At 44.7% G+C, this 57,671-nt stretch carries 40 protein-coding genes (1 of these 40 running past the window's edge); 31 read left to right on the top strand and 9 right to left on the bottom strand.

Going from position 1 to position 57,671, the window contains the following annotated elements; genetic code table 11:
• The 8 genes from VIN08_RS04305 to VIN08_RS04270 all read left to right on the top strand — a co-directional run.
• Positions 1-64, top strand: partial view of an NHL repeat-containing protein gene (locus VIN08_RS04305; RefSeq protein ID WP_331960751.1) — the end only. It extends 1,004 nt beyond the left edge of the window; 64 of the gene's 1,068 nt are visible here — the last part of the coding sequence; its start codon lies beyond the left edge, outside the window; the stop codon is at positions 62-64.
• A 384-nt stretch (positions 65-448) separates the two neighbouring features.
• Complete coding sequence (locus tag VIN08_RS04300; protein WP_331960748.1) at positions 449-3,961, top strand: PAS domain S-box protein; 3,513 nt, start codon at positions 449-451, stop codon at positions 3,959-3,961.
• Positions 3,954-4,322 carry a response regulator gene (locus VIN08_RS04295; RefSeq protein WP_331960745.1) on the top strand — a complete coding sequence of 123 codons (369 nt, stop codon included), beginning with the start codon at positions 3,954-3,956 and terminating at the stop codon, positions 4,320-4,322. Before VIN08_RS04300 ends, VIN08_RS04295 begins: the two co-directional genes overlap by 8 nt.
• A gap of 22 nt (positions 4,323-4,344) precedes the next feature.
• Entirely contained in the window at positions 4,345-5,019 is a 675-nt protein-coding gene (locus tag VIN08_RS04290) for a response regulator transcription factor (protein ID WP_331960742.1), read from the top strand.
• Positions 5,020-5,128: 109 nt separating this feature from the next.
• Positions 5,129-5,629, top strand: coding sequence for a GAF domain-containing protein (locus VIN08_RS04285; protein ID WP_331960739.1), 501 nt, complete (start codon positions 5,129-5,131; stop codon positions 5,627-5,629).
• A gap of 133 nt (positions 5,630-5,762) precedes the next feature.
• Positions 5,763-6,488: a HAMP domain-containing sensor histidine kinase gene (locus tag VIN08_RS04280; protein WP_331960736.1), complete on the top strand. Its 726-nt coding sequence runs from the start codon at positions 5,763-5,765 to the stop codon at positions 6,486-6,488.
• Positions 6,489-6,640: 152 nt separating this feature from the next.
• Positions 6,641-7,060 carry a hypothetical protein gene (locus VIN08_RS04275; RefSeq protein ID WP_331960733.1) on the top strand — a complete coding sequence of 140 codons (420 nt, stop codon included), beginning with the start codon at positions 6,641-6,643 and terminating at the stop codon, positions 7,058-7,060.
• A gap of 24 nt (positions 7,061-7,084) precedes the next feature.
• Positions 7,085-10,012, top strand: a complete 2,928-nt coding sequence (locus tag VIN08_RS04270) for a PAS domain S-box protein (RefSeq protein WP_331960730.1) — start codon at positions 7,085-7,087, stop codon at positions 10,010-10,012.
• A 73-nt stretch (positions 10,013-10,085) separates the two neighbouring features.
• Here the strand turns inward: VIN08_RS04270 and VIN08_RS04265 are convergent, their stop codons facing one another.
• Genes VIN08_RS04265 through VIN08_RS04255 form a run of 3 tightly spaced genes read right to left on the bottom strand, consistent with a single transcriptional unit; the run spans position 10,086 to position 14,291 of the window.
• A complete protein-coding gene (locus VIN08_RS04265) occupies positions 10,086-11,990 on the bottom strand; it encodes a response regulator (protein WP_331960728.1) in 1,905 nt (634 codons plus the stop codon).
• 2 nt (positions 11,991-11,992) lie between these two features.
• Entirely contained in the window at positions 11,993-12,445 is a 453-nt protein-coding gene (locus VIN08_RS04260; protein ID WP_331960725.1) for a response regulator, read from the bottom strand.
• Positions 12,432-14,291 carry a PAS domain S-box protein gene (locus VIN08_RS04255; RefSeq protein ID WP_331960722.1) on the bottom strand — a complete coding sequence of 620 codons (1,860 nt, stop codon included), beginning with the start codon at positions 14,289-14,291 and terminating at the stop codon, positions 12,432-12,434. Before VIN08_RS04255 ends, VIN08_RS04260 begins: the two co-directional genes overlap by 14 nt.
• Positions 14,292-14,732: 441 nt before the next feature.
• On the opposite strand from VIN08_RS04255, the gene VIN08_RS04250 reads away from it, so the two are divergent.
• The 13 genes from VIN08_RS04250 to VIN08_RS04190 all read left to right on the top strand — a co-directional run bounded on the left by VIN08_RS04250 (position 14,733) and on the right by VIN08_RS04190 (position 31,804).
• The gene (locus VIN08_RS04250) at positions 14,733-17,441 is read left to right on the top strand and encodes a triple tyrosine motif-containing protein (protein ID WP_331960719.1); all 2,709 of its coding nucleotides are present in this window, start codon (positions 14,733-14,735) and stop codon (positions 17,439-17,441) included.
• 204 nt (positions 17,442-17,645) lie between these two features.
• Positions 17,646-19,889: a GAF domain-containing protein gene (locus VIN08_RS04245; RefSeq protein WP_331960716.1), complete on the top strand. Its 2,244-nt coding sequence runs from the start codon at positions 17,646-17,648 to the stop codon at positions 19,887-19,889.
• Between the two features lie 5 nt (positions 19,890-19,894).
• Entirely contained in the window at positions 19,895-20,302 is a 408-nt protein-coding gene (locus VIN08_RS04240; RefSeq protein ID WP_331960713.1) for a hypothetical protein, read from the top strand.
• A gap of 58 nt (positions 20,303-20,360) precedes the next feature.
• Positions 20,361-20,756, top strand: a complete 396-nt coding sequence (locus tag VIN08_RS04235) for a hypothetical protein (protein WP_331960710.1) — start codon at positions 20,361-20,363, stop codon at positions 20,754-20,756.
• A gap of 12 nt (positions 20,757-20,768) precedes the next feature.
• Entirely contained in the window at positions 20,769-21,182 is a 414-nt protein-coding gene (locus VIN08_RS04230) for a hypothetical protein (RefSeq protein WP_331960707.1), read from the top strand.
• Positions 21,183-21,234: 52 nt separating this feature from the next.
• Complete coding sequence (locus VIN08_RS04225) at positions 21,235-22,914, top strand: GAF domain-containing protein (RefSeq protein WP_331960704.1); 1,680 nt, start codon at positions 21,235-21,237, stop codon at positions 22,912-22,914.
• A gap of 78 nt (positions 22,915-22,992) precedes the next feature.
• A complete protein-coding gene (locus VIN08_RS04220) occupies positions 22,993-23,496 on the top strand; it encodes a hypothetical protein (protein ID WP_331960701.1) in 504 nt (167 codons plus the stop codon).
• A 66-nt stretch (positions 23,497-23,562) separates the two neighbouring features.
• Positions 23,563-24,516, top strand: a complete 954-nt coding sequence (locus VIN08_RS04215; RefSeq protein ID WP_331960698.1) for a hypothetical protein — start codon at positions 23,563-23,565, stop codon at positions 24,514-24,516.
• Positions 24,517-24,953: 437 nt separating this feature from the next.
• Positions 24,954-25,418 carry a YfiR family protein gene (locus tag VIN08_RS04210; protein ID WP_331960695.1) on the top strand — a complete coding sequence of 155 codons (465 nt, stop codon included), beginning with the start codon at positions 24,954-24,956 and terminating at the stop codon, positions 25,416-25,418.
• A gap of 37 nt (positions 25,419-25,455) precedes the next feature.
• Positions 25,456-28,641, top strand: coding sequence for a TonB-dependent receptor (locus VIN08_RS04205; RefSeq protein ID WP_331960692.1), 3,186 nt, complete (start codon positions 25,456-25,458; stop codon positions 28,639-28,641).
• Positions 28,642-28,659: 18 nt separating this feature from the next.
• Positions 28,660-30,315, top strand: a complete 1,656-nt coding sequence (locus VIN08_RS04200; protein ID WP_331960689.1) for a RagB/SusD family nutrient uptake outer membrane protein — start codon at positions 28,660-28,662, stop codon at positions 30,313-30,315.
• Positions 30,316-30,376: 61 nt separating this feature from the next.
• On the top strand, positions 30,377-30,577 hold the full coding sequence (locus VIN08_RS04195) for a hypothetical protein (RefSeq protein WP_331960686.1): 201 nt from the start codon (positions 30,377-30,379) through the stop codon (positions 30,575-30,577).
• A gap of 12 nt (positions 30,578-30,589) precedes the next feature.
• Positions 30,590-31,804 carry a glycan-binding surface protein gene (locus tag VIN08_RS04190; protein ID WP_331960683.1) on the top strand — a complete coding sequence of 405 codons (1,215 nt, stop codon included), beginning with the start codon at positions 30,590-30,592 and terminating at the stop codon, positions 31,802-31,804.
• Positions 31,805-31,868: 64 nt separating this feature from the next.
• Here VIN08_RS04190 and VIN08_RS04185 read toward each other — a convergent pair whose 3' ends face one another.
• The 3 genes from VIN08_RS04185 to VIN08_RS04175 form a co-directional block, all read right to left on the bottom strand.
• Positions 31,869-33,098 (bottom strand): sensor histidine kinase, encoded by a 1,230-nt coding sequence (locus VIN08_RS04185; protein ID WP_331960680.1) that lies wholly within the window; start codon positions 33,096-33,098, stop codon positions 31,869-31,871.
• A gap of 186 nt (positions 33,099-33,284) precedes the next feature.
• Positions 33,285-33,794: a YfiR family protein gene (locus VIN08_RS04180; protein ID WP_331960677.1), complete on the bottom strand. Its 510-nt coding sequence runs from the start codon at positions 33,792-33,794 to the stop codon at positions 33,285-33,287.
• Complete coding sequence (locus tag VIN08_RS04175; RefSeq protein ID WP_331960674.1) at positions 33,791-35,761, bottom strand: TonB-dependent receptor plug domain-containing protein; 1,971 nt, start codon at positions 35,759-35,761, stop codon at positions 33,791-33,793. The genes VIN08_RS04180 and VIN08_RS04175 overlap by 4 nt, the downstream gene beginning before the upstream one ends.
• Before the next feature lie 483 nt (positions 35,762-36,244).
• Between VIN08_RS04175 and VIN08_RS04170 the strand changes: the two genes are divergently transcribed.
• Positions 36,245-37,225, top strand: coding sequence for an NAD(P)H-quinone oxidoreductase (locus tag VIN08_RS04170; RefSeq protein ID WP_331960671.1), 981 nt, complete (start codon positions 36,245-36,247; stop codon positions 37,223-37,225).
• A gap of 68 nt (positions 37,226-37,293) precedes the next feature.
• Entirely contained in the window at positions 37,294-37,719 is a 426-nt protein-coding gene (locus VIN08_RS04165) for a hypothetical protein (protein WP_331960668.1), read from the top strand.
• Positions 37,720-37,827: 108 nt separating this feature from the next.
• Here the strand turns inward: VIN08_RS04165 and VIN08_RS04160 are convergent, their stop codons facing one another.
• On the bottom strand, positions 37,828-38,706 hold the full coding sequence (locus VIN08_RS04160; RefSeq protein WP_331960665.1) for a diacylglycerol/lipid kinase family protein: 879 nt from the start codon (positions 38,704-38,706) through the stop codon (positions 37,828-37,830).
• 84 nt (positions 38,707-38,790) lie between these two features.
• Between VIN08_RS04160 and surE the strand changes: the two genes are divergently transcribed.
• The 6 genes from surE to treY all read left to right on the top strand — a co-directional run bounded on the left by surE (position 38,791) and on the right by treY (position 50,616).
• Positions 38,791-39,525 carry a 5'/3'-nucleotidase SurE gene (surE, locus tag VIN08_RS04155; protein WP_331960662.1) on the top strand — a complete coding sequence of 245 codons (735 nt, stop codon included), beginning with the start codon at positions 38,791-38,793 and terminating at the stop codon, positions 39,523-39,525.
• A gap of 245 nt (positions 39,526-39,770) precedes the next feature.
• Positions 39,771-41,117, top strand: coding sequence for a glycosyltransferase (locus tag VIN08_RS04150; RefSeq protein ID WP_331960660.1), 1,347 nt, complete (start codon positions 39,771-39,773; stop codon positions 41,115-41,117).
• Complete coding sequence (locus VIN08_RS04145; RefSeq protein ID WP_331960658.1) at positions 41,104-42,405, top strand: glycoside hydrolase family 57 protein; 1,302 nt, start codon at positions 41,104-41,106, stop codon at positions 42,403-42,405. The genes VIN08_RS04150 and VIN08_RS04145 overlap by 14 nt, the downstream gene beginning before the upstream one ends.
• Complete coding sequence (gene glgX, locus VIN08_RS04140; protein WP_331960656.1) at positions 42,395-44,575, top strand: glycogen debranching protein GlgX; 2,181 nt, start codon at positions 42,395-42,397, stop codon at positions 44,573-44,575. The genes VIN08_RS04145 and glgX overlap by 11 nt, the downstream gene beginning before the upstream one ends.
• The gene (treZ, locus tag VIN08_RS04135; RefSeq protein WP_331960654.1) at positions 44,559-46,406 is read left to right on the top strand and encodes a malto-oligosyltrehalose trehalohydrolase; all 1,848 of its coding nucleotides are present in this window, start codon (positions 44,559-44,561) and stop codon (positions 46,404-46,406) included. The genes glgX and treZ overlap by 17 nt, the downstream gene beginning before the upstream one ends.
• A gap of 4 nt (positions 46,407-46,410) precedes the next feature.
• On the top strand, positions 46,411-50,616 hold the full coding sequence (gene treY / locus VIN08_RS04130; RefSeq protein ID WP_331960651.1) for a malto-oligosyltrehalose synthase: 4,206 nt from the start codon (positions 46,411-46,413) through the stop codon (positions 50,614-50,616).
• An 81-nt stretch (positions 50,617-50,697) separates the two neighbouring features.
• Here treY and VIN08_RS04125 read toward each other — a convergent pair whose 3' ends face one another.
• Positions 50,698-51,270 carry a DUF4142 domain-containing protein gene (locus VIN08_RS04125; protein ID WP_331960648.1) on the bottom strand — a complete coding sequence of 191 codons (573 nt, stop codon included), beginning with the start codon at positions 51,268-51,270 and terminating at the stop codon, positions 50,698-50,700.
• Positions 51,271-51,386: 116 nt separating this feature from the next.
• On the opposite strand from VIN08_RS04125, the gene VIN08_RS04120 reads away from it, so the two are divergent.
• Positions 51,387-52,121 carry an acetolactate decarboxylase gene (locus tag VIN08_RS04120; RefSeq protein ID WP_331960646.1) on the top strand — a complete coding sequence of 245 codons (735 nt, stop codon included), beginning with the start codon at positions 51,387-51,389 and terminating at the stop codon, positions 52,119-52,121.
• Positions 52,122-52,385: 264 nt separating this feature from the next.
• On the opposite strand, the gene treS is transcribed toward VIN08_RS04120, so the two are convergent.
• Positions 52,386-55,739, bottom strand: a complete 3,354-nt coding sequence (gene treS, locus VIN08_RS04115) for a maltose alpha-D-glucosyltransferase (protein ID WP_331960644.1) — start codon at positions 55,737-55,739, stop codon at positions 52,386-52,388.
• 292 nt (positions 55,740-56,031) lie between these two features.
• Between treS and VIN08_RS04110 the strand changes: the two genes are divergently transcribed.
• Positions 56,032-57,671: tetratricopeptide repeat-containing sensor histidine kinase (locus VIN08_RS04110; RefSeq protein ID WP_331960641.1), on the top strand; the 1,640-nt coding region annotated here is incomplete at its 3' end.

The raw sequence follows: 57,671 nt of genomic DNA, 5'->3' as shown, positions 1-57,671 counted from the left end.
TCAGGGCAATATGTATATAGCCGATGCCGGCAACAACCGCATCCGCAAAATCACAAATTTTTAATGTACGCACGTATATATGTGTGCACGTGTTTACGTTACGAGGATTTGCGGTTAAACATTAATCTGATCCTCGTCTTACTTTCATTTCTTTCATAAGATTGTTATAACACAACTGAGGGCCTATGGGCCCATTTTTTTTGTAACAATTCTCAGGTTAGCGGCTCTTGATTTTTTTATCCAGGAAATAATCAGTATTTTCTGGAATAATTTAATTGGGAACTATTAACAGCCGGATACTTCATCCATGTTAATCCTAAAATTATTACTTCCGGTATACCGGTGCTTTTCAGGATGTGAGAGATGATGAAGTTAAAGGAACGCAGTCGCGCGCCTATAGCCGGAAAGCTTTTTCAAAGTATAACACGGTAAATTTTACTTTCCAGGAATGAGGATACGCAGGAATTCCTTCATGCTTTGTTTAGTGGTATCGTTGTTTGCCTGCCAGCAGAAACAGGATACGCATATATACAAAATCGGTTTTTCGCAATGTACAGGAGGCGATGCCTGGCGCAGACAAATGCTGGAGGCCATGTATGCAGAACTGGTGTTTCATCCCGGGTATACACTGGCGTATCGCGATGCACGCAACAGCACGACACAACAACTGGAAGATATAGCGCACTTCATCGATGAGAAAGTAGATATACTCATCATTACTCCCAATGAAGCGCAGCCCGTTACCGCCAGCGTAGAGAATGCGCGTGCAGCCGGTATACCGGTTATACTGGTTGACAGAAAAATAAATTCTGATAATTATACCGCCTATATAGGAGCCGATAATTACGAGATCGGCAAACAGGCTGCCAGTTATATAGCTTCGGTTGCAGAAGAAGCAGCTATACTGGAAGTGCGCGGGCTCTCCGGGTCATCACCCGCGATAGACCGGCATCGCGGCTTTACCGATGAACTGAAGCATCATACCCAACTTCATATTGTTGCTGCGATCGATGGAAAGTGGGAAGCCGATACTGCCGCAGCACAATTCAAAAAATCGCTTTCCTCGCTGCCATCTTTCGATGTAGTGTTTGCTCACAATGATGTGATGGCGCAAGCTATATATACTATTTGCCGTGAGCAAAATATAGCACCCAACGCCCGGTATATTGGCGTGGATGGTTTGCTGGGTAAAAATGGCGGCATGGAACTGGTGGAGAATAAAATATTGGATGCTACATTTTTATACCCTACCGGTGGCGAAGAATCTATTCGGCTGGCCGCGCACATTTTGCAGCACGAACCTTACGAGCGCGAAAATATACTACAGACAGCACGCATCGATAGTAAAGATGTGTCGATCATGAAACAGCAACGAACCAAAATTGCAGAGCAACAGCATGACCTGACGCGACTGCAAGCGAAGATGAATGCCGATATACAGCGCTATGCCGATCAGCAAAACTTCATCTATATACTTATTGCCGGTATTGTATCGATCACTGCTATAGGTATAACCGCTGTGATACACTGGAAAAAGAAGCAGAATGCGTACCGGGAGTTAAATACAAAAAATCGTGAATTGCAGGCCATAAGTGATGAGCTGGCAGCATTTAATGAAGAGCTGCGATCTACCAATGAAAAACTGGAAGAAGCACAAGCCAAGATACAGGAGCAGACGGATATAATTTTACGGCAGCAGGATGAACAATTGAACCGCGTGCTCGATGCGAGTAATGATGTGATCTGGTCGTTTGATCTTACAGGGAACAATCGACACTATATAAGTCGCTCCGCAGAAATATTGTTTGGTGACGCCATCACCAATGATATGCTCAACAATCCGGAGTATTGGCTGGAGCGTACACATGAAGATGATCGCGCCATACGCGAAGAAGCGAGGCGACAATTACAGAATACCGGCTATAGCGAAAGTACATTTCGTTTAAAGATGGCCAATGGTATATATATCTGGATTTTTGAACGGGTGCGGTATGTATATGATGCAGAACATAAACCCGTGCGTGAAGAAGGTGTAGCGATAGACCTTACACGGCAGCGTGCGGACGAAGACATGATACTGCGTTACCAGCAGCAACTGGAAATAATCTTTAGTAATACACAGGAACAGATTGCGTTGCTGGATTTGGAAGGAAAGCTGTTATTATTCAACCGGTCGTTCGAAGAATTTACTGAAGAGGCCGTTGGTCAGAAACCGAAAGCGGGTATATATATAGGTGATATTACAACAGAAGAAAATAAAGCTGCCGTGCACCGGCTGTTCCACGAAGCATTGCAGGGTAATTTTATAAAAACTACTGCCCGGTATACATTGCCTTCGGGCAATATGTACCTGTCGCTGCGATATGAGCCGGTAATGAAAGATGGTGTGATCCGGAATGTAGCCATCATTGCCTTTGATATCACCCAGCAGAAAGAACAGGAAAATATTATACGTGAATCAGAAGCAAACCTGAAAGCGATCTTTAACAACACGCGCGATTCATTTACGTTGCTCTCGCCCGACTATAAAATCGTAGCTTTTAACCGTGCTAATTTTCAAAATACATTGCTGCGTGCCAGACGCGAGCTTCGCATTGGCAATGATCTTTTCGACTATATACAGGACGAGCGCAAAGTTACTTTCCTGCAAATGCTTGATCGGGTAGAGCATGGCGAAACCGTATCGTACGAAGTACATATGCGCGAAGATGGTATAGAAGCCGCGTGGTTTAATGTTACCATCAGCCAGGTATTGTCCAGTGACGAAAAGTTTATGGGCTATTGCATCGAAGCACGAAACATTACCGAGCAGAAAGAATTTGAAGGCGCCATCACTGCTATAGCGCGCGAACTTTCCAACCTGATCGAGCATGCCAATGTTCCCATCTTTGGTACTGATCAACTCGGCAACATCAATGAGTGGAATCGTGTAGCCTTTGAGCTGACAGGCTATTCGCGTATTGAAATGATTGGTCGTGAGTGGATCGCTGCATTGCTGGAAGAAGAATATCGCGAAGTAGTAAAAGTTATACTCAACGATGCACTGCAGGGTACACCGATCAGTAATTTTGAATTGCCGTTGCTTACACGCAAAAATCGCAAGCTGATATTGTTGTTGAGTATAGCCCCCCGCAGAGATGTAGACAACAACATTATTGGTGTAATTGTAGTAGGGCAAAACATTACTGAACTTATCGAGTATAAACAGAATCTGGAGCGCATGGTATATGATCGCACCCGCGAGTTGAATGAAGCGTTGCAGAAAGAAAAGGACCTGGTAGAGATGAAGAGTAAATTTGTGTCGATAGCATCGCATGAGTTTCGTACACCGCTCTCCTCTATATCATTGGCCTCCGGCTTTATAAAAAAATACAAGCAACGTATATCTCCGGATGAAATAGACAAGCGACTGGAAAATATAGAGAAGCAAGTGGGCCACATGACGCATCTGCTGGACGATGTGCTGATGATAGGCAAAACCGAAGCCGGCAAAATGCAGGTACATTTAGCGCAGGTAAACCTGGTGCAGGCACTTGAAAAACTCAAGCTCGAAGTAGAGCAGAGCACACGTAATACACATTCGATCGAGTTGCAGATCTATGGTGCAGATACACCGATACACATGGATGAAAAACTGATCCGTACGATTGTGATAAACCTGCTTACTAATGCGATCAAGTTTTCGCCCGCAACGGATACGATAGAGCTCACGGTTACCGGGGAAGAAAAGAAACTTACGATACAGGTAAAAGATTATGGTATTGGTATTCCGGAGCGCGATGTGAAAAATCTTTTCGAACCGTTCTATCGTGCAAGCAACGCGAACGATATTGAAGGAACGGGATTGGGATTGTCCATTATAAAAAAAGCTGTAGATTTACTAAGAGGCTATATCGATGTAAAAAGTAAAGTTGGAAAAGGCACAGAAATAACCATCGTAATTCCGTTACCCTATGCCTAAGAAAATTATGGTAGTAGAAGATACGCATGATCTGCTTCAGCATGTCAGCGATTTTCTGATGATGGAAGGTTATGAAGTGGAGCCTTGCGCGAATGGATACGAAGCCTATAAAAAACTTGCAACCTACAAACCTGATCTGATCATTACCGATCTTGTTATGCCCAAGGTCGATGGCTTTGCATTGATCGAAAAGATCATGCACAACCAGGCATTGAAAGATATACCGGTTGCTATATTTTCTGCCAAACCTCCACAGGAAAATGAAGCACACGCCCTGAGCCTGAATGTGAAGGCTTTTATCAAGAAGCCCTGCTCACTGGATGATTTGCACACGGCTATAAAAGATATACTGGACCATTAATATATAATTTAGTTAAGAGTACATGAGTTCTATACGAGCAATTGTTGTTGATGATCACGGCCTGGTAAGGCAGGGTATCGTTTCACTGTTACGCGAAACTGGCGAAGTGGAAATTTTAAAAAGTATGGATAGCGGAGAAGAAGCGATCAACATGGCCACCGAGCTTTCGCCCGATATAGTGCTGATGGATATTGTTATGAAAGGCATGACGGGCATTGAAGCCACACGCTGGATCAAAGAACAAAATCCCAATATAAAAGTGATCCTGCTGTCGAGCGAAGTAAATAAAGATTTTATACGGGCTGGTCTTCGCAGCGGTATGGATGGCTACCTTAACAAAGACAGCAGTGCAGACATTTTGTTGAAGGCGATACGCAGTGTTATGAAAGGAGAGAAATACTTCGGTGCAGATGTTACATCACTGGTATTTGATGACTTCTCTTCTGCTGCAAAATTGAAAGACAACGATGTGAGTGAGAAAGGCGATCGCCCTAAGAACAGTGTGCTCTCCAGGCGCGAAGAAGAGGTGCTTGCCTTGATTGCCGAAGGAAAAAGTTTGAAACAGATAGGCGAGGAATTATTCATCAGTGTAAAAACAGTTGAAACACATAAACTTCATATACAGGATAAGCTGGGGCTTTCCAGCACAGCGCAACTCGTGCGATATGCGCTGGAGCGGAAAAATCCTCCGCGCTAAGGTTTTCCCTTACATATATCAGGATTTTGCTGATTTTTAAAAATCATTTTATCCCTGTCTGTTCACCCTCGGCTGCTGCCGACCTTTGTTACTCTAAAACAAAGGAAGAATGGCAGTCATGGCAGAATTAAACGAAGTACCCGATCAAAAACTCATACAACTACTGTCGTATATAGAGAAAGACAGTTTGCACGAGCCGTTCTTCAGCGAAATTGTGCACCTGGCTATCAATATGAGCCGCACCACATCCGTGGTGATCTGTTTTTTTGGTACTCCGGAATTATCGGTAGTGGCTGCTGCCGGAAATATACTCTCCGAAGAGCGCGCGCAGTTATGGCAATCTTTAGTACGCAACGAAAATTATATCGAGATCGAAGATACGCTGAAACATGCGCTCTATAAATTCAATCCGCAGGTGCTCGATCAACCCGTTATGCGATTTTTAGCAGGCATGCCCGTCATTAATGGCGAAGGTGCCGTTATTGGAGTAATAGGGCTCACCGATACAAAACCCCGTAAATTCTCAGGCGAACAAATCCAGTCGCTCGGTATACTTAGCCGGCTTATCACCATCCACCTCGAAACCAAGAAGAAACTTCTTGTCTTGTAAGGATTTCCCTTACGTGCTGATATATACTCCTGATTTTTTTCAAATCCGTTTCATCCCGATGTATACCAGTAATGCAATGCAGAAATTTGGTCTACCAATTCAGTTACAAGGCCAGCACGAAATGTCTATGATTATGGAAAAAAAGTCAGGAGAAATACTCGGTGAAGAGCTGACAAAAGCAAAAGGAGTGATTGATAAATTTCTCTATAGCTGTTCACATTCCATGCGCGCTCCGTTAAAATCGATCACGGGCCTGGTAAATCTGTTGCAACATCAGCAGGCCGATGCATCGTACGAGCCGCAACAACATCTGGACCTGATCCGGAAAACGGTGAGTAAAATGGAATCGCTGCTGAATGATTTAGAACGCTTCCTCGCTAATTCCAGGAAGGAACTTATTATTGAACCCGTATCTATGACGATGATAGTTGAAGATGTTTTATTGCGCTATGCACAAGAGGCAGAAGAAAAAGGTATACGATTCTCTAAAAACATTACACAGCACACCGTGCTATATACTGACCTGGAGCGATTGAACCTGGTAATGTTGCAACTTATTATAAATGCACTCGTGTTTAACGATGCATCGAAAGCGGATAAGTATATAGATGTTACTGTGCGCGTGAACGACACCGGCTGCCATATAAAAGTACTGGACAATGGTATAGGCATGTCGCAGGAAGTGCAGCAGAATATCTTTCAGTTGTTTTATCGCGGGTCGCAACAATCGCGGGGCACCGGAATCGGGTTGTATATAGTAAGCGAAGTGCTGCGCAAGATGGGAGGAAGTATAACCGTTAACTCGGAAGAAGGGTATGGAACAAGTTTCTTTGTGTGGATACCCAATCTCAAAGCATGATGTAGGGTTTTTCCGGATATTCTATCAGGGAAATGCTGATGTTTGAAAAGCTCTTCCTGATTTTTTTCAAATCCGCTGAAACCTGATTTTATCAAGCTTACCAATGTGCAACTTTGCTTATCAATTGACACGAACATCCAAACACAAACAATATGAACTCAAACAAATCTGCCAGCCGTTTCGTTATCGTTAATGCACCGAAAGTGGAAGTTGCTGTTCAGGATTATCGCCTGCTCGATGCTGCAAAGTTCAATCGTCTCACAGGTGGGTCTGATCATATCAAAGCGGAACTGTTAAAAGCTTTTGTAGAATTTACACCTCCGTTGCTGGGAGAATTACAAAACGTTGTAGCAATACATGATGCTTTCCGCACAGAACGTTTACTGCATAAACTGAAATCTTCTACCTCGTTGTTATGTGTCGACTCGTTGTATGCAGAGATCGTTAGCCTCGAAGATGCCAGTGCCACGCAGATTAACACAACTGAATTTATGGATCGTATCGGTATGTTGATTGTATCGCACGAGACGTTGATGGAAGAAGCGAGAGCCATGCTGCACGTTATTCCTTAACGCTGCCCTATAAATCATTTGCATATGAATATCCCTCTTTCGAATGCTTGTGAGACTGGCCGGCTGGATGCCCTCCGTAAATTTCGCATCCTTGATACCAGGGATGAACAGGACCTGAATGATATAGTAACGTTAGCCGCGAGTATCTGTGGAACCCCGATGTGTGTTATAAGTCTTGTAGATGATGAGCGCCAATGGTTCAAGGCGCGTGTTGGCCTGAATATACAGGAGACTCCGCGTGAGCAGGCCTTTTGTGCCTATACTATATTACAGGATGATATACTTATAGTGGCTGATGCTACGAAAGATCTGCGCTTTGCTACCAGTGCGCTGGTAACCGGTGAGCCGGGTGTGCGCTTCTATGCAGGCATGCCACTCATAACTTCAGAGGGATATAAAATCGGAACGTTGTGTGTAATGGATCGCGTACCGAAAGAGCTGAACGATTTTCAGCTTACAGGTTTACGCACGTTGGCCAATAATGTTACCAAGCAGATTGAATTGAAGTATGTGATCTCCGAAATGGATGTGAAAGCAAAAAATCTGGAGGAATCAAACTATCAGTTAAATGTACTCAACCAGGAGTTACTGGCAACGGAAGAAGAGATACGCAGTAATCTCGATCATATACAGATGCTGCAGGATCACCTGGAGATTCGCGAGCGTCAGTATCGCGAGTTGGTAGAAGATGCTCCGGATCTGATCTATGAATTAGATCCCAACGGAAATTTTGTTTTTGTTAACCCGGTAATGGAACGTATATCGGGCTATAGTAAAGATGAACTGCTGCAAATGAAATACTGGGAGCTGGTGCATCCCAATTGCCAGCAGCAGTTAATGAACTTTTATAAATCGCAGCGCAGGAATCTGCAAAGCAGCAGTTACTTCCAGTTTCTGATGATCACCAAAACCGGTGAAGAGATATGGGTTGGCCAAAGTGTGCGCATGCTGTTTGATGAACATGGAAGAGTATATAAAGTAAGTGTTATAGCCCGCGATATAACGGAGCTGAAACAAATAGATATAAAGCGTGCAGAAAGTGAGCGGAGATTCAGATTACTGGCGGGAAATGCTCCGGTAGGTATCTTTCAAACAGATGCTGCCGGGCTCTGCACCTATGTGAACAAAAGATGGTGTGAGATTGCCGGTATATCGGAGCATGAAGCAAAAGGAGAAGGCTGGATGCAGGTTATACATCCGGGCGATCGCCACAAAGTATTGGCCGAGTGGGCGGTTGCTGTAGCAGGCGCCAGAAAATTTGTTATCGAATTTCGTTTTGTAAATCCGCAGCGAGGTGTTCGCTGGGTGATCAGTGAAGGCGTAGAGATGCAGGATGAAAATGGAAACCTGCAGGGATATATAGGCACTACGCACGATATAACCGAACTGAAAGAAGTAAACGAGAAACTGCAGGAGAGTGAAGAGTTATACCGCCTGCTCTCGCGCAACTCGAAAGACCTGGTAACTTTATTCCGGATTGACGATGCGGCTACACGCACATTTATATCTCCTTCGGTAAAAGATATACTGGGCTATACGCCCGAAGAAATGGTAGGGTATTCTCCGTATGATAATATACATCCGGAAGATGAAGTATATGTAAAAGAAGTAATTCAGTCGGTGATCTTTAGTGGTAAATCAGCAACGGTAGAATATAGGGCGATTCGAAAAGATGGTTCGTTTGTGTGGTTGGAATCGAACGCCCACCCGTTCTACAATGATGAAGGCGACATGATCGGCTTTCAGACTTCTGCCAGAGATATATCGAAGCGAAAAGAGTTTGAAGCTTCATTGCAGATCGCCAAGGAGAAAGCAGAAGAAGCTACCAAAGCGAAAAGCCTCTTCCTGTCGATGATGAGTCATGAGATCCGAACACCGATGAATGCCATTATAGGTCTCACCAATTTACTCGTGCAGAACGATCCGCGTGAAGATCAGCGCGAGCGTTTAGACCTCTTGAAATTCTCGGGGCAAAATCTGCTCACGATCATTAATGATATACTGGACTTCAGCAAGATTGAAGCGGGTAAGGTTGTGCTGGAGTCGATTAACTTCAATTTGCAGGACATGCTTTCGGATACACGCCAGATGCTGGAGATGCGTGCGCAGGAAAAACAGATAGGCCTTCACTTTACATACGATCCGTCATTGCCGGTATTTGTAAAAGGCGATACCGTACGCTTGTCGCAGATTGTTACCAACCTGCTTAGCAATGCAATCAAATTTACCGAGCATGGTTCAGTGGATTTTTCCGTTACAGCGTTGGGAGAGGAGAAGGGTAAAACACGCATGCTCTTTAAAGTGAAAGATACCGGTATAGGTATAGAACCGGATAAACTGAGAAAGATATTCGAACAATTTTCGCAGGCAGACAATGATATTACCAGGCGCTTTGGCGGAACGGGTCTTGGATTGAACATCACGAAAGGTTTACTCGAACTGATGGACAGCCACATTGAACTGGAGAGCGAACCAGGTAAAGGTTCTACCTTCTCGTTTCAATTACTCTTCGAGAAAGGTGAAGATATAGCAGCCGCTGGCGCTACAGCAGACACGGGCCAGTCGCTTACCGGTAAACAGATAAAAGTGTTGCTGGTAGAAGATAACAAGATCAATCAGCTGGTGGCTACCAATTTTATGGAGCAGTGGGGTGTGCAGGTGCAGATTGCCAATGACGGACTGGAAGCGATTGATATGATCAGAAGCAAATCGTTTAACATGGTGTTTATGGATTTGCAAATGCCGCGTATGGATGGCTATGAGGCATCGCACCAGATTCGTTTAATGGAAGAGAAATACTTCAGAGATATACCGATCATAGCATTAACAGCATCTGCGATGAATGGCATGCGCGATAAAGTGGTGGAAATGGGGATGAATGATTTTATCAGCAAGCCGTTCAATCCGGATGAGTTGAAAGCGAAGATCGGTAAATATAGCACAGTGAAGTAGTATATATAGCTTGTGCGTTGTTTGTTTGATCAGTATATATAGTTTGGGTTGTTTGTTTAAATAGTTTGGTATGTTAAGTGAGGGGGGCCGCAGCGGTACTGGAGGATAGAGGGACCGATAGTGTAACCGTTGTGCCCTTTCCCGCTTCACTTCGCAGGGAAACATGGCCTTGCATCCGTTCGGCAATATGCTTTACAATATAGAGACCCAGCCCGGGGCCTCTTGCTTTTTTATGGGCCCGGTAAAACATATCGAACACGCGATGCTGAAACTCCGGTGATATACCATCTCCATTATCGGCCACATCGATCCGCACTGATTTATTCTTTTTTGTTACTGTTATATAGATATGGCACTCGCGTGCATCGTTGGAATAGGCAATGGAATTTTTAAACAACGATACAAAGACAGGGCGCAGCACAAACGGATCGCCAACAAAATCAATGTGCTCATCTACAAAAATGGAGTAATGCGTTTTGTCACTCCCTGGGTATTCGCGCAGATCGTTGATCGCATCCTGTACTACTTCACGAAAATCAATCTTCTCCGATAGCATCGGCTTATAGTATAGCGTAGAAATGCGCGTGAGTTCTTCCAGCATCGTTATCATTTCTACATTGCAATCATCCAGCATTTTTAGAAACTCTTTCTCTTCCGTATCCTGCGATACCATGTTCAATACATTGATCAGTCCGCGGCTGGATGATACCGGGCCTCGCAGCACATGCGAAGTATGATATAAAAATGCATTGAGTTCGGTAACTTTCGATTCGAGACTGAATTGCACGGTCTTCAATGCCGTGATATCAGTGATCATACCAAACGCACCGGTATAGTGGCCATCTTTACCATAGAGCGGGTTCCCGGATATAGACGTCCACACTTTTTTGCCCGACTTGGAGTTGAGCTTTATTTCAAGCTGTATCTTTTTTCCTTTACCCAGTGTTTTAAAATGTTCGATGGATGTAGCACGATCTTCTTCATCCATAAACCGGAAGAAGGATTTGGTCATCATTTCTCCTTCACTATATTCCAGCATTTCTGCCAGTCGCTTGTTTACAAAGATGGTTTGGTTATGCGCATCGAGCACCCATATACCTTCCTGTGCAGTTTCAATAATTTCACGATAACGCTCTTCGCTTTGTTTTAGCAACTGCACGGCAAGATCTTTTTCATCTTCTGCTTTCTTCTTCCGAAGCATATTGGTAAGACTGATCGGAAAACGCTTCAGGTTTGATTTAAGCAGATAGTCATCTATACCTTCGCTCAAACAGCCCGCGGCAAATTCTTCCGTCAATCCTCCCGAGATGAGTATAAAGGGTACGCGCGGATTTTTCTTTCGCAGTATACGGATCGCCTGTATTGCGTTGAAGTTGGGTGGTATATTAAAATCTGCTATCACCACGTCCGGATCAAACGTATCGAGTGCCTGTATATATTCTTCTTTGTTGCTCGCTATTTTAGATACAAGCTGTATGTTGAATGAGGCGATCTCGTAGAGCAACAACTCGGCATCATCGGGGTTGTCTTCCAGTATAAGAATGCGATACGTTTTCAGGTATAGCTGTACCTGGAGCAACGCTTCTTCAAATTTTTCAAGATCAAGTTTTTTGTGGATATAGGCTGTAACTCCCAGCTTGTAACGTTCAAACGCTTCACTGTCGCTCTCCTGCGAAGTAAAAATCATTACCGGTATATTTCGGGTGCGCTTGTTGTTACGAAGTTCCTTTACTACTTCCAGGCCACTTACGGTAGGCAGGTTTACATCGAGCAGAATAACTTTAGGCAGTGTTTTAAGCGGCTTCAATTCATACGAACCGCGTGAAAACAACAGGTCCAGCAATTCCCCTCCGTCCTTTAGCCGTACCGTTGGATTCAGGATCTTGTTTCTGATCAGTGTTTCAGTAATCAGTTGAGAATCCTGGTCATTATGTTCCACCAAAAGAATGTCAGCTTCGGTGGCAGGGGTTGTATTCATGTTCAGAGTTGCCCAACCGGCTTTTCATTAATGCTGTTCCAGTATATGGTTAATGTTTTTACTACCTGCACATAAAATTCAAACTCAACAGGTTTAACAACGTAACTGTTAACACCCAGGTTATACGCAGTGTGTATGTCGCGCTTTTCACGCGATGATGTAAGTATAACCACCGGTAAGGATTTGGTGCGTTCGTCCTGCCGGATGCGTTGCAAAATTTCCAGGCCGTCCATCTTGGGTAATTTCAAATCCAGCAATACAAGTTTCAGATCATTCTGCACGCGCTTGTTCTCATAACTCTTTTTGGCAAAAACAAAATTCAATGCATCAACACCATCTGCCAGGTGAAGAAAATTTATATTCTTGTCGCCTTGCTTCAAGGCATAAATGGTAAGCTCGGCATCGTCCGGGTTATCTTCCACTAATAGTATTTCAACGCGATCAGCTTGTTCCATGGGTTGTGTGATTAGTATGATTTGAGTTTTTTAACGAGAAGTAAAAAATCGCGCCTTCGCCTTCTTTTCCTTCTGCCCATACGTGCCCGCCATGCCGCGCAATAATACGTTTCACAATAGCAAGCCCAACACCGGTTCCCTGGTATTCCTGCGGATTGTGCAGTCGCTGAAATACACCAAACAACTTATTGTAAAACTCCATGTCGAACCCAACGCCGTTATCTTTTATATAGTAATGTATTTCGTCATGCTGCGGTATACATCCGATCGTAACACGTGGTGATTCTTTTTTAGATGAATATTTAAAGGCATTTGAAATAAGATTGAGATATACTTGTTTCATCAATGCTATATCGGCTTCTGCTACAGGCAACTCATGTATATCCAGTTGTGTCAGACCTCGCGTCTCTTTCAGCTCATCGAGTACCGAGTGCACGAGTTTGTTCATATCAACGGATGCGATCTGAATATCTTTCATGCCAATGCGCGAAAGCGTGAGCAGATCATCGATCAGGTTACCCATCTTGGTAACATTCCTCCGTATATTTCCCAGCAGGCGTTTACCTTCTTCGTCTACCGTTTCAAAGCGGTTTAGAAACATAGCAATGAAACCATCTATAGCGCGCAACGGAGCGCGCAGATCGTGCGACACAGAATATGAAAATGATTCGAGCTCAACAATGTGTTCGCCCAGTTCTCGATTCAATTGCTGAATGCGTTGCTCGGCTATTTTACGTTCAGTGATGTCGCGTATGGCTGCTAACGCCAGCGTGCCTTCTTCTGTTTCCAACGGACTAAGACTTATTTCTATGGGAAACTCGCTGCCGTCTTTTCGTTTACCATATAACTCGAGGCCTATGCCCATGCCACGAACACGGGGATCGCGAAAGAATTTTTTCCGGTGATCCGGATGTGCCGCGTGAAATCGATCGGGTATAAGCACTTCTATTTCTTTTCCTTCTATCTCGGCACGTTCATACTGAAATATATTCTTCGTTTGTGCATTTACCATTTGTATCGTTCCATCCTGGCCAACAATAACCATGGCATCGGGGGCAGACTCCAGCAGGCCTTTAAATTTTTCTTCTGATTTTTTTCGCTCGGTTATATCGCGTATAGCGGCAAGCGCCAGGGTTCCTTCGGCAGTCTCCAGCGGACTCAGACTTATCTCCACCGGAAATTCACTTCCGTCTTTTCGTTTACCATACAATTCCAGGCCTATACCCATGCCGCGTATACGCGGATCGTGAAAGAATCCATCCCGATGCTGCGGATGGTGTTTGTGAAACCGATCGGGTATGAGTATCTCCACATTTTTATTATATATTTCATTGCGGTGATATTGAAATATCTTTTCGGTTTGCGCATTTACCATCTGTATTTTTCCATCACGTCCCACAATGATCATGGCATCGGGTGCAGATTCCAGTAACGACTTGAATGTTTCTCTTGATTTTCGATGGCGTGTAAAATCGCGCGCAATGGCAGATATACCGATAACTTCTCCTGCTGTATTCCGGATCGGTGATAATGTTACCGACAGATATATAGAGCTTCCATTCTTATGTATGCGTTCTGTTTCGTAATGATCTATACTTTCCCCGCGTTTAATGCGCTCTATAATTTCCTGTTCTTCATGGTGGCGTTCGGCAGGAATGATACTGGTTATAGGTTTACCAATTACATCGTTCTGCGTGTAGCCCAACAGTTTTTGGGCTCCGAAGTTCCAGCTTGTTATGATGCCCTCCAGGGTCTTGCTCATAATAGCATCGGCGGCATGCTCCACAAGCGCTGCCAGGATAGCTTCTTTTTCGCCCGGTAATTTAGTAGCAAACGAATCGGTCATGACTATAGCACAAATTATACATCTTCCGCCAGCACGTATTTACACCTAAGCCAACCTATAGATCTTTCTGGCGCGACTAAAAGATCAACATGATCAGAGGGATCAAAGAATCTGTAATTAAGATAACGGTCTTTATTCTTTTATCCAAGCGTTGACGCTGTTGATTTTTTTTCTGCCGCTGCCGCACTGCATTAAAAATCGAAGTCCAGCGCTTACGTTGAAACGCATATATACAGCGTATAAAAGACTCCGTAAAATTACAGACACTGTGTTCGGTAATAAGTACAGCATGCAGTCATGAATATTGCAGAGGATGAAGTATTCGAACACCCGCTACATTTGGCATTACAGCAACCTGGGCTGTCGCAAGTAAGAGCAACCGTTGGCCTCGGCTGCTTGTTCTGAAAAGATTTTCCGGGGAAGCGTTGAACCCGAAAGAAAATGAAGCGGCAGGGAATTATACTCCTGATCTTTTTGATCGTAAATCGTCTTACAGTCCTGGCACAGGAGGGTGACTATTTTTTAACACAGCATCCCTACGATAATAACCGTTTCGATACCGAGAACTTTGCTATTGAGCAAGACAACAATGGTCTTATATATGTTGCCAATAAAAATGGCGTGCTGCGATACGATGGCCGCACGTGGGATCTTGTGTCGTGCCCCGGTTCGGTATATGATATACTCGTAACTTCGCAGAACCAGGTATATGTAGCCGGCAAAATGGGTTTCGGCTATCTTCAGTATACCATGGGGTTATCTACAGCTCAATATATAGCTTTACCCGGCAAAGTAAACCCTGAAGGTGTTTTCCGCATTGAACAACTGGGCGATAGTATTTTATTTCTCGGCAGTGAAGAGCTATATGTTTACCGGCAGGCAAAGCGCTCGGTAAGTAAAATAGCATCTCCGGAGGATGATCATTTTGTTAATATGTTTTTTCTGACGGGCAAGCTGGTTTTACAAACACAGAATAAATCTTTCTATACGATCCGCCGGCAACAACTAATACCTGTTGATACCGGTTTACCGGCTGATGCCTGGATCGTATTTGCAACCGAGAGCCCGGAGAATAACGGAGTATCGCTGGTGGGTACGCACAAAAATGAATTATACTGGCTGCGCAATGGTAATGCTATACGGGTTAACGCAGGCGACAGTGGGTATATAGAGAAATCAGAACTTACCTCGTGCCGTTGGGTAAACAAAGACCTGCTGGCGATTGGCACCCTGCGGGGTGGCGTAGTATTTCTCAAAGCTACCGGTGCGCTGGATAAGATCGTGAACTTCCACACCGGCTTACCCGATAATGAAGTATATACTTTGGGTATAGACCGTGATATGGGTATATGGGTTGCTCACGTATATGGCTTTACGCGTGTAGCACCTGCGTTACCGTTTCGTTGTTATTCCAATTTTTCCGGGCTGGAAGGAAACCTGCTATCCGTAATGCCTTTTGAAAGCACAGTATATATAGGCACCAGCACCGGGCTATATTTTCTGGAAACAGTGAAAGATGCTCCTGTGACTATAACACACACAGCCGTGAAGCGAAATATACCGACATCGAAGCAGGTGGCTGTTCAATCCGTTAAGCCAGCAGAATCAGCACCTGCAGAGAAAACAAAGCGTAAGCGATTTGCCTTTCTTCGCAGCAGGAAGAAACGGGAAGCGGCACAGGCACCTGTGGTGGAAACTGTAGCATTGAAAAAAGATGCCAATGATTTTCACAGTCGTATGGTGGTGCGATCGCGCCAGGCAGCACTTGAACAAAACCCGGATCTGCGTGTGGCACGCTATCGCTATAGACCTGTGGCGGGCTATAGCGGCAAAAGCCCGAGCCTGAAGCTATGCAAGAATAGTATCATTGCCGGTGGAAGTGGCGGGCTATACGAAGTACACGAAGGAAAAGCCGTAAAGATCGATGGCGAACACACACTGGCTTTTGCCTGCAATGAGGATACTGGTGAGATTGTGTCCTTTACCGCCAGTCATATTGTTAAGATATTTTTGAAGAACTCTTCCTCTTCCTGGAGCCTGCATGCTTCGCGCGCCATTGACGATGAAGTTGTGCACATCAACAACGGGCTTGCGAGTGAGATATGGTTAAGCGGTAGAAACGCCATCTATAGGCTAAAGCAAGACAGTGCGCACGCCTATAGCAAATTCAGTACACTGCGCATTGAAAATCCTTACAACGATAATGTATACTCATTTCTTCACAACGGCAAAGTATATTTCATTGCTTCGCACGATTGCTTTTACTTCGACCCGGGCCGTAATATTCTGCTGCACGATCGTGAAATACGAAAGCAGCTTGGTAAAATTGAACGGGTAATTCTGAGTAACGAAAATATCTGGGTATATCATAATGCACAATGGACGTGTTTGTCTGACCAGACTATACCGCATGACGGGTTGAATGTGTTAGGATTTTTCAAGCAGATCAAATCACTCTATGCGCAACATGACGGACAGTTCTGGGTAACTACCGGCACGAATGAACTATATAAGATTGCACCACAAGCCTATAGCGGACAACATTCGCTGCACAAAGTGCTGTTGAAACAGGTGCGCAGTAAAGATGGGAAACTATTGCCGGTAAGTGATCTGAAAGTAGAGCAGGACGACAGCTCGCTTGCGTTTGATTTTATACATCCGGATTATCTCGGCTTGCTGGGCATTCAATACCAGTATAAACTGGACGGATTATCAGATCGATGGACGGACTGGACTCCGGATGCTTCGTTATCCTATCAGCTTTTACCTGCCGGGCCGTACGATCTGCACGTGCGTATACGGGATGCGTTGGGTGAAACCTCCGAAGAGCATATCATTCATTTTAAGGTAGTGCCACCTTACTGGAAAACGTCCTGGTTCTATTCGCTGGAGATACTCTTCTTCGGATCATTACTGCTGATCACATTTCGCCTTAACCGAAAAGAAAATCGCTATGCGTTCCTTTCGCGCGTGCTTACATTTCTCACGTTGATACTCATCATCGAACTGATACAGAATCTGGCAGCAGGTTATTGGGCGACCGATACCTCACCCGTTGTGAACTTCTTTGTGCAGGCCGTAATCGCATTAATGGTATATCCTGTAGAGAAGCTGCTGCGAAAATTTCTTTCCGGTAATAAAGCAGGTTGATATAGGAGAGTGGCTTCTAAGTATTTATACGGAGGTAATTTTCAGTAAATATCAACACCCAAGTAAGCATTAAACCAGACAACTGAATGTATACCGCAGATTTACTTTTGCTGTATAGTTTCTTTAATCTGACCAGGCAACTGGTTTAACATATATAGTATGATTTCCGGGCGAATGAAAATCAAATTTACTCTATCCAGACAAATGTCTGTAGGCTACATGTTCATTGCATTGGTGGCAGTGTCGGCAGCCTGGTTCTGTTATAGTGCTTTGGAGAGGAATGAGCGGCTCGACTATGAAGTGCAGCATGTTAACTGGCCCATATACCTGGCGTTGAAAGATCTCAATGCGCTGCAGTATAATTCGCTGCGATTAACCAACCGCTGGGCGTTTCAACCCAATCCGCAGGATAAGCAGGCACTGGTAGATATACATAAAACAGAATTTCTGGCACTGAAGCGCACGTTGGAAAAGATCACTTCCGAATCAGATGACGCCTCCCTGAAAACCGGTGTGGATGATCTGTTGGAAGGTGTGCAGAAAGCATTGCTGGCGCAGAATGAAGTTATGGAGATATTGAAGTCCGACACGTCATACTCATCGGCATCCATGGACAAAGCCCTGCGTATTATCGACAAGAACATTACACCCGCTATTAAGAATACTGAGAACAGACTGGAGAAAAGTATACTGATTCAGAAGAGCAGAATTGCAGCCGCGCAATTAACCAAAAAAGAGAATCGGGGATTGATCGTGTTAACGTTGGTAGCAATGGTGTTGTTATTTATAGCAGCATCAATCATATCCTACTATTTCACCGTAGAGAAAGTGGTTCGACCTATCGTGTACCTCAAAGACATAATCCTACAGATCGGAGAGGGCAACATGATTGAAATAAAATTCAAAGAGCGCAAAGACGAGATTGGTCAAATCATGAAGGCTATAAAAGCTTTGATGAGAGGTATGCGCGAGAAACTGGTGTTTGCCGAGGAGATAGGTAATGGTAACTATACCAACACAACCTTTACGTTGCTGAGTGACAAAGATACAATGGGTAAAGCACTGCTGGATATGCGTGAGAACCTGAAGCGCAATGCAGAGGGCGAGCGCCAGCGTAACTGGTCGGTAGCCGGGCTTGCCGACTTTGCCGAGATCATTCGTAATCAAAACGATTTTCAAAAACTGGGCGATACCATTATCAGTAACATCGTAAAATATACCGGCTCCAACCAGGGCGGTCTGTTTATATGCCAGGATAGTAACGATACACACGAGGAACACCTTCGTTTATTATCGTGCTATGCGTGGGATAAGAAGAAATTTGAAGAGCGCGTTATATATAGAGGTCAGGGTGTAGTGGGGCAGTGCTGGGAAGAAGGCGGCCCGGTATATATGACACAGGTGCCTGAAGATTATGTACACATCACGTCCGGGCTGGGGTATGCAACACCGCGCAGTATTTTTATTGTGCCGCTCAAGGTAAATGAAACTATATATGGCGTACTCGAGCTTGCTTCATTCGATCCCTATAAAAATTACAAACAGGATTTTATTGTAAAGGTTTGCGAAAATATAGCTTCTGCTGTAGCGGCTGCGCGCAACAATGAACAGACGAAGCGCTTGCTGGAATTGAGTCGCCAGCAGGCAGAAGAGATGCGCTCACAGGAAGAAGAGATGCGCCAGAATATGGAAGAACTCACCTCCACTCAAGAAGAGATGGGGCGTATACTTGCTACTACACAAAACAAAGAACGCTTTCTGCGTGAGATGATGGATGCTTCTACCGATTCCATTATCACCTTCGATAAATCATATTCCGTGTTAAGCTATAACCGCGTAGCGTTCGAAGGCTTTAAGGCTGTAGGCTTGCGCTTGGATATAGGCAGCAATCTGCTTACGCTTATTGCCAGGTTTGGTGACGGATTCAAGGCTATATATGATCGTGCACTTGCGGGTGAGTCGTTCCAGGTAGAGAGCCGTGCTGACGATAGAGTATATATCGTGCACTATGTGCCAGTGCGTGGTGTAGAAGGTGAAATAATAGCAGTTGCTGTTTTTGCAAAAGATGTAACAGACATCATGCAAGCCAAACAGGAGGCAGATCGCCTGTTGATAGAAAGCCAGGCTCAGGAGGAAGAACTACGCCAGACAATGGAAGAACTGCAGGCCACCATGGAAAGCGAAGCGAAGCGGATGCGCGAGCTCGAACGCACATCAGCGCAGTTGGAAGCTCAGAAGCAGATGATGAATAAAACCATCGATAAGCTGAAGATTCGTGAGAATGAGAGCAAAGCAAAATCTGAAGAGCTCGAAATGAAAGAGCAACAACTGAATGCACAGCAGACGATGATGGAGCAGACCGTGCAGGAATTTATACAACGCGAAGCGACTTTACAGCAGCAGCTTGAAGAGAAAGAAAATCTCATTGCTGCGCTTTCAAAAGTATAGTAATAATGGAAAATAAAGATATATCCAGCTGGTTTGAAGAAGAGTATGCCCGCATCACATACGATTCGCAGCATCACCTATTAATACTTACCTGGATCACTCCACCGCTATCGCGTGAATTTAGATTCACCATGAATGCTGCTGCCGCAGCGATGCAGCATTTTGGCACTGGTAAACTCATTACCGATATAAATGGTATAGGGGCCATGCTGGAAGAAGATCAGCGATGGTCGGCAACAGATTGGTTTCCGCGTGCCATAGCAGCCGGTTATTCTGCTATAGCAGTAGTCAACCGTGACGATAATTTTTCAGGCATCTCTGTAGAAGGTGCAATCAATCGGGTGGGAGATCGATCGAAAGTACAAACGAGATATTTCGCCACGTTTGAGGAAGCACTCGCGTGGATAAAGTAACTATAGCATGTAGCAAAAGTGACATATATAGGTTCAAGGCAGAATATATATAGTGCAAATGGAAAACCTCGTTACCGAAAATATAAGAATACAGTTTATTCAGAATGATGGATACGTGGATGTAGCCTATACCGGTTTTATTACGTACGAGCAACTGGTAAATGCTGTTCAGCATCATTTGAAAATGGTACAACATTATGCTGTACGTAAGGTCGTTGTGAACCTCCAAAAGATAGTTATATACCCGGAGGGTGGCGTAGACTATATAAAGACAGAGTGGTTTCCGCGTATTACGCAATACGGAGTAACACACGTGGCATTTATAGTGCCGGAGAACGTGTTTGCCCAACTCGATATGCAGGCAGCGCATGCAGAAGCAGAAGAGAAAAAGATGTTACTCACCAAGTATTTTATTGAGGCTGCAGCCGCGCTGGAATGGATAAAACAATTTTAAAGATCGCACGATATGGAGGTATATTTTGATAAAGACTTCAAGTCAATTCTATACGATAAAAGCCATCATATTTTGGTCGGTATATGGAAGACCCCGGTGTTGTCAAACGAATATCGCGATTCGATGAAAGTTATGTTGCAGGCGATGCAGCAGTTCGGTTGTGGCAGCTTGATATATGATACCACGCACACAACCGTACTACCAGAGGAGGATATAGCGTGGACAACGGAGCACTGGAAACCACGTGCCCTGGAAGCCGGTATGAAAAAGATGGCCATTCTTGCGCCGGAAGATGTGTTCACGCACATGGCTATAGATGAAATGATGCAGCGAAGCGCTGACGTTAACAGTGCCTATTTCTCTTCGATGGCTGCTGCCAGGGAATGGATCACACGAAATAGTATACCTGTATATATCATTGAATAAGATTTTTTTAGTGCAAGAGATTTTGTGAGTTTGTAAAAACAGTTTGAAAAACATGAAGAAACTATTGACCCTTATCCGTGGAAATATTATTGTCGTTTTAATTGCCTTTGTATCTATACTGCTGGTTGTAAACGTAATGTTGATCTTTCATAATAAAAGCATCATCGTAAGAAATAACCAGATCATGCGAGAGTCTGAATATATAACCTATAAGACTAACCAGCTCGTAGGGTTTACGTTGCATAATATAGACCTGGGTATACGTGCCTATGGTATTTTGAAAAATGATGAAATGTATAGTCCTGCTGAAACAGCGATCAAACAGATAGACGAAGCATTTGATAATTTAAAGGCATCTGTTGCCGTGCATGGATATGATGGCGCACCGTTGGAAGAACTGCGTAAAACCTATCACGACTATGTAGACTTTATAGGAGTGATGAAGCAGATGGCAGCGATCGATAGCATGGCCACCTTCCGTAAAATGCTGGAAGAAGACCGTGGGCTTAAGGTTTTTATTCACTGGGATAAAGTAGGATCGAAGATTCTGAACTTCGAAACCGAACTGAAGGCAAAAGCAGAGGCCGAGTATCAATCGGCCGTGAACAACAACCTGTATCTTCAGATCGTAAGCCTGCTCATAGGATTGCCTACACTGGGTTATGTGGTTCTTAAACTTCGTAATGACTGGAGAGATCGCCTGAACCTGTTGATAGAACTGGAGGAGAATAACCGGAAGTATATTTTCAATCCGGGCACGTCATTGCAGATAGATGATCCTAAACAGGTAATTGAAAATTCTATCTTCAATCTCCAGCAAGCCAGCGAGTTTATCGAAAATATAGCAGATGGTAAATATACTGCAGAATGGAAAGACCTGGGTGAGACAAATATAGCGCTGAATGAAACGAATCTCGCGGGCCGCCTTACCAACATGCGCGAACAGTTGAAGCAGATGAAGCGCGAGGAAGAACGCAGGTTATGGACCAACGAAGGCCTCACCAAGTTTTCAGAAACCGTGCGTAATCACCAGAACAACCTGGCCGAGTTATCGAACGAAGTGATTCGTTTTATTACACGGTATATGGGTGCACAACAGGGTGGTTTATTTGTGTTGCGTGAGGAAGATGGAAGCTCTTATCTGGAACTCTCTGCTTCCTATGCTTTCGACAGAAAGAAATTTATAGAGCGCAGAATAGAAATTGGCGTAGGACTTATCGGCCAGGCATACCTGGAAGGAGAAACAACACTACTCACCAAATTGCCACAGGGATATACCTATATAACATCCGGTATGGGCGAAGCAACACCGGGATGTCTGGTGATTGTACCCATGAAGTACAACGATAAAACGGAAGCGATCATTGAACTTGCAAGCCTCGAAAAATTTGAAGACTATCAGGTTGCGTTCCTGGAAAAGGCCGGAGAATTTGTAGCTTCTGCGTTGCAGAGTGTGCGCACGACAGAAAAGATGCAGGAGTTACTTACCGCTTCTCAGCGGCAAACCGAAGAGATGCGCGCTACAGAAGAAGAGATGCGGCAGAACCTGGAAGAGTTGCAGGCTACGCAGGAAGCGATGGTGCGCAAGCAGGAGGAACTGGATCGCATGCGCGAAGAAGAAAACGAACGTGCTAAAAAAGTAGCAGAGAGCAATCGGCAGGCAACTAACCGGATCATTGAAAAACTGAAAGCAACAGAAGAGGAACTGCGAAGGCTAAAGAACGGAGACTAGGTATATAGTATAACAGCCGAAGCAGCAAGACAATTCGGGTGAGGGTAAAGTGATAGACAGAAAGTAAATATATAGATCATGCCACGGACGCCAAGAAATAAAGCAGCATTGAATCAGCAGACAGCTACTATTACAGAGTTGTTAAAACTCTCTACTATGTCGGGGAGAAAATACCTGACAGTAAACATGCTGGAAGATGACGTGATGGAGATAACGTGGGAGGGCTTTACCCCCGAAAGTATATACCGGGCCGGTATAGATAGCATTTCGGAAATTGCTTCCGAACAGTATCCGGCAGCAGTGGTGTTTAATACGTTGCAGCATCATGGCATCAGTGAAGAATCGCAGCGATATGCTGTAATGGCCTTATCGGAATATGTAAAGAAATATTTCTCCGTTGTGCGACCCGATCAGAAATTCAGACGCATCATGGTCGTGCAGGAGAATACCTATAACGACAGCGGTGCTACGGGCTATTTTTTAAAACTGGCCGAAGCCCGGATTGAAACTATATATGTACGTAGCATAGAAGAAGCATATAGTATTCTGAGCATGCCCGTAAGTATATTCCAGAGGTCATAGCCCTCTGCATCGTACCCGTTGTGTTGGCTTCATTTTCCGACATTACAGAACGATTGGAAACAAAGAATGATCAATAAGTACTCCTCCCAAAACTTTACACTGGAAGTAAACATTCTGCTTCGGTTTTTGAGAAGTACTATACTGATCATTTTTATTTATATACTATACGATCTGTACCACCAAACCGGCTTTGATAATCTTTTGAAGGCAGCCATTACAGGGATGGTGTTTGCAGCTTGTCATGAGTGGGTGGTAAGAAGCCATGGCTCACCGCTAGCCAGGCGCGTATCGATGGGTATGATCATGACCTCGATATCAGCCGGGTTCTTTTTCCAGGGAGGTATGTTCAATATCAATGCGCTTGATATGTTCGGGCTCATCATTGCGTTGATCATCATTTTTACCGGTCGCGACAGAACCGTTTTCCTCTCGATATACTTGCTGATCCTCAGCGGTATGATCACCATTCAACTCTCACATCCGGAATGGGTTGCCGATCTGCGCAAGGATGATGACACGTTCATGAACATACTCGAGATATTGATGCGCATAGGAAATATACTCTACATCAGCTACGAATATAAACTTGAATTTGAGCGGGAGCGCACCCGGGTGTTCGAAACGAACGAGCAGCTCGAAGAGGCAAACGCAGAAGTCTCTGCACAAAACGAATTGATTGCCAGCTATAACAGGCGACTGGAGGTGCTGGTAGATGAGCGCACCCGGGATATCCAGTTACTAAACCATAAACTTATTGAATACGCATATTTCAATTCGCACAAAGTGCGCGGTCCGCTGGCGCGTATCCTGGGGCTTGTATATCTGATCAGGCTTACAGCATCTACTGAAAAGGATTTTTCGATGGAAATTTTCTTCTCACATATCAGCATGCTGGAGCAATGCTCAGAAGAGCTGGACTCTGTCATTAAAGCGATCACCATATTGCTGGATGAAGAAACCCGTGACCTGCTCGATAGTCACACAGCATTGTCTAACAGCGATCAACATAAATCCGAGTAAGCCTTCTGCATTATATAGTACCGAATATAAAGGTATAATTAAAAGTATAATCATGGACGCAAAAAGAGAATGCTGACTTTTTGTTTCCCGCAGAGCATGATAACGGTAGGCTGTACGCCAATTTTTAAAAGGCAAATGTGAAGACGTTCATCAGGTGATATATTTTTAAAACGTTTGAATAATACCATCCGGAAATAGGGACTCATTTGTCTACTTTTTTGTCCGGGATGACATGAGTTTCATCACATCATTTAACATCTACTTGGGGAGGCTGTTGCCAGCCATATATAGTATGACTGGGAAGAACAGGAGGAATATAAAATGGAGCGAGAATTTTTGGGTGGTGTTGAGGTGGAGTGGAGTATGAACAAAATTCTGGTAAACGTATAGGCATGAAGCGATGGGTATTATTGATAGTTTGCCTGACAAGTATGTATATGAGTGCATCTGCGCAGGTCACACTGTATCGCACGTATGCATTATTTCTACAGAGCTTTGTGCGCTATAGCTCCTGGCCGGCAACGCCTGCTGAGTTTAAAGTAGTGGTGATTGGTGAAACCCAGGCCTATAGTGACATACAAAAGAATCTGGATGGAAAGTTGTATGGCGGTACCGTTGCAAAGGTAATAAAAAGTAACGATGCCGATAATCTTGCCGATGCAGCCATAGTATACCTCGCAGAAGACAAAAGCAATCTGCTTGCTACTGTTTTAAAGAACACGGAAGGAAGAGCGGTTATGATCGTAACCGAACGCGAAGGATTATACCGCGCAGGAGCCAGCATCAGTTTTGCGTTGGTCGATAACCGGCTACGCTACGATGTAAATACACGCGAACTGCAAAAGCGAAATCTTAAAACATCCGCACAGTTAATCTCACTAGCTCATAATGTATTGGATTAACCCGCATCATCTCTAACTGAAAAATCAAATTGTACCAATGAGGATAAATTTTACGCAGAATGTAGGGAGGGGCAGACTATACCGGATGTTACCGGTGTGCTTGCTGATGCTTTGTTTTTTGAACGCTGCCGCTCAGCAATTGATTAGCGGACGAATTACGGACCCATCGCTGGGAAACGGATTGCAGGGAGTAAATGTACAGGTGAAAGGAACTACTGCAGCGACCATGTCGGATGCAGAGGGAAATTATACCATTGAAGCGAAACCCGGTGATATACTGGAGTTTTCATTAGCAGGGTATACCATGCAGGAAATGCCTGTAGGAAACAGCACTCGTATAGATGTAGGGTTGGAAGAAGATATCAGTTCACTGGCTGCGTTACTGGATGTAGTGTTGGTGGGCTATGGCGAATTGAAGCGCATTGATCTTTCGAGTGCACAGAGTTCTATAGATGTCGATGCGATCAACTATACATTCAATACAACGATCGAGCAGGCTTTACAGGGAAGAGCAGCCGGTGTATATGTTACACAAAATTCAGGTCAGCCGGGCGGAAGTGTATCTGTAAATATACGCGGCATTAACTCGGTGAATGGAAGCAACGAACCTCTTTATGTAATTGATGGTGTGCAGATCGCACCGGGTACAGTACCGTTTGGAGCGACAAGTTCGGCCGATCCGCTCGCAGGAATAAACCCTGCCGATATCGATAATATAGAAGTATTGCAAGGACCATCTGCTACAGCGATCTATGGCTCGCGTGGTACTAACGGTGTTATACTCATCACCACCAAACGCGGCAAAGCAGGTGAAGTGAAAGTACATTATGGTTTTCAATATGGCTTGCAGAATACACCAAAGCAATTGCCTGTACTGAACCTGCGAGAGTATGCACAGTTGCGACTGGATCAGAACGCAATGGATGGTATAGCAAGCCCGGTGGCGTTTCAGGACCCTGCAGCATTGGGAACAGGAACAAACTGGCAGAAAGAACTATATAAAACAGCACCGCTGATGAAACATCAGTTGAGTCTCAGCGGAGGAAGAGAAGAAACAACCTTCTACCTGTCGGGAGAATATTTAAATCAGAATGGTATAATTACCGGCTCCGGTTTTGATCGCGGAAGCCTGCGACTCAACATCGACAATCAAACACGCAAGTGGCTGAAGCTGGGAGCGACCCTGAACGTTAGCCAAACGGATGATAAGCTAACCGCTACCAATGAAAATGTAGTGTTGAATGCATTGCGCATTGCGCCTAACGTAGCCGTTAAAAACCTGGATGGAAGTTGGGGCGGTGCCGATGCCATCAATGAAGACAATGTTCAATTTACACCGCCCAATCCTGTGGCAATTTCCAATCTTATACAGAATAAATATAGGAGACGTCAAATGCTGGGAGGCGTGAATGCAGATATAGACCTCGGAAAAGGATTTACCTTCACAACATCCGTTAACGGGAATTTTGGTACAGGCAACTCGGTATATTTTATGCCGATGTATACGCTGGGCGAACAGACCAATGAAGTTGCCTCTCTTACTTCTACCGATGTAACCAGTACATATTGGAACTGGAACCAGTTATTGAAATATACCCGCAACTTTGGTGTGCACGAGCTATCCATCATGGCAAGTCATGAAGCGCAGGTAGCGCAGGCTAAAACACTTTCGGGTACACGTGTAGGCTTTGTTACCAGCAACGTGCTTGATCTCAATGTAGGAGACAGTGGTGCGTCCACCAATGATAGCCACCAGAGTGTATGGGCAATGGAGTCGTACTTCAGTCGTGTAAACTATATATTCAACAAGAAATACCTCGTGCAGCTGGCTATGCGTGCCGATGGTTCTTCCAATTTCGGAGCAGGTAATCGCTGGGGTATATTTCCTTCCGGTTCTGCTGCGTGGCGTATCTCCGAAGAACCTTTTATGAAATCCATACCAACCATTAGCGAATTGAAACTTCGCGCGGAAGCCGGTGTAACCGGTAACCAGGGAAATGGTGGAACCTATACACCGATGAGCCCGGTAAGTTCTCCGTGGGGCAGCGGTTTTATCACCAGTCAATATGGTAACAATACCTTGAAGTGGGAACAGACCACTACCTATAACGTTGGGTTTAACCTTGGCCTGTTAAGCGATCGGATACACATAGAAGGTGATTTCTATATCAAGAAAACCAACAACTTGTTGATGACAAACCCTATTCCCGACTATATGGGTACAACGGGTAATGGATCGATCATAGCGCCTACTGAAAACATCAGCGCATTGGAAAACCGTGGCTATAGCTTTACGGTAAACACCGTAAATATGGATCAGCAGGGCTTTACCTGGAAAACCGGTTTTAATATATCCGGTTTTCGTACCAAAATTACCAAGCTATATTCCAACTCGGCTATAGTAGATCGCGTGTCGTGGTATATGAATAATTTTACACAACGTGCCGTAGTAGGTCAATCGCCCTGGCAGTTCTATGGATACCAGGAAGAAGGTATATTTCAATCTGTTGCTGATATCAACGCAAGCGCGGTTCCGCTGGGCACCGATGGCAATCGTCTTCCTGCAGCGACCAATGGCGTATGGGTAGGTGATACGAAATTTAAAGATGTAAATGGCGATGGTGTTATCAATGAGAAAGATCGCACCTTTATTGGCAACCCTTTTCCAAAATTCTTTTTCGGCATGACCAATACTTTTACCTATAAAGGTTTTGATCTGAATGTATTCATCACCGGCTCGTACGGAAATGATATATATAATTATGCACGCTATGCCGGCAGCAATCAGGCTAATGTAAATCTGGGACTGAATGTTTTCAGAGAAGATCTAAACTATGCGCGCATAGGGACAGATACGGAGGGAAATCCGTATGTGGAAAATGCCGGTACCAATATACCCCGTTTAAGCACAAATGCGAATGGAAACAATATCCGCATCACCAACCGCTTTGTAGAGGATGGTTCATACGTGCGATTGAAAAATGTGCAGTTAGGATATACTATACCGAAAGCACTAATCGCCCGGCAGCGATTTGTAAATGACATACATGTAGCCATTGGTGCGCAGAACCTGGCAACGCTTACACACTACAAAGGATATGATCCGGAAGTAGGCGCATACGTTGGGTCGAATGTAGCAGCCGGCAACCAGGCGATTGGTGTAGACTATGGCCGGTACCCGCTCACACCGGTATATACCTTCAGCATTCAGGTGGAATTATAGTATATGAAAAAAATCGACATGAAAAAGATATATATGACCTGCCGGTCGGTAGCGGTACTGTTGCTCGGCTTTATTGTGATAAGCTGCCAGGAAAGTTTCCTGGATCGTGAACCACTGGACACTGTAACCAACGAGGATTTTTACCAGACTTCTGAGCAAGTGCTCGCGGCTACTGCGCCACTCTACAATATAGTGTGGTACGATTATAACACGAGCGCTTCGTATGGTATAGGCGATGCGCGGGGAGGGGCGATGACTTCCATTGCCAACCAGATGGATAATATACTCTTCCGTACCAATGGTGCCACCGAAGAGAACAGCAATGCATGGCATTCACTGTTTAATGTTATAGGGCAGGCCAACGCAGTTATAAATGATATAGCAACCTATACCAGTGCAAGTGTGCCGGAATCTACCAAACAATATGCAACGGCAGAAGCGCGTTTCATGCGCGGGTTGGCGTACTCGTACCTGGTGCAGAACTGGGGGGCAGTGCCGATCATTACCAACAACGCAGCATTATTGCAGGATACATCCATTACACGTAATACGGTTGAGACAGTGTGGGAATTTGTGATACGCGATATACGCTATGCAGCCAAAACACTGCCGACAGCAGCAGCAGCAGAGGGGCGTCTTACCAAATATGCAGCACAGGGTATGCTTGCCAAAATGTTTCTGACCCGTGCAGGTATAAGCGGTACTCGCAGTGAAAGCGATCTGGATAGCGCTGCTTACTATGCAAAGCAGGTGATCAACAACAGCGGAGCAACCTTGCTAACAGATTATGAAGAGCTCTTCAAGATGAAGAACAACAATAACAGCGAGGGCCTGGTCGCGTTGCAGTGGATATATAACGGTACGTGGGGAACACAGAACAGCGTGCAGTCGTATCTCGCGTATAGTTCGGATATAACAAGCTTTAGCGATGGTTGGGGCGGAGATTTAGGTGCTTCCTATTATTTATTGGAGAAATATGTCAGCAACGATAAACGCAGAAAGGCAACCTTCATGTATCCGGGCGATCACTATAGTTATATACATCAGAAGACCAAGAATGCTGCTGGCGATGATATAGTGCAGGAGTTGCATGTGCCGCAGAACAATGGTAGTAACAGTACACGCGCATGGATAAAGAAATATGTAGTGGGCCGCCCGGAAGATAACGATGGCAAAGTACTCTATCAGCGTACCGGCATCAACACCTATATGTTGCGCCTGGCAGATGTATACCTGGTATATGCAGAAGCTATACTGGGCACACAATCGTCAACCAGCGATGGAGAGGCACTGAAGTATTTCAACGCAGTGCGTTTGCGTGCCGGCCTCACGGCAGTAACGTCCATAACATGGGATGATATTTTTGAAGAGCGTGCATTGGAGTTTGCCATGGAAGGGCAGTTGTGGTACGACTTTGTGCGACTGCATTATTACGATCCCGAGAAAGCTTATACCATGTTGAGCAACCAGGAACGTGGTTACTATACCATTACACCAGTATATCGGAATGGCGATGCTCAGACATATCCTGATCCAATCGATTGGACGGTAGCGGTAACTTTATCGCAGAAGATAACTGCCAGCGCCTCTAATTTTATTATACCTATACCAACAACGGAACTGGAGCGGGCCCCGAACCTGAAGAAGGAACCGGTGCCCTATGTGTTTGATTAACTGCAGAAGCTGATTGACACAACCTATCTATACTTTGGATCTATATACTGAATCGAACTGTATGAAAATATTGACGAGAAATTTTTACATAAAGAGTATACTTCCGGTGCTGTTGCTTACAGGATGTTACTTGCTAAATTCATGTCGCGATGACGAGCGTGCTGCCCCGGTGATTACCGATGTACGATTGGTAGATCCTACCAAAAAAGACAGCACCTTTACCCAGGCTTTTCCCGGAACAACGGTGGTGGTGGAAGGATAAAATTTCATTGAGGTGAAAAGTGTGATGCTGAACAATACAGCTGTAGAGGTCAACCAGGCCTATATTCAGAGTGAAAGTATGATCGTTACTATACCGGACGATCTTCCGTTGAAAGGTACCGATTCTTCACTGCCCAACCAGATCCGGATCATTACGGCTTCGGGTACGGCTACATTTGATTTTACTTTCCTGTCGCCAACACCAACTATTACAGATCTTACTTATACCATGCCTGCTACTGCAGGGCAACCGTTTATTATTACCGGTACGAATTTCTATGAGGTGCAAAAAATTGTATTTACCGTAAATGGAAACGCGATCGATGTAACAGATTTTACGGTGGATAATACCTATAGCAACATTTCACTGGCTATTCCGGCAGGCGGTGATGCCGATGGCACTGTTACGGTAATAACAGAAAGTGGCCAGGCAACAAAATCATATAAGGCTACGGTTAATCCCTATATTACTTCATTCAGTACAGATATACCGGTGCCAGGCGATTCGATGGTGATTGCCGGTGAATACTTCATCAGCATATCTAAAATTATACTGCCCGGTAATGTGGAGGTGCCCGCAAGTAAACTTACCATCAACACGAGCAAGACAAGGATTGCTTTTGTAATGCCATCCTTAAAAGCGATCGGTACAGTAAAAGTAGTTTCGAATCTGACAACAGTAGAAAGCAGCACCATACTGAATGATACCACCAAGATACTTTACAACCACGATGGTGTGGGTGCATGGGACTGGAGCGGAACAACGGACGCAACAGATGGTGTGAACAAACCACTGGCTTCGAGAGGTAAATTTAAACGCTTCAAAGGAACTATACCGGCCTATACCGGGTGGTGGCAAGCGAATGGCTATGCGTTTTCAGGATGGTCTTCTACGATCAGCGATGCTACGCTGGTATCAGACCTGACGTTAAAGTTCAATTTCTACTCCGTCAACGCCTGGGCTGGAGCAGGATATATACAGGTAAAACTTTTTAACAACGATAATTACTCGGTTATACTCGAGCCGTGGAAGGATGGCACTGTACCAACCGGACGCTGGATTGAGATGTCTATTCCGTTATCATCCTTTAATATACCGAATATGACTACGTATGCCGATTGGAAAACCCAAACAACGGACAACGCAGTAGTATTTATCTTCGCCAACCGTGATGGCCAGGAAGTATCCGCGAACTTTTGTCTGGATGATATACGCATAAGCCAATAGCATGAAAGTTGAAAGTGTAAAGCAAAAAGTTTAAAGAGAGCGCATTTCACTTTTTGCTTTACACTCATTCCGCTGGTAAGGAAAAGTAGAATGTAGCCCCTTCATTCACCGTGGCTTCTGCCCACACAGATCCGCCATGGCGGGCGGTGATACGTTGCACGAGTGCGAGACCCACACCGGTGCCCTCAAAATCAGAAGGCTTATGCAGTCGCTGGAATACACCGAATAATTTATCGGCATACGCCATGTCGAAGCCGGTGCCGTTATCTTTTACAAAGTATATATGCTCCGAATCTTTTTTATAGGAGCCGATCTCGATCAACGGATTTTCTTTTTTCGAAGAGTATTTAATAGCGTTGGATAACAGGTTGGTCCATACCTGCCCCAGCAAAGTATAGTCGGCATACGAAGGCAACAGCGCATCAATTTGTATAATAGCGCGGTGCGCTATCGATGTGTTAAGTTCATGCAGCGTACTTTGCACAAGCTTGAGTGTATCAATGGAAGTCTTTTGTATTTCCTTGCGTCCGAGGCGTGAGAACTTGAGCAGGTCATTGATCAGGTTATCCATCTTGCCTGCATTGCGTTGAATAACTCCGAGTATACGTTTACCTTCATCATCAAGTACCTTCTCATAATCTTCTTCCAGCATTTTGGTAAAGCCCATGATTGCGCGCAGCGGAGCGCGCAGATCGTGTGATACCGAATATGAAAAGGATTCCAGTTCTTTATTTACGATTTGCAATTCTTTATTGGCACTTTCTACCTGTTGTGTACGATCCTTTACCCGCTGCTCCAGCTCGCTATATACATTTACATTCTCCAGCGTAACGGCTGTTATATCGGCCAGCGATTGAAGTAACGTTACTTCTTCTTCGGAAGGAATATGCTGCTCTGCCCAATAATTACCGATGGCACCGATCGGGTTAATGGTGCGTATAGGTACCATGGCAAGGCTCTTTACAAAAGTAGGGCGATAAACATCAACGGGTATACGATCATCCACATATATATCTTCGATCACGGCTGCTTTTTTATTCAGCATAGCCCAGCCGCTGATGCATATACTTATCGGGAAACGACTTCCTTTCCATAGCGGGCCGATGGCATCTTCATCGGCATAAAAACAGAAATTACCATCGCGCAATACAAAAGTAGCACCATCGGCCCCGGTGAGTTTGCGGGCAGCTGTGCGAACTATACGCATTACCGTTTCGAGATCACGCGCCAGCGATAATTCCTGCACTGTATCCACTAACAATTTCATGCTCGGGTTGATCGTGATATCACTCATAAATGAATGGCCATTTTGGCCCACTACACAAAAATAGAGAACAGAAGTTCGCGTCCGCGAACGGCTTACAGCTAAATGTATCAAATTTCTGTAAAAGAAAGCAGATGCCCGTTGAATGAATTGAGCAGGCGTGGTGATGGTCTGTTAATTTGGAATAATTATACGTATAGTATGTACCAACGGCATTTATAGCGTTTCATTGGCGAGTGAAGCAAACTGTGCTGACACTTTTATTTGTCTCTTCTCAAGATCCGTATTGTTGATATCAAAACGCAGCTTATTGTCCACGATAATAAAACTGATGCCTGCACCTTTGCGCACAAGTCCTTCGCGTTCGGTGATAATAATCGCAGCAGCGTTAGTGGTCGCTTTTACTACTTCCTGAATAGCGTTACTTTTTCCTTCGGATATATATACTATATCTGCGCCTTGTATACCGGCTATATCTTCCGCTTTATCTACACGAATCGTGTGGCCGTTAATATTTTTACCGGCCAGACTTTTCTCCATCTCGCTGTAAGCTTTGGAATTGCCAAGCACCGTTATTTTAAATTCCGACTGTTGATTCGGCCAGGCAGAATATTTAATAAGTCCGTGTATCAATACAGCATACGACTGATAATTGGTTGTTTGCGCATGTGCGTGAAACGAAGCAATCAGTATAAGAATGAAAAAGAAGTTTCTTTTATTTTTCATTTTTTAGCGAAGTTGAATTGATAAGATAATTTCAAAATATACTCGCGGCTCTTGCCCGGTATAGCAGCATAGTCGCCATCGTATGCCTGTGGTATGGCAGGGCGCTGGTTCAGCAGATCATACACGCCTGCTCCAATGGTAAAAGGAAGCGATGCCGGTTCATAACGCAGAAAAGCGTTTACCAGTGTATAGGCTGGAAGCGTTCCTTCTGCCGGAGGTCCTAAGTTTGGCGTATAGGTATACCGTTTGCTGCCCACAATAACGGAAGGATTGAGGCTTAGCCCTTTTATCAGTGTAACGTTACTGTTGAGTGTTACTTTGTGCGACAACATGCCGAGGTACTGCTTGTCGCTTAGCGAGATTGTATAACTGGTAACCGTGTTGCCTTGTACAGGCCGCGCATACGAGTAGGAGAGGTTTACATACCATTTCTTTTTTCGTATACTATAGATCGCTTCAATGCCTTGTGTACCGGTTTTGCTATAGTTCGAGTAATAGCTTATAAAGCTTCCATCCATCTGTTCTTCGTTTGCATAAATAATGGCGTTGTGGTTGTTGAGACTAAAGCCATTTACCGCAATGAGCATTTCAGGTGTGAACTGATAGCCTACTTCCAGTTCAAAGACATGGGTTCTTTCGGGACTGATCTTTCCGTTTTGTGCCAATACTATATTTTCGATAGAAGGTGTACGGAATGCCTCGCTATATAATGCCTTGAAGTGGAAGTTCTCGATCTTCTTGGTTAATGCCAGTCGCGGAACAAACGCTCCGTCTGTGCGACTATTCTTTTCGTAGCGAAATCCCAGCGTAACATTCGCTAATCGATGTACCAGCAAACCTTGCGCGAAGACTGCATAATTATAGAGGTTCATATAATTGCTGCCGTTATAGTGATTGCTCTTCAGCAAGTCTTCGGCCTTATCGTGATAGTAAAGTGCACCAGCGTTGATGTTGATCTTGCGGCTCACATCATAATTCACCAGCAGGTTGCCGGTAACGCGCGAAGCCTGTGTTCGGAATGTATAGGCATTGGTAGATTTATTCCACGTGCTCCAGGGAGTCTGATGCGTAAACATTATCTGTGGTGTGATCGTAATTTTTTGAGCCACCTTCCAGTCATATTTAAGGGTGGCGAAGTATTGCTGGAAAGAAGTTTTTACGCTGGGCTCACTCACATCGTATGTATCATACATGGTGCGAAACGAAAGATTTTTATACTGTAAGCCCAGGTTCATATTTACCGGGTCAGCATATGAAGTTCTGCGAAGATCCTGTGCCGGCCCGCGCTTTGACATATTCTGATACGACTGATCGCTTACTATACTTTTACCTTTATAGGCTGATATATCCCACGACATATTTTTACCATGCTGCACAGCCATTACGCCTGCGTTAGCACGACCCAACGAATCACGGCTTACACCGCCCGCGCCTGTTACGGCGATACCATTCAGGCTCTCGGTGGATTTTGTAATAATGTTAATAACACCATACTCTGCAGACCCACCATAAAGGGCAGAGCCCGGGCCGCGAATGATCTCAATGCGTTCAATAAAATCTACGGGAAAATGATTGAGCAATGCATTCTTCTGGTATAGCAGATCGTTCATCGGGAAACCGTTCAGCAGAATTAGGATCTTGCCATCGTTCGCCCAGTTACCGCGCATGCCGGCACCAACTACAAACTGAAGATCCTGGGCTATATCAAAGCCAGGAATAAGGCGAAGTATATCCGTGAGATCGCGTGCACCGGCTTTTTGAATTTCATCAGCCGTTACAACGCTCAGGATACCGGGCGTTTCGCGTGTGGTAAGGGCTTTGCCGGAAGCAACCGTAGTAGCATGGTTCAACTGTTCCTGCAGTTCGCTCTCCTGCGTATAGGCACTTATGTTCAGTAAAGAATCAAGATCCTGTGCCTGTGCCTGAAATCCAAGTCCGGCAAAAACAAGAATAATAAATCGTTTCATAATTCTGTGAGACGTGGTATACATCTGCCGGCAAGATTAGAATGATAGCATTGGAAATATGCAGAAGTATAGAGTACAATATGGTAGTCATTTATATAACATGATTTACGTTGCCAGACTAAGTGGTAGACTAAAAATATTGACCGCGGGATAATGTACATTGATCGCAAAAAGAAAATTGATATACCTGCTTTGTTTAATATGCAGCAGTAAATTAGGCTATACTTTGCTTTGAAATTTTTTCAACAGGATCTAAGTCGAAAGCGCAAAGCTTAAAGTAAATACCAATGTGCACTTGCTTTCTGCTTTATACTTCAGCTTTTTTATTTCCCACAGAACTCACCGAATAACAAAGAGAATGTAAGCTGAAAGCATAAAGCATAAAGCATATTCACCGCATACCGGCTTTCAGCTTTACACTTTCAACTTCCTGCTGTCCGCTAATTGCGTATATTCGTAAAAAGACACCGCGATATATAGTATATGAAAGCCATTGTTATTGAGAAGCCGGGAGGACCTGAAGTATTGCAATTGCAGGAACGCGTGCAGCCACAAGCGGGTGAAGGAGAAGTGTTGATACAGGTGGCAGCTGCCGGTGTTAATCGCCCCGATGTAATTCAACGCAAAGGATATTATCCGCCACCACCGGGAGCTGTGCAGGATATACCGGGCCTTGAAGTAGCCGGCACTATAGTTTCAATAGGTAAAGGCACTACACGGTGGAAGATTGGCGACCAGGTGTGTGCATTGATCACAGGTGGCGGTTATGCAGAGTATTGTGCTGTGCCCGAAGGACAGTGCCTTCTGATTCCCTCGAACCTGAGTTTTGCAGAAGCAGCGTCATTGCCCGAAACATTCTTTACCGTATGGAGCAATGTGTTTGACAGAGGGCGACTTCAGCCGGGAGAGAATTTGCTGGTGCATGGTGGTTCCAGTGGTATAGGAGTAGCAGCGATCCAGATGGCAAAAGCATTTGGAGCCAACGTATACGCTACTGCGGGCAGCGAAGAGAAATGTGCGTACTGCCAATCGCTTGGAGCAACCAGAGCCATCAACTATAAAAAGGAAAAGTTTCGTGATGTAATCTTGCAGGAAACACGGGGGAAAGGTATAGATGTTATTCTCGATATGATCGGTGGCGACTATACAGCTGATAACCTCGATATACTGGCTGAAGAAGGACGCCTCGTGCTCATCAATAGTATGCGCGGCGATGAAGTTTCTGTAAAGCTTTCGTTAATCATGAAGAAACGCCTAACCGTTACCGGTTCCACATTGCGGGCACGAAGTACTGCCTTTAAAGCATCTGTGGCCGATAGTCTGCTGAAGTACGTGTGGCCCTGGCTTTTGTCCGGTACCGTAAAACCTGTTATATACCGAACACTTCCTCTTCGCGATGCGGCCGAAGCACACCGGTTAATGGAAAGCAGCGAGCATATCGGTAAGATTATACTGTTGATCTGAACGCATAGTAAATATATACTGACGGGAAGAATGTATACTTCACCAAAATAATTTCGTAAATTGGTAGTATGAACCCAAAAGTATTTGAAGCCGCATATGCTTCAGTAACCTATTACCCTGAAAAACGATTGCTGGTGCTGGTTTGGGATGGAAGCCCAACCACTGAAGAGTATAAATTACCCTTCCTCGCCATGCTCGACTATGGAAAAAAATATCCGGTAGACGGTATGCTCTCCGATATATCCCGGCAGGGAATTATCAGTCCGGACAATCGTAAGTGGTTTGAGAAGGAGATGATGCCACGCGCAGTGGAAGCCGGCCTGAAACGAGCCGCTATCGTAACCAACGGCAACGCCTTCAAACTATACTATATAAACCTCATCCTCGGTGCCGTAAATAAATTCCCCATCACCACAAAGCTGTTCAACAAACAACACGAAGCTTTAGAGTGGCTTGCGCACTTTGATAGTGTTAAACTGAAAGCTGAAAGTTAACAGCTAAAAGTGTAAAGCTGAAAACGAAGCGCACCTGGCATTTTACTTTTAGTCTCTCAACTTTCTGCTTAAACGTTCTGCGTTAATCTGTGAGATCTGCGGGAAATATTATTTCAAAAAACGTACAGCGTCTTCCTGCAACTCAATCTTTATCTCCGTGGCCTTCGCCAGTTTTATATACGCATCATCTACATGCAGGTGTACACCTTCCCAGTATATCTTGAGCTTCTTCGCCTTGAGTATATTAAAAAATGCAGGCTCTTCTTTTCCCAGTATTTTACTAAGTATATAATTCGCGAATTGCTCGCGTTGTGCAGCAGCAATCAGCACCACTTCAAACTCGCCATCTCCCGGATCAGCGAAAGGCACCAGGTTCAGGTTCGGCCCTATAGATCGCGTGTTCATCACTTCTGCCATCAAATAGCTGCCGGTATATTCAGCATCATCAATCAGTATACGGCACGGGCGTTCTTCATACTCCAGTATAATATCATGAAGCAACTCCAGGGCTGTACGCAGTTTCTTGTCCGGAACTTGTTCCTTTTTACTTTCCTTCTCCATGGCGCGCATCAGCTTGGGGAAAACACCAAAGCCCAAACCTTCAATGAAAAATTTTTCTTCTTTCAGATTATAGATGCGTCCTATATCAAACGATTTTATATTTTTTGCATCCCATCCCTGAATGATTGTGTCAGCATCTTCCGGTAACTCCAATGTTTTCGCTATATTATTCGCAGTGCCCATGGGTATAAGGCCAATCGGCAGCCGTTTATTCAGCAATTCAAAAACTACTTTTCGCACCGTACCATCACCTCCGGCTATAACAACGAAGTCTTCTTCTCCTGACTCTAATTTTTCCCATCCTTCTTCTTTTGTAGAAGAATAGCTACAGGTATATCCGGCCTTTAGCAGAGAAGAAATAATTTTATGTTCTACTTCCGAGCCTTCTCCTGCTTTCGGATTGTGTATCAACTTGGCAGACTTCATAGTATGTATATCTTTCGCGTCACTGTGTGAGTAATTATAGTGCCTGGTATGAATATTATTATATGTCGCAGGAGGAGGATATACATGAAAATACTGATCACCAACGATGATGGCATTTATAGTCCGGGTATAGCAAGCCTGGCTAAAATAGCAGCGCGCTTCGGAGAAGTTCGCGTAGTAGCGCCCGATGTGGAGCAGTCGTCCATGGGCCATGCTATTACAGCATCGCGTCCGCTGTTCTATAAAAAGTCGCCCGTTAATTTTGGAAATATAGAAGCCTATCGTGTCAATGGTACACCGGCCGATTGCGTGGCACTCGGCTCACACTTGTCGCATATAGACGTAGTGCTGTCAGGTATAAATATGGGCTCCAACCTCGGTAACTCCATGTGGCATTCCGGTACGCTGGCAGGAGCGAAGCAAGCCGTGTTATTAGGTATGAAAGGTATAGCACTGAGTACGCCGGCCGGTAAAGCAGAACCCGACTTCGATGCATTAGCACCCTACGTAGAAAAAACATTAGCGTTATTACTGGAGAATCCTGATCTCTCTTTAGTGAATGTAAATTTTCCACCACATCCTGTAGGTATAAAATGGACGCGACAAGCCGTGCAGCAATACGATGGAAAGATTGTACCTGGCACTGATCCGATGGGACGCAAGCATTACTGGTTTACCGTTGTGCCACTCGAAGCTGCCGAAGAAGGTACTGATCGTTGGGCTATAGATAATGGCCTGGTTTCCATTACACCGTTGCGTCTTGATCTGACCAACGAAACAGAATTGATGAAGGTATTGCAGAAGACTCCCACAGCATAAAGATTTTTTTAAGCAGACTCACTTCCTATACTCCTGTAGTTATACATCTTTCATGTATAAACATCGTTATCGCAGTATGAAGAAAGTATAAAGATTTGAATATATATAGGTCAGGCGTTGTAACGTGAAAATAAAATTGAGCACTTGCTATCGCTTGGCATAAAAATTAAAGAAATTAATAGCGCTGCGATTTTTTGGTAATTGAGTAATTGTCTGGACACACAAACTATGAGGAGAAGGCTGCTATGAGAGTATTAATGTTTGGTTGGGAATTTCCTCCGCACATATCCGGTGGACTTGGAACCGCTTGCTATGGACTGACCAAATCATTGAGTAAAGAAGGTGTGGATATTTTGTTTGTTGTACCAAAGCTATATGGCAATGAAAATGTACCCACTGTAAATTTTATCGATGCTGGAAAAGTGCCGATCGAAACTAGGCGGCAGTGCATGGTAAAGATCACGAAAGAAGAAGCAGGTGAAACACTATACGGAGAACGCATACATATTACGACCATAGAAGTAGAGTCGCATCTGTCACCCTATCGTTCGGTGCGCTATCAGACTCCGGTAGTAGCAATGGAAAGCTGGAGCTATCAACTTGATCCCGTGATAACCGAAGTGGAAGAAGAAGTAGAGATCATAGATTCGTTTACACATACATTTTCGGGAGTATATGGACCGGATCTTATGCAGGAGACTAAACAACTGGCAGAGGTTGCAGCGGTGCTGGCAGAGAAATATAGTTTTGATGTGATCCATGCACACGACTGGATGACGTTTCCGGCAGGTATAGCAGCGAGCGAAGTAAGTGGCAAACCGCTCATTGTGCATGTACACTCTACCGAGTTCGATCGCTCCGGTGAGCGCGTTGATCAGGAGGTATATGCTATCGAGAAAGAAGGTATAGATAAAGCCGATCGTATTGTAGCCGTAAGTAACTGGACGAAGAAAATACTGATGTCGCGTTACGATGTAAAAGCGGCTAAGGTAGATGTTACACATAATGGTATAACACCACGCGAACGGTATGAAGCACTGTCGGCCTATGAGCCGCTTCGCGATGTAAAGGTGGTAACATTTCTCGGACGACTTACTTATCAAAAAGGTCCGTTTTATTTTATAGAAGCTGCGCGAAAAGTCCTGGAAAAATTTCCGGATGTACATTTTGTTATGGCCGGGTCCGGGGACCTTTTTCCGCAGGTTGTTGAACGAGTGGCACAGTTAAGACTTTCATCAAAATTTCATTTTACCGGTTTCCTTCGAGGTGAAAGTGTTGATAAAGTTTGGGCTGTGTCGAATGTATATGTGATGCCATCGGTATCAGAACCGTTTGGTATAACACCCTTGGAGGCCATACAGGCGGGCGTACCGGTTATTGTATCCAATCAGTCGGGCGTTGCTGAAGTGATGCCGCATGCTATTAAAGTTGACTTTTGGAACATCGATGCACTCGCAGATGCGATCTGCAATTTGTTAGCGTATGAAAGTTTATCCTATACCTTGAAGAAGAACAGCTTCAACGAGATCAAAGACATGACGTGGGAAAAAGCAGCCAAGAAAATTAAAACGATATATCATGAACTTAATTGAATCAACCCAACACCTGGTTTTGTATTTCCAGGTACATCAGCCAAGACGATTACGCCCGTTTCGTTTTTTTGATATCGGATCAAGTGCCGAGTATTTTGATAACCGGCAAAACAAACTCATCACCGAACGCATCGCGCAGGAATGTTATTTACCCACCAATGCATTGCTGCTGAAACTTGTTCGCGAATATCCACAGATCAAAATTACGTTTTCCATATCCGGTGTATGCATCGATCAGTTTCGGGAATATACTCCGGAAGTGCTCGACAGTTTTCGCGACCTGGCGTCTACCGGGTCCGTTGAATTTTTATCGGAGACCGATCATCATTCGCTTGCATGCATTATGCCGGGCGATGAATTTGAAATGCAGGTGCTCGATCATGCGGCCAAGCTTCATGAACACTTTGGTGTGCGGCCTGCTGTTTTTCGCAATACAGAATTGATCTATAGCGATGATATAGGCAAGCGCGTGGAAGCACTCGGATTCAACGGTATATTTACCGATGGTATAGAACGCGTATTGCAGCATCGCAGCCCGCATCATTTATACCAGCATCCCGACCAGCAGGGACTCAAGATATTTTTACGCAACTATCATCTCAGCGATGATATAGCTTTTCGCTTCAATCAACAGAACCAGCGACTTACCGTAGAGAAGTATATGACGTGGCTGAATGGTATACCGGCACGCGAGAATCTGGTAGTGCTGGCCATGGACTATGAAACGTTTGGTGAACATCAGAAGCGCAACACCGGCATTCTGAAATTTCTGGAATCGCTGTTGAAAAATATAGCGAAGCAAAAACGCTTTCGGATGGCGACACCCTCTGAAGTTATACAACAGGTAAAACCACACGATGTATTGTCTGTGCCTTACTATATATCATGGGCCGACCAGGAGCGCGATCTAACGGCATGGCTGGGTAACGATATGCAACGCGATGCCTTTGATACATTGGTAAAGATGGAGCAGGATATAAAAGAACTCGATGATCCGGAACTGCTGGAGCGCTGGCGCTGGCTGCAGACGAGCGATCATTTTTACTATATGTCAACGAAAAAGAATGATGATGGGAATGTACATGCATACTTCAGTCCGTATCCCTCTCCGTATGAAGCATTCATGAACTATATGAATGTGCTGAATGATTTTGCTTACCAGGTAAGCAAGCATGAACGCCACCCGGTAAGCAATAAAAAAGCCGGTGCGATACAGTCAGAAGCAGAGCGAAGAGACTTGCACGTTCCCACCTGGGCTATGAATTTGGAAAACACTTATGAGCATTAGACAACCCGATGTAGAAACCATACCTATACCCAAAGTAAAAACCTATCCGGGAAATCCCTATCCGCTGGGTGCGACATGGGATGGCAACGGAGTAAATTTTGCAGTCTATGCCGACAAGGCTACCGGTGTAGACTTATGTTTATTCAAAACTCCGAAAGACGAAGCGGAGTCTGCGCGGATCAAGATGGCAGAGCGATCGCACCAGGTATGGCATATATATATACCTGGCCTGAAGCCAGGACAACTCTATGGCTACCGGGTGAGCGGTACATACGATCCGAAAAATGGCCAGCGGTTCAATCCGTCCAAGTTGTTGCTCGATCCGTATGCCAAGGCGATAGCCGGTAAAATTGAATGGAGTGATTCCCTCTTCGGCTATGAAGTTGGGCACAAAGAAGAAGACCTCAGCTATAGCGAACTTGATAGTGCTTCGTATTTACCGAAGTGCGTTGTGATTGATCCGAAGTTTGATTGGGGAGATGATAAACCTCCCAGGATACCCTATCACCAATCCATCATTTACGAAATGCACGTGCGTGGTTTTACCATGCGGCATCCGGATATACCCGAGGCTATACGTGGCACGTATGCAGCACTCGCACATCCTGTAACGATCGAGTATCTGGAAAAATTAGGTGTTACTTCTATCGAGCTTATGCCGGTGCATCACTTTATTGCTGATCGGCATTTAGTGGAGAAAGGCCTCACCAATTACTGGGGCTATAACACGATCGGCTTCTTTGCGCCCGAAGTGCGTTACTCCGGCAGTGGTGTGCAGGGCGACCAGGTAAAGGAATTTAAGAACATGGTGAAGGAACTGCACAAGGCAAATATAGAGGTGATACTCGATGTAGTATATAATCATACAGCAGAGGGTAATCACATGGGACCTACACTTTGTTTCCGCGGAGTTGATAACGAAAGTTACTATCGCCTGGTAGCGGAAGACAAACGTTTCTATATGGATTATACCGGCACGGGCAATACACTCAATGCCAATCTGCCGAATGTATTGCGCCTGATGATGGACAGCTTACGATACTGGATACTGGAGATGCATGTAGATGGTTTTCGTTTTGACCTTGCTTCTGCACTGGCCCGGGAGTTGCACGAGGTAAATAAGCTGAGTGCCTTCTTTGATATTATACACCAGGATCCTGTTATATCGCAGGTAAAACTGATAGCCGAACCGTGGGATATAGGGGAAGGAGGTTACCAGGTGGGTAAGTTTCCGTCTGACTGGGCGGAGTGGAATGGTAAATACAGAGACTGCATGCGCGACTTCTGGCGGGGTGCTGATAGTATGCTGGGTGAATTTGCCCAGCGGTTTACAGGAAGCTCAGATTTATATGAAGGTGATTATCGCAGTCCTACAGCCAGTATAAATTTTATTACTGCGCATGATGGCTTTACGTTAAACGACCTGGTATCGTATAACGAAAAGCATAACGAAGCAAATGGTGAAGACAACAACGATGGCGAGAATCATAATCGTTCGTGGAACTGTGGAGAGGAAGGTCCTTCACAAGACACTTTGGTGATTGCTTTACGCAAGCGACAGCAACGAAATTTACTCACTACATTATTCCTGTCGCAAGGAGTGCCGATGTTGCTGGCAGGCGATGAACTCAGTCGCACACAACGAGGTAATAACAATGCATATTGCCAGGATAATGATATATCATGGATCAACTGGAAAGAGGCCGATTATGAACTGCTGGAGTTTACGCGACAACTGATTGCCCTGCGAAAAAATCATCCGGTGTTCTGTCGCAGACGTTGGTTCCAGGGATTACCCATTAAAGGTATTGGGCTCGAAGATATAGCCTGGTTTCTGCCCGATGGGATAGAAATGAATGAAGAACATTGGACGCACGATTTTGCCAAGTCGCTGAGTGTATTCCTCAATGGCCGGGGTATACATACACCGGGGCCGAAAGGAGAACAGCTTATAGACGATAGCTTCTTCCTGATCTTTAATGCGCATCACGAAGTACTGAAGTATAAATTACCTCCGGCAAAATATGGCAGGCAATGGATCGAATTACTGAACACCGCGAAAGGTGTAGTAGGCGAAGGCAAAGTATATGAAGCTGGCAGTAGTATATCGGTAGAAGGACGTTCAATCCTCCTGCTGCAACACCCCATTATCTATGATAAAAACACCTGACCATAGCAGGCGATCGATAGGCGTAAATTTCAACGCCGCAGGTGAAGCCGAAATACTTGTGTGGGCACCGCTTGCAAAAAAAGTTTGTCTGCGCACACTCGATAACAATAAACTTTTGCGCTTGCAACAGCAGGAGTACGGTTACTGGTATGGTATAACCCGGCAGCTCCGACCTAAGGATCTATATAGTTTTATACTGGATGATACCAAAGAATTTCCAGATCCGGCATCGCTCTCACAACCCGGAGGTGTGCACGGCCCTTCGCAGGCTATAGATCTGCAACACTTTTCGTGGACGGACAAGCTATGGAAAAATATAGCACTGGATGAGTATATATTTTATGAACTTCATACAGGCGTCTTTACTGATAAGGGTACATTTCGCGCTATTGAAACAAAAATTCCGTATCTGCTCTCGTTGGGTATAACAGCGATAGAGATCATGCCGGTGGCGCAGTTCCCGGGCGATCGTAACTGGGGATACGATGGTGTGTTTCCATTTGCTGTGCAGCACTCCTATGGCGGAGCGCAAAACCTGCAATACCTGGTAGATGTTTGCCACACGCATGGCCTGGCCGTAGTGCTCGATGTAGTATATAATCACCTCGGGCCGGAAGGAAACTATATCCGGCAATTTGCTCCCTATTTTACCGACAAGTATAAAACCCCCTGGGGAAACGCCATCAATTTTGATGATGCCTGGAGCGATGGCGTGCGGCATTATTTTATAGAGAATGCGTTAATGTGGTTCAGGGATTTTCATATTGATGCCCTTCGTATCGATGCCGCGCATGCGATTAAAGATTTTGGCCCGGTTCATATACTGCGCGAAATGCGACAGCATGTAGATCAATATATACATGAATCGTGGAGTATGCACCACCTCATAACCGAAGTGGATCTCAACGACAATCGGTTTATTACTCCGTATGAGAATGGAGGCTATGGTATGGATGCCCAATGGAACGATGAATTTCACCATGCGCTGCGAGTGTGCACCGGACAGGAGCGCACCGGTTATTATACCGACTTTGAAGGCATAAGCCACCTGGCAAAAACCTATCGCGATGCCTATATATATACCGGTATATATTCACCCCATCGGCAGAAAACATTTGGCAGCCGCGTGGATGAAAACCCCGGACATCAGTTCGTTGTATTCTCACAGAATCACGACCAGGTAGGTAACCGCATGATGGGTGAACGCACTTTTCAACTCACCGATTTTGAAACCGTGAAGTTAATGGCCGGTGCTACGTTGGTGAGTCCGTATTTACCTTTACTGTTTATGGGCGAGGAGTATGGCGAAACCAACCCATTCCTGTACTTTGTTAGTCATAGCGATGAAGAACTGGTACATGCTATACGCAACGGTCGCAAAGAAGAGTTTGCGTCCTTTCATATAGCAGGCGAAGCGCCTGACCCGCAGTCGGAAATAACATTCCTGCAATCAAAACTTCAATGGGATCTTATCGAGCAGGATACACATGCAGTATTGCTCTCATTCTATAAGCGACTTATCGCCTTGCGTAAAGAACAACCGGCCCTGCGCTATCTCAACCGAAAACAACTGGAAGTACAATGCGATGAAGCAAACAATACCTTGCAGCTTCACCGGTGGCATCACGAACATCACGTTCGCTGCCTCATGAACTTCTCCGATATATTGCAACCCTTTACCATCGACTGGGGTTACCGTTGGCAAAAGATACTCGACTCTGCTGATCCGGTATATTTAGGTCCTTCGGCATCTCCCGATTCGTTATGGGAGCCATCCGTTATTACACTGCCACCACGTTCCATTGTTCTTTACACGTCCACCTATGGTTAACCCGGTGTCAACATATCGCATACAGTTTCATCAGCAATTTACGTTTAGCGATTTTGAGAATATCATTCCGTACCTGGAGAAACTGGGTATAGGCACTATATATGCGTCTCCTGTATTTGAAGCAGTGCCGGGCAGCACGCACGGATACGATATCGTTAATCCGCTGCGCATCAATCCGGAGATCGGAACCGAAGAACAGCTGCGTACTATCAGCAGGCGACTCCGGCAGGCCGGTATACAATGGATACAGGATATAGTGCCCAATCATATGGCAGTTCATCCCAACAATATATGGTTGATGGATGTATTGGAAAAAGGCCGGTATTCGGTATATGCTTCGTTCTTTGATCTGGCGTGGACGAGTGAATTTTTTCAGGGAAGACTGATCCTTCCGTTTCTGGGTAATCCGCTGGATGATGTGTTGTTCAACCAGGAACTGCAAGTGGAATATATAGGGCAGCGACTGGTGTTTCGGTATTACGACAGCACGTATCCGCTGCATCCGCGCTCGTATGCTACGTTGCTTTCTGCCGAGTATGCACCGGAAGCGATCCGTTTACTGGTAGAACAGATCGCAGCATTACACCAGATTGATGATGCACTGGCTTATACGTTGCGCTGGCACGAACTGCTGCTGCAGGTAGATGCTTTGATGAACAACACGGATGTGCGCACCTATATCGATAAGCGCATTACCACTATAAATGAACACACCGAACAACTGCGCACTATCCTTGCGGAGCAAAACTATAAACTCGATGCCTGGCAGAAATCAGATGAGAAAATAAATTTCCGGAGGTTCTTTACCATTACACACCTGATTGGTGTGAACATGCAGCACGAACGTGTTTTTGAGCAATATCACCGGTTGATAAAAACACTGATTGATGATGGTATATTTCAGGGGCTTCGTGTCGATCACATCGATGGGTTGTATGATCCCACACAATACCTGGAGCGCCTGCGGAATCTGGCAGGCGAAAAAGTATATATAGTGGTGGAAAAGATATTGCAGGCGAATGAAACATTACCCGCGTGGCCGATACAGGGAACCACCGGCTATGATTTTCTGGCATGTGTAAATAATGTATTGACAGCCCGCGGCTCCGAGGAAAAATTCTCGGCATTCTATCGCGAACTGCTGCACGATGATCAGCCGACAGAAGAAAAGATATGGGATAAAAAGGCAGCTATACTTCATCAGCACATGGGGGGTGAGCGCGATAACCTCTACCGCTATTTAGTAGAGCTGAATCTGGTAGAAGATGCTGTATGGAAAAGTATAGACCCTGAAGATGTAAAGAATACGATAGCGGAATTTTTGATCCGTTGTCCGGTATACCGTTACTATGGCAATCGCATGCCATTAGAAGAAAAAGAAGCGGCAGCCGTGCATGCTATATTTGAAAACATTCGTACACACAATCCTGCACTGGTATTGGCGGCCGATATAGTGGAGGATATTTTATTAGTGCAGCCTCAAAAAGGAAATGAGGAGTATAATGAAAGCGCACTGAAGTTCTATATGCGGTGTATGCAATTTACCGGCCCGCTCATGGCAAAAGGCGTGGAAGATACATTGATGTATACCTATAACCGTTTTGTAGGACATAACGAAGTAGGCGACTCTCCTGTATTCTTTGGCATGACACGCGATATGTTTCATTTGCACATGAGCAATCGACAGGCACGCTGGCCGATGACGATGAATGCTACTGCTACACATGATACCAAGCGGGGAGAAGATGTGCGCACGCGACTGAATGTACTGACCGAATTGGCGGATGACTGGATTACTGCTGTAAAGGAATGGCAGGAGATGAATGCCTGTATAAAGCAGAATGGCATGCCCGATGCCAATGACGAATACTTTATCTACCAGACACTGGTAGGTGCTTTTCCCTTTGTGCCGGAAGAAGATATAGAGGAGCGCATGACAGCCTACCTCATTAAATCGCTTCGTGAAGCCAAGCGACATTCGCAGTGGGCAGCACCGAACGAAGCCTATGAAAAAGCAACAACCGATTTTATACACCAACTCCTTCAAACAAAGAGACGCTTCTGGAAGAGCTTTGAAAAATTTCAGAAGACTGTGGCTGATTTTGGAATTGTTCATTCTCTTATACAGGTACTGCTCAAATTTACCTGTCCAGGTATACCCGATATATACCAGGGATGTGAATGCTGGGATTTAAGTCTGGTAGATCCGGATAACAGGCGGCCGGTGGAATATACCAGGCGGATGCAGGTATTGGAGGAAATAGAAACCAGTCAATCAGGTGATCCGTCTGATTTAATAGACTCCCTATGGGACAGCCGCGAAAATGCGCATATAAAATTATGGCTCACGTACGTATTGGTACATGAACGGACTGTATCGCCAGACCTGTTTGCTTCCGGTGAATATATACCACTGGCAGTGGAGGGTATGTATAAAGATCATATACTGGCCTTTGCCCGCAGACACAAGAAAACGTGGTATATAGTAGTGGTGCCGCTTTACCTGGCCACGATCTGCGCACAGCAGCGAAGAAACCCTGCTACACTTAATTGGAAAGATACACGCGTAGTAATACCGGCAGAAGCTCCGGATATAGTGCAAAATATATTGAGTGGCACAAAAGGAAAACATCCGGGGCGACTGGAGGTGAAGAGTATATTTCATCCCTTTCCGCTGGCGATGCTAAAACTGGTAAGCACCCCGAAGCAACGGAAGGCCGGTATATTATTACATATAACATCGTTGCCCTCACAGTTTGGTATAGGTGATCTCGGTCCCGAAGCGTATGCCTTTGCTGACTTTTTATACAGGAGCCGGCAAACGTATTGGCAGGTATTGCCCATCAATCCTACTGAAGAAGCCAATCATTATTCTCCCTATAGTGCCAACTCCAGTATGGCGGGAAATATACTGTTGATCAGCCCGGAGTTATTGATAGGCGATCGCCTGCTTGCCCGGCAGGAAGTAGAGTCGCATTATTTGCCGACGGATCGTACCGTTAACTTTGCGGGAGCGTTAAAAGCAAAAGAGCATCTGCTGGAAAAAGCCTGGCAGGTATTTCAGCAGGGCAATCATGATGCTTTGCAAAAAGGATTCGATCGGTTTATAGAACGTGAAGCGTATTGGCTGGACGACTATGCGCTATATATAGTATTAAAGGCACAGCATGCACAACGCTGCTGGTGCGATTGGCCTGCTGCCTATAGACAACGGGATGCCCATGCGCTCAAAGAGTTTTCGCAACACCACGCAGAGTCTATACGAAAGGAGAAGTGGCTGCAATTTATTTTTGCACGCCAATGGAAAAGACTACGGGCCTATTGCGCAAGTCTCGATATACAATTGTTTGGCGATCTTCCTTTTTATCTGTGTTATGATTCTGCCGATGTGTGGTCGCATCCGGAAATATTTAGTCTCAACGAGCAGCGCGGTATGCAGGCTATAGCGGGCGTGCCTCCGGATTACTTCAATGAGAATGGACAGCTATGGGGCATGCCGGTATATAACTGGAACGAGCTGCGTAAAAGTAATTACGAATGGTGGATCCAGCGCATCAAGCGAAATGTAGAGTTGTTTGATCTTATACGACTCGATCACTTCCGTGCCTTTGCCGGCTATTGGGAAGTGCCGGCTGGAGAACAGACCGCTATTAATGGTCAATGGAAAAAAGGACCTGGTGCTGATTTGTTCAACACGCTGCAACAATCACTTGGCTCATTACCTTTTGTTGCCGAAGACCTGGGCGAAATTACTGAAGATGTAGATCAGCTTCGGGAAGCGTTTCAATTACCGGGAATGAAAGTATTGCAATTTGCCGTGAGCGACTCCATCAGTAACTCGCTCTATACACCGCATAATTATACCAACACCAATTTTATAGTATATACCGGTACGCACGATAACAACACTACGCGCGGCTGGTATCGTAACGACTTGAAACGAACCCATCAAAAACGATTATCCGCCTATGCCGGTATACCTATACGCGATAACAATGTGCATACAGCCATGATACGGCTGGCTTACAGCTCTGTGGCACGCACCGCTATCATACCGATGCAAGATATACTGGGAGCTGGTGAAGAAACCCGCATGAATATACCGGGCTCTACCGCTGCCAACTGGCTCTGGCGCCTGCAGCCGGGAAAGATTACACCCGCCATGGAGGAAGAACTCAGAACGTTGGTAGTGCTGTATAACAGAGGGTGAATAGCTGAAAGCGTAAAGCATAAAGTATAAAGCTGACTCAGGCTTTATACTTTATGCTTTAAACTTTCTGCTAATATATATTTATTTCTTTCTGTCAAGTGCATCTTTCGCCTGCTTGGCCATTTCGAGATGGTGGGAGAGTATAGGGAGTTTTGCTGTGGCCCATGCTTTCAGATCGGGATCATTTCCTTTTTCTGATTGCTTCTTGAATGCATCTATATCTTCTTGGTGATCATCTACCATCAGCTTGATATAGGCCTTGTCAAAATCGGTTCCCGATTTCTGAGCGAGATCATCATATGTCTTCTGACTCTTTTCACTGAGCGAACCCGGTATAGCTATATTCTTCTGTTGAGCTAATGATTTCAGTTCTTCATTTGCTTTACCATGATCGGCCGCCATGCTTTGACCAAAGGCTTTTACCTGAGCATCTATACCTTTAGACTCTGCGAGTTTTCCTAACTCCACTTCCAGCATACCACCATCAGCAGCTTCTACTGCGAAGTCGCCATCCGCTTTTATATCAGTTTGTGCAAGATTGTCCTTGTTGGTGTCTTCCGCTTCTTCTTTACTGTCCTGTTGTTTACGTGTTTCGCACGATATTGCTGCGAACATAACGGCTAACAGGAAAAGCACATGTGCATACTTTTTCATATTCATAATACAGTTTATTGATTTACAGGGTGAGGTAAAAAATTATGCCGTGCCTTTGGTAAGCAGTATTACAATGGCATAAAATTTACACAGGTACGCTATAAATTACCTTCTCTATGACACGATTGATCGTTTTCGTTCTTTTTGGTTCGGCCTTAATCGTGCAATCCGATCCACGTTTTCATTATCAGTCTGATGCCCTATACTATGCATCGCTCAACGAAGCTATACAATTAGGTCAGTACGATGGTGTAGTATCGGCAGATGAACTGAAGCTTCACGGTAACTTTGGTTTGGGAAGCGAAGAAAAACTAGCCAGTGAATTAGTATTACTCGATGGTGTTGCCTATGGCATTCCGGCAGACGGGCACGTTCGCACTATACCCGGCCATGCACGTATAGCCTTTGCTGCAACCAAGTTCTTTAGCAGCGAACAACACGTAGTGATTAACAAAACATTGAGTATGGAACAAACACAGGCATTACTCGATTCGGTACTTACACGCAATGCATTTGCCGCCATTCGCATCAAAGGTAAATTTGCTTCTATAAAATATCGCTCGTATGAAGCACAGGAGCAACCCTATAAGCCAATATCAAGAGTACCTGAGAAGCTATTTACGAAAACAATGCAACAGGGAACGATAGTAGGTTTCTATACTCCTAAAGCAGCACAGGTATTGAACAGCCCGGTATATCATTTTCATTTTATCAACACCGCGAAAACAACCGGTGGCCACGTACACGATTTTATACTCACCCATGCCGAGATCGATATAGACTATACCACCGAACTCACCACCAAACTGGCAAATCCCATCCTGCTACAGAATATAGACTTGAATGATTAAGGGAGTGGGAATATTGGAAACTGATGAGATTGGAAAATTAGAAGATTGAAAAATTAACGAGATTGGAAGATTAATAAGATTGGAAAATTAATAAGATTGAAAAAGCCAAAGGCGTGGCCTTCCAATTTATAATCTTCTAATCTTTCAATTCTCCAATCTTTCAATTTTCCAATCTTTCAATCTTCTCAATCTTCCAATCTTTCAATCTTCTTCCAATTTTCTAATGTTTCAATTTTCTAATCTTCCGATCTTTTCAATCTTAAACTACACCGAGATCAACTCCAATTCCTCGTTCTTCTCTTCTTTATTTACTATAGCCTTGATCCCTCTCAGTGGAATAATTACCCAGTCGGGACGGTTGTTGAGTTCGTAGTTTAATTCGTAGATTGCCTTCTCCAGCAGGAAGGTGTTCATCAGTATTTCCATATCTTCTTTTTCTTTCGGGATGAACGCGCTGCCATGCACCGTATCGAGGTATGCCTTTACAAAGAAGCCACTGATATAGTGATACCATTGCTCGATATAGGGGATGAGTTGTTCGTAGTCCTCTTTACGAATCTGGTTATCAAGAAACAAACTTGCGTAGGCTGCATAGTGGAAGGAACGTATCATACCGGCTACGTCTCTGAGAGGCGAACGCTTCAGCCTGCGCTCGCTATAGCTGCGGGCAGGTTCACCTTCAAAATCGGTAATGATAAAATCTTTACCGGTAAACAACACCTGTCCTAAATGATAATCACCATGGATGCGGATCTTTACCACATCTATTTTCTTTTTATAGATGTTCTTAAACAAATGGAGTATATCCTCCTTCATGGAGAGTACATCGGCAGCTTCCCGCTGTACTTCTTCTGCCAGGTGCGAAAGACTCCGCGTCTGGTTCTGGAATGTACTTCGCACCAGCGATTGCAATCCTGAGAACAACGAACGTTGATAGTGCAATGAATATTCTTCCGGCTTAAATGCTGCCAGGTTTTTTCCGGTAGCCAGTGCGTTGTGCATTTCGCCTGTGCGTATACCCAGCAGCACGGCTCGTTCCGCCAAGGTTACATCAATAAATTCCCGTATACCCTCCGGTACTTCTTCATATGAAACAGGATTTGTTATACTGCCTACCAGCGGTGGCAGCGGTGGAGCAATACTTATCTGCGATAATACTTTTTCGTTAAAGTCATCGAGCCTGTCGAGCATATAGGTCCATGCATCACCATTGTTTTCAACCATCTCCTGCATCATGGCGAGCACAATAGAGTCATTACTATAACGCCATTCCATAGCACCTGCAAATGCCGGTACATATTTGAAGTGCGCTTCGTTACTCAGAAACGAAATGATCTCCAGGTCAGGATTCATTACACGATCTACCTTGCGGAATAATTTCAGAAAGAACTTGTTATCATAAATAATAGAAGTATTACTTTGTTCGCCACCAAGCACTCGTGGTTTTATGGTTTCATGTGTATTGACATAATTTTCCAGTACAGGATTTCCGGAGAAGCGAACGTCACTATCTTTCAAGTCTATAGTCTGGTGACTGGCCATACCTTGAATGATCGCCTGCTGAAATTCAAGACCATATATAGCATCGTACAGAATACCTGTTTCTTCTCCCAGCGTCAGGTTTGCCAGGATGGATTGCGGACAGCTCTCTTTGATTTTGGCGGCAAACGCTCCTTTGCCAAAGGCCACCGGCAACTGGTATATTTCCGATAACCCACTTTGATAATATACTTCGATGAGAAGTATTACGGCTATATTTTCCTGCAGAGGTACCATTGCGTGCTGCACAACTTGCATATTTTCAATAGCACGTCCTTTACCGCCAAACCAGCGCATCTTCATCATATAGTCTGGCAGAATGTTGTTGGAAAGATGTTCCAGCACTTTCCTATGTGTAAGTTCTTTCCAGTCGTGCAGTGCCAGTTCGGGTATACCTTGCTTGCGGTTTAGTTCGGGGTGTACTTTATCCAGCACAAACCATTGGCAGTCGTGACCGCTCATCGTAAAGAAATAATTACCTTCATCGTGAATGATCGGGAATTTGTTGTTGCTGAATATTTCTTTCGGTACATATCCTATATATTCTTTCAGATCGAGTTCAGCCGGCTGGGTATACCGCGACAGATTGACTATAATGAGAATACTTTCTTCTTCAAAATTCCGTGTGAAGGCGAGGATCTTGGGGTTTTCGCAAGCTATAAACTTCATATCTCCGCGACTGAAGGCTTTGTATTGCTTGCGCTTGTTAATTATCCGTTTCATCCACCATAGCAATGACGATGTATTGCGGCTTTGAATCTCTACATTGACGGATTCGTAATGATAATCCGGATCAAGTATAACCGGCAGATATAGCTTGTGTGGATTGCATTCGGAGAAACCAGCATTGCGTCCTGACGACCATTGCATTGGTGTACGCACACCATCGCGATCGCCCAGGTAAAAATTGTCGCCCATGCCAATCTCATCGCCATAGTATAGTACCGGTGTACCGGGTAAAGAGAATAACAAATAATTGAGCAACTCGATCTTGTTCCGGTTGTTCGCCATCAACGGAGCAAGCCTGTGACGTATACCGAGATTAATGCGCGCCTTCGGATCTTTTACATATACTTTATACATATAGTCACGCTCTTCGTCCGTAACCATTTCGAGTGTAAGTTCATCGTGATTGCGCAGGAAGATTGCCCACTGACACGTTTCCGGAATAGCGGGTGTCTGATCAAATATATCCGTGATCGGGTAACGATCTTCGGTTTGCAACGCCATGAACATACGCGGCATCACCGGGAAATGATAGTTCATCTGGCATTCATCGCCATCACCAAAATACGAAGCCGAATCTTCCGGCCACATATTCGCTTCGGCCAGTAACAACGTGCCCGGGTAATTTGTATCAACATGCTTCCGAAGTTTCTTCAGGAAGGCGTGTGTCTCCGGCAGGTTCTCGCCATTGGTGTGTTCCCGTTCAAAAAGATAGGGCACAGCATCCAGTCGAAAACCATCTACACCCATATTGCACCAGTAGTCTATAATCTTGAACACCTCCTGTTGTACCAGTGGATTATCATAATTAAGATCGGGCTGATGATAGAAGAAGCGGTGCCAGTAAAACTGTTGTGCTATAGGATCCCACGTCCAGTTAGAAGATTCAAAATCCTGGAAGATGATACGCACATCTTTATACTGCAACGGGTCGTCCGTCCACACATAAAAATTCCTATAGTCAGAGCCTTTCGGTGCCTGACGTGCGCGTTGAAACCACGGATGCTGATCGGATGTATGGTTGATGACCAGCTCGGTAATTACTTTGAGATTTCGATCGTGCGCTTCTCTCAGAAAATTTTTAAACTGGTGAATATTGCCATACGCAGGGTTGATATTATAATAGTCGGCAATATCATAGCCATCATCTTTAAGTGGCGAAGGGTAAAAAGGCAATACCCATATAGCGGTAACACCGAGGTCCTTTAAGTAATCCAGCTTTTCGAGCAAGCCGTCAAAATCACCAATGCCATCGCCATTCCCATCGCGGAAAGCCTTGATGTGCAGTTCATAGATCACGGCATCTTTATACCAATGCAGTGCATCATTTAATTCTGATTTTCCTTCGGGCATACATATTCCGTTTTAATCGCAGTTATCCTGCTATAGGAGTGATAATAAAATTATGTACCAGCCCCGGCAGGGAAGTGGTAACATGGATTTTATTCAGGGCAACAGGTACTGTCGCATCTGCCGGTATTCTTTTATATTTGTTGAGGAGTAAAGTGCTGAAGATGCGCAGTTATAGCAGGCCAAGTGTAATATTTACCGCCAACTTCCATTTCTATACTCTTACTTTTTCGTCACTTTTGGAGAAAATCTATTGATGCCCTTTTTGATACGAATTTTTTTTTGCTGCGTTTTTTTGCTGGGCATATTTCCAGTTGCAGCACAACAGGAGCCGGATTCTTCGATCGTATGGTACGAAAGTTTTTTCCAGGCAGGTAAACGTAAGCCGATAGAAAAGGAACTGGATCAGGCCAATGCAAAGCTGGACCAGGCCAAGGCTCTTCGTGATAAACCCGCTGAAGCGAAGGCTCTGAAAGAAATAGGATTGATCCACCTGACGCGTGCGCATACATACGAAGTGGCGCTCAATTTTTTTATCCGCTCACTGGCGATAGAGGATTCGCTCGACCTGAAACGTGAGCAGATATTTTCTTACCTCGCCATGGCTGAAGCCTTCGGAGATGTAGGCAACTATTTTAAAAGTGCCGAGTTACTAAATCGCGCATTTACCATCAGCGAACAATTTCACGATGCGAATTTTTACGTGTTGATTCTGAACCGGCTCGGACGTATTAACGCTGCCATTGGTAAAACAGATGAAGCGTTTGAGAATTATGAACTCGTACTGAAGTATGAAGAGCCGCTGGAACAGCCACGTGTGGAAGCAGAAGCGTTGTTCAACCTCGGGCATCTCTATACGTTGCAGGGTAAATATCAGGAGGCACTGAGTCAGCATAAAAAAGCGCTGGCGATCCGCAGATCGATTCGCGACCGGAAGGGCGAGGCCACATCACTCAACGATATAGGGGAGCTATACCGACTGATGAAGAATGATGACAAAGCATTGGCCAACCATATAGTAGCGCTGGAGATCCGGCAGGCTTTAAAAGACAAGCAAGCTATCGCTGAATCGTATAACAATATAGGTGTGCTATATTTTCAGCAGAAGAACTATAAGCGTGCTATAGCGAATCTGCAACTGGCGCTGGATGCCGGACAGGATTCGCAAGACCAGCAACAAATACGCAAGAGCTATGAGTACCTGAGCTATTGCTATAAAGAACTTCGTGATTTTAAGAACGCACTCTATAACAAGGAGCAATACCTGGCCATTCACGACTTTATTCTGAATGCTGAGAATGAGCAGGAGTTGCTGGAAACCTCAAGCCGCTATGAGCTTGACAAGAACGAAGCGAAGATCGATAAACTTGAAACCGTTCGTATACAACGCGAACAGGAGATTGAAGCACAGAAGAAATTCAGGAATGTATTGTTTGTATTGATAGGACTCGGTTTTGTTATTGTTGTATTGGTAACGTACCTGTATATAGTAAAGAAACGCTCCAACAAAGTATTGCAGGAAGCGAACGACAAAGTGCAGTTACAGAATGTAGCCTTGCAGGAATTGAATGCTACGAAAGATAAATTCTTCTCGATCATCAGTCACGATTTGAAAGGGCCGTTGAACTCGCTTACTTCTTTCTCCGGGTTGCTGATCAATCACACTGATAGTTTAAGTAAAGACGAGATCAAGATGCTGGCGAAAGATATTGACAAGTCGTTGAAAAATCTTTTTGCGCTGTTGGAGAATTTGCTTGAGTGGTCACGTTCACAAACAGGTAAAATAGAATTTAAGCCCGAGCGATTTGACCTCACGACCTTATTAGAAGAGAATAAGGAATTGCTGAAAGCACAGGCGCAAAACAAAAAGATTACACTCGAAAATACATTTCACCAGGAGCAGCCTATATATGCGCATAAACACTCCGTTAACAC

The sequence above is a fragment of the Ohtaekwangia sp. genome (assembly GCF_036568665.1).
In the GTDB taxonomy this organism is placed as follows: Bacteria; Bacteroidota; Bacteroidia; order Cytophagales; family Cyclobacteriaceae; genus Ohtaekwangia.
Note: the sequence above shows the minus strand (reverse complement) of the source record. Positions and strands in the feature narration are given on the sequence as shown.

What these genes read in the sequence shown, in the direction of transcription:
- VIN08_RS04235 (WP_331960710.1), top strand. Translation starts at nt 20,361, where the DNA reads ATGGAAAACCTCGTTACCGAAAATATAAGAATACAGTTTATTCAGAAT.
- VIN08_RS04280 (WP_331960736.1), top strand. Translation starts at nt 5,763, where the DNA reads ATGGAAAAAAAGTCAGGAGAAATACTCGGTGAAGAGCTGACAAAAGCA.
- VIN08_RS04175 (WP_331960674.1), bottom strand. Translation starts at nt 35,761, where the DNA reads ATGAAACGATTTATTATTCTTGTTTTTGCCGGACTTGGATTTCAGGCA.
- VIN08_RS04120 (WP_331960646.1), top strand. Translation starts at nt 51,387, where the DNA reads ATGACACGATTGATCGTTTTCGTTCTTTTTGGTTCGGCCTTAATCGTG.
- VIN08_RS04300 (WP_331960748.1), top strand. Translation starts at nt 449, where the DNA reads ATGAGGATACGCAGGAATTCCTTCATGCTTTGTTTAGTGGTATCGTTG.
- VIN08_RS04150 (WP_331960660.1), top strand. Translation starts at nt 39,771, where the DNA reads ATGAGAGTATTAATGTTTGGTTGGGAATTTCCTCCGCACATATCCGGT.
- VIN08_RS04215 (WP_331960698.1), top strand. Translation starts at nt 23,563, where the DNA reads ATGATCAATAAGTACTCCTCCCAAAACTTTACACTGGAAGTAAACATT.
- VIN08_RS04160 (WP_331960665.1), bottom strand. Translation starts at nt 38,706, where the DNA reads ATGAAGTCTGCCAAGTTGATACACAATCCGAAAGCAGGAGAAGGCTCG.
- VIN08_RS04260 (WP_331960725.1), bottom strand. Translation starts at nt 12,445, where the DNA reads ATGGAACAAGCTGATCGCGTTGAAATACTATTAGTGGAAGATAACCCG.
- VIN08_RS04225 (WP_331960704.1), top strand. Translation starts at nt 21,235, where the DNA reads ATGAAGAAACTATTGACCCTTATCCGTGGAAATATTATTGTCGTTTTA.
- VIN08_RS04255 (WP_331960722.1), bottom strand. Translation starts at nt 14,291, where the DNA reads ATGACCGATTCGTTTGCTACTAAATTACCGGGCGAAAAAGAAGCTATC.
- treS (WP_331960644.1), bottom strand. Translation starts at nt 55,739, where the DNA reads ATGCCCGAAGGAAAATCAGAATTAAATGATGCACTGCATTGGTATAAA.
- VIN08_RS04200 (WP_331960689.1), top strand. Translation starts at nt 28,660, where the DNA reads ATGAAAAAGATATATATGACCTGCCGGTCGGTAGCGGTACTGTTGCTC.
- surE (WP_331960662.1), top strand. Translation starts at nt 38,791, where the DNA reads ATGAAAATACTGATCACCAACGATGATGGCATTTATAGTCCGGGTATA.
- VIN08_RS04270 (WP_331960730.1), top strand. Translation starts at nt 7,085, where the DNA reads ATGAATATCCCTCTTTCGAATGCTTGTGAGACTGGCCGGCTGGATGCC.
- VIN08_RS04290 (WP_331960742.1), top strand. Translation starts at nt 4,345, where the DNA reads ATGAGTTCTATACGAGCAATTGTTGTTGATGATCACGGCCTGGTAAGG.
- VIN08_RS04245 (WP_331960716.1), top strand. Translation starts at nt 17,646, where the DNA reads ATGTCTGTAGGCTACATGTTCATTGCATTGGTGGCAGTGTCGGCAGCC.
- VIN08_RS04295 (WP_331960745.1), top strand. Translation starts at nt 3,954, where the DNA reads ATGCCTAAGAAAATTATGGTAGTAGAAGATACGCATGATCTGCTTCAG.
- VIN08_RS04220 (WP_331960701.1), top strand. Translation starts at nt 22,993, where the DNA reads ATGCCACGGACGCCAAGAAATAAAGCAGCATTGAATCAGCAGACAGCT.
- VIN08_RS04250 (WP_331960719.1), top strand. Translation starts at nt 14,733, where the DNA reads ATGAAGCGGCAGGGAATTATACTCCTGATCTTTTTGATCGTAAATCGT.
- glgX (WP_331960656.1), top strand. Translation starts at nt 42,395, where the DNA reads ATGAGCATTAGACAACCCGATGTAGAAACCATACCTATACCCAAAGTA.
- VIN08_RS04210 (WP_331960695.1), top strand. Translation starts at nt 24,954, where the DNA reads ATGAGTGCATCTGCGCAGGTCACACTGTATCGCACGTATGCATTATTT.
- VIN08_RS04165 (WP_331960668.1), top strand. Translation starts at nt 37,294, where the DNA reads ATGAACCCAAAAGTATTTGAAGCCGCATATGCTTCAGTAACCTATTAC.
- VIN08_RS04240 (WP_331960713.1), top strand. Translation starts at nt 19,895, where the DNA reads ATGGAAAATAAAGATATATCCAGCTGGTTTGAAGAAGAGTATGCCCGC.
- VIN08_RS04275 (WP_331960733.1), top strand. Translation starts at nt 6,641, where the DNA reads ATGAACTCAAACAAATCTGCCAGCCGTTTCGTTATCGTTAATGCACCG.
- VIN08_RS04230 (WP_331960707.1), top strand. Translation starts at nt 20,769, where the DNA reads ATGGAGGTATATTTTGATAAAGACTTCAAGTCAATTCTATACGATAAA.
- VIN08_RS04285 (WP_331960739.1), top strand. Translation starts at nt 5,129, where the DNA reads ATGGCAGTCATGGCAGAATTAAACGAAGTACCCGATCAAAAACTCATA.
- VIN08_RS04170 (WP_331960671.1), top strand. Translation starts at nt 36,245, where the DNA reads ATGAAAGCCATTGTTATTGAGAAGCCGGGAGGACCTGAAGTATTGCAA.
- treZ (WP_331960654.1), top strand. Translation starts at nt 44,559, where the DNA reads ATGATAAAAACACCTGACCATAGCAGGCGATCGATAGGCGTAAATTTC.
- VIN08_RS04180 (WP_331960677.1), bottom strand. Translation starts at nt 33,794, where the DNA reads ATGAAAAATAAAAGAAACTTCTTTTTCATTCTTATACTGATTGCTTCG.
- VIN08_RS04185 (WP_331960680.1), bottom strand. Translation starts at nt 33,098, where the DNA reads ATGAGTGATATCACGATCAACCCGAGCATGAAATTGTTAGTGGATACA.
- VIN08_RS04205 (WP_331960692.1), top strand. Translation starts at nt 25,456, where the DNA reads ATGAGGATAAATTTTACGCAGAATGTAGGGAGGGGCAGACTATACCGG.
- VIN08_RS04265 (WP_331960728.1), bottom strand. Translation starts at nt 11,990, where the DNA reads ATGAATACAACCCCTGCCACCGAAGCTGACATTCTTTTGGTGGAACAT.
- VIN08_RS04145 (WP_331960658.1), top strand. Translation starts at nt 41,104, where the DNA reads ATGAACTTAATTGAATCAACCCAACACCTGGTTTTGTATTTCCAGGTA.
- VIN08_RS04125 (WP_331960648.1), bottom strand. Translation starts at nt 51,270, where the DNA reads ATGAAAAAGTATGCACATGTGCTTTTCCTGTTAGCCGTTATGTTCGCA.
- VIN08_RS04195 (WP_331960686.1), top strand. Translation starts at nt 30,377, where the DNA reads ATGAAAATATTGACGAGAAATTTTTACATAAAGAGTATACTTCCGGTG.